Annotated in this window: 47 protein-coding genes, 1 rRNA gene and 1 pseudogene (1 of these 49 running past the window's edge); 38 read left to right on the forward strand and 11 right to left on the reverse strand. The window is 37.1% G+C overall.

Annotation, left to right across the window (positions count from 1 at the left end):
- The 6 genes from purB to C7N65_RS09530 form a co-directional block, all read left to right on the forward strand.
- Positions 1–171, forward strand: partial view of an adenylosuccinate lyase gene (gene purB, locus C7N65_RS09505; RefSeq protein ID WP_105994245.1) — the end only. The gene continues 1,128 nt to the left of window position 1, outside the view; 171 of the gene's 1,299 nt are visible here — the last part of the coding sequence; its start codon lies off the left edge, out of view; its stop codon occupies positions 169–171.
- A gap of 118 nt (positions 172–289) precedes the next feature.
- Positions 290–592: a YerC/YecD family TrpR-related protein gene (locus tag C7N65_RS09510; protein WP_105994246.1), complete on the forward strand. Its 303-nt coding sequence runs from the start codon at positions 290–292 to the stop codon at positions 590–592.
- Between the two features lie 144 nt (positions 593–736).
- Positions 737–1,426 (forward strand): heptaprenylglyceryl phosphate synthase, encoded by a 690-nt coding sequence (locus tag C7N65_RS09515; protein WP_105994247.1) that lies wholly within the window; start codon positions 737–739, stop codon positions 1,424–1,426.
- A gap of 1 nt (position 1,427) precedes the next feature.
- Complete coding sequence (pcrA, locus tag C7N65_RS09520; protein WP_105994248.1) at positions 1,428–3,623, forward strand: DNA helicase PcrA; 2,196 nt, start codon at positions 1,428–1,430, stop codon at positions 3,621–3,623.
- Positions 3,624–3,626: 3 nt separating this feature from the next.
- The gene (gene ligA, locus C7N65_RS09525) at positions 3,627–5,630 is read left to right on the forward strand and encodes an NAD-dependent DNA ligase LigA (RefSeq protein WP_105994249.1); all 2,004 of its coding nucleotides are present in this window, start codon (positions 3,627–3,629) and stop codon (positions 5,628–5,630) included.
- Between the two features lie 19 nt (positions 5,631–5,649).
- Positions 5,650–6,849 (forward strand): CamS family sex pheromone protein, encoded by a 1,200-nt coding sequence (locus C7N65_RS09530; protein ID WP_105994250.1) that lies wholly within the window; start codon positions 5,650–5,652, stop codon positions 6,847–6,849.
- Between the two features lie 93 nt (positions 6,850–6,942).
- On the opposite strand, the gene putP is transcribed toward C7N65_RS09530, so the two are convergent.
- A complete protein-coding gene (putP, locus tag C7N65_RS09535; protein WP_105994251.1) occupies positions 6,943–8,481 on the reverse strand; it encodes a sodium/proline symporter PutP in 1,539 nt (512 codons plus the stop codon).
- A 386-nt stretch (positions 8,482–8,867) separates the two neighbouring features.
- On the opposite strand from putP, the gene gatC reads away from it, so the two are divergent.
- From gatC to dinB, 8 genes are all read left to right on the forward strand, one after another.
- On the forward strand, positions 8,868–9,170 hold the full coding sequence (gene gatC, locus C7N65_RS09540; protein ID WP_105994252.1) for an Asp-tRNA(Asn)/Glu-tRNA(Gln) amidotransferase subunit GatC: 303 nt from the start codon (positions 8,868–8,870) through the stop codon (positions 9,168–9,170).
- The gene (gatA, locus tag C7N65_RS09545) at positions 9,170–10,627 is read left to right on the forward strand and encodes an Asp-tRNA(Asn)/Glu-tRNA(Gln) amidotransferase subunit GatA (protein ID WP_105994253.1); all 1,458 of its coding nucleotides are present in this window, start codon (positions 9,170–9,172) and stop codon (positions 10,625–10,627) included. Before gatC ends, gatA begins: the two co-directional genes overlap by 1 nt.
- Before the next feature lie 12 nt (positions 10,628–10,639).
- The gene (gene gatB, locus C7N65_RS09550; protein WP_105994254.1) at positions 10,640–12,067 is read left to right on the forward strand and encodes an Asp-tRNA(Asn)/Glu-tRNA(Gln) amidotransferase subunit GatB; all 1,428 of its coding nucleotides are present in this window, start codon (positions 10,640–10,642) and stop codon (positions 12,065–12,067) included.
- 193 nt (positions 12,068–12,260) lie between these two features.
- On the forward strand, positions 12,261–13,445 hold the full coding sequence (locus C7N65_RS09555) for a restriction endonuclease subunit S (protein ID WP_105994255.1): 1,185 nt from the start codon (positions 12,261–12,263) through the stop codon (positions 13,443–13,445).
- A 120-nt stretch (positions 13,446–13,565) separates the two neighbouring features.
- Positions 13,566–14,486, forward strand: a complete 921-nt coding sequence (locus C7N65_RS09560) for a diacylglycerol kinase (protein WP_105994256.1) — start codon at positions 13,566–13,568, stop codon at positions 14,484–14,486.
- Positions 14,487–14,550: 64 nt separating this feature from the next.
- Positions 14,551–15,912, forward strand: coding sequence for a 23S rRNA (uracil(1939)-C(5))-methyltransferase RlmD (gene rlmD / locus C7N65_RS09565; protein WP_105994257.1), 1,362 nt, complete (start codon positions 14,551–14,553; stop codon positions 15,910–15,912).
- 178 nt (positions 15,913–16,090) lie between these two features.
- Entirely contained in the window at positions 16,091–16,987 is an 897-nt protein-coding gene (locus C7N65_RS09570) for an aldose 1-epimerase family protein (RefSeq protein ID WP_105994258.1), read from the forward strand.
- A gap of 234 nt (positions 16,988–17,221) precedes the next feature.
- Positions 17,222–18,292, forward strand: a complete 1,071-nt coding sequence (gene dinB / locus C7N65_RS09575; protein ID WP_105994259.1) for a DNA polymerase IV — start codon at positions 17,222–17,224, stop codon at positions 18,290–18,292.
- 64 nt (positions 18,293–18,356) lie between these two features.
- Here dinB and C7N65_RS09580 read toward each other — a convergent pair whose 3' ends face one another.
- A complete protein-coding gene (locus C7N65_RS09580; protein ID WP_105994260.1) occupies positions 18,357–18,914 on the reverse strand; it encodes a 3'-5' exonuclease in 558 nt (185 codons plus the stop codon).
- Between the two features lie 162 nt (positions 18,915–19,076).
- Between C7N65_RS09580 and C7N65_RS09585 the strand changes: the two genes are divergently transcribed.
- Positions 19,077–20,393, forward strand: a complete 1,317-nt coding sequence (locus tag C7N65_RS09585) for a MurT ligase domain-containing protein (RefSeq protein ID WP_105994261.1) — start codon at positions 19,077–19,079, stop codon at positions 20,391–20,393.
- Complete coding sequence (locus C7N65_RS09590) at positions 20,390–21,112, forward strand: type 1 glutamine amidotransferase (protein ID WP_105994262.1); 723 nt, start codon at positions 20,390–20,392, stop codon at positions 21,110–21,112. Before C7N65_RS09585 ends, C7N65_RS09590 begins: the two co-directional genes overlap by 4 nt.
- 44 nt (positions 21,113–21,156) lie before the next feature.
- Here the strand turns inward: C7N65_RS09590 and C7N65_RS09595 are convergent, their stop codons facing one another.
- Positions 21,157–22,143 (reverse strand): FUSC family protein, encoded by a 987-nt coding sequence (locus C7N65_RS09595; protein ID WP_105994263.1) that lies wholly within the window; start codon positions 22,141–22,143, stop codon positions 21,157–21,159.
- A 220-nt stretch (positions 22,144–22,363) separates the two neighbouring features.
- On the opposite strand from C7N65_RS09595, the gene map reads away from it, so the two are divergent.
- The 5 genes from map (at position 22,364) to C7N65_RS09620 (ending at position 26,026) form a co-directional block, all read left to right on the forward strand.
- Positions 22,364–23,128, forward strand: coding sequence for a type I methionyl aminopeptidase (map, locus tag C7N65_RS09600; protein ID WP_105994264.1), 765 nt, complete (start codon positions 22,364–22,366; stop codon positions 23,126–23,128).
- Positions 23,129–23,254: 126 nt separating this feature from the next.
- Complete coding sequence (locus C7N65_RS09605; RefSeq protein WP_105994265.1) at positions 23,255–23,650, forward strand: hypothetical protein; 396 nt, start codon at positions 23,255–23,257, stop codon at positions 23,648–23,650.
- 15 nt (positions 23,651–23,665) lie between these two features.
- A complete protein-coding gene (liaF, locus tag C7N65_RS09610) occupies positions 23,666–24,367 on the forward strand; it encodes a cell wall-active antibiotics response protein LiaF (RefSeq protein WP_105994266.1) in 702 nt (233 codons plus the stop codon).
- On the forward strand, positions 24,364–25,407 hold the full coding sequence (locus tag C7N65_RS09615; protein WP_105994267.1) for a sensor histidine kinase: 1,044 nt from the start codon (positions 24,364–24,366) through the stop codon (positions 25,405–25,407). Before liaF ends, C7N65_RS09615 begins: the two co-directional genes overlap by 4 nt.
- On the forward strand, positions 25,397–26,026 hold the full coding sequence (locus C7N65_RS09620; protein ID WP_105994268.1) for a response regulator transcription factor: 630 nt from the start codon (positions 25,397–25,399) through the stop codon (positions 26,024–26,026). The genes C7N65_RS09615 and C7N65_RS09620 overlap by 11 nt, the downstream gene beginning before the upstream one ends.
- A gap of 85 nt (positions 26,027–26,111) precedes the next feature.
- Here the strand turns inward: C7N65_RS09620 and C7N65_RS09625 are convergent, their stop codons facing one another.
- The 4 genes from C7N65_RS09625 to C7N65_RS09640 form a co-directional block, all read right to left on the reverse strand.
- Positions 26,112–26,690 (reverse strand): beta-class carbonic anhydrase, encoded by a 579-nt coding sequence (locus C7N65_RS09625; protein ID WP_105994269.1) that lies wholly within the window; start codon positions 26,688–26,690, stop codon positions 26,112–26,114.
- A 206-nt stretch (positions 26,691–26,896) separates the two neighbouring features.
- A complete protein-coding gene (locus C7N65_RS09630) occupies positions 26,897–27,976 on the reverse strand; it encodes a YihY/virulence factor BrkB family protein (protein WP_105994270.1) in 1,080 nt (359 codons plus the stop codon).
- Positions 27,977–28,097: 121 nt separating this feature from the next.
- Positions 28,098–28,388, reverse strand: a complete 291-nt coding sequence (locus C7N65_RS09635; RefSeq protein ID WP_105994271.1) for a hypothetical protein — start codon at positions 28,386–28,388, stop codon at positions 28,098–28,100.
- A 7-nt stretch (positions 28,389–28,395) separates the two neighbouring features.
- The gene (locus C7N65_RS09640) at positions 28,396–28,860 is read right to left on the reverse strand and encodes a low molecular weight protein-tyrosine-phosphatase (protein WP_105994272.1); all 465 of its coding nucleotides are present in this window, start codon (positions 28,858–28,860) and stop codon (positions 28,396–28,398) included.
- A gap of 234 nt (positions 28,861–29,094) precedes the next feature.
- On the opposite strand from C7N65_RS09640, the gene C7N65_RS09645 reads away from it, so the two are divergent.
- The 3 genes from C7N65_RS09645 to C7N65_RS09655 all read left to right on the forward strand — a co-directional run bounded on the left by C7N65_RS09645 (position 29,095) and on the right by C7N65_RS09655 (position 31,136).
- On the forward strand, positions 29,095–29,301 hold the full coding sequence (locus C7N65_RS09645; RefSeq protein WP_105994273.1) for a DUF1128 family protein: 207 nt from the start codon (positions 29,095–29,097) through the stop codon (positions 29,299–29,301).
- Between the two features lie 36 nt (positions 29,302–29,337).
- Positions 29,338–30,576, forward strand: coding sequence for an aminopeptidase (locus C7N65_RS09650; RefSeq protein WP_105994274.1), 1,239 nt, complete (start codon positions 29,338–29,340; stop codon positions 30,574–30,576).
- Positions 30,577–30,638: 62 nt separating this feature from the next.
- The gene (locus C7N65_RS09655; protein ID WP_105994291.1) at positions 30,639–31,136 is read left to right on the forward strand and encodes an acyl-CoA thioesterase; all 498 of its coding nucleotides are present in this window, start codon (positions 30,639–30,641) and stop codon (positions 31,134–31,136) included.
- A gap of 97 nt (positions 31,137–31,233) precedes the next feature.
- On the opposite strand, the gene yfkAB is transcribed toward C7N65_RS09655, so the two are convergent.
- A complete protein-coding gene (gene yfkAB / locus C7N65_RS09660; RefSeq protein ID WP_105994275.1) occupies positions 31,234–32,397 on the reverse strand; it encodes a radical SAM/CxCxxxxC motif protein YfkAB in 1,164 nt (387 codons plus the stop codon).
- Between the two features lie 174 nt (positions 32,398–32,571).
- Between yfkAB and C7N65_RS12555 the strand changes: the two genes are divergently transcribed.
- The 7 genes and pseudogenes from C7N65_RS12555 (at position 32,572) to C7N65_RS09690 (ending at position 38,057) form a co-directional block, all read left to right on the forward strand.
- Positions 32,572–32,739, forward strand: coding sequence for an SE1561 family protein (locus C7N65_RS12555; protein WP_162912128.1), 168 nt, complete (start codon positions 32,572–32,574; stop codon positions 32,737–32,739).
- Positions 32,740–32,854: 115 nt separating this feature from the next.
- Positions 32,855–33,382 (forward strand): type 1 glutamine amidotransferase domain-containing protein, encoded by a 528-nt coding sequence (locus C7N65_RS09665; protein WP_105994276.1) that lies wholly within the window; start codon positions 32,855–32,857, stop codon positions 33,380–33,382.
- A 179-nt stretch (positions 33,383–33,561) separates the two neighbouring features.
- Positions 33,562–34,374 carry a monofunctional peptidoglycan glycosyltransferase SgtB gene (gene sgtB, locus C7N65_RS09670; RefSeq protein WP_105994277.1) on the forward strand — a complete coding sequence of 271 codons (813 nt, stop codon included), beginning with the start codon at positions 33,562–33,564 and terminating at the stop codon, positions 34,372–34,374.
- 182 nt (positions 34,375–34,556) lie between these two features.
- Positions 34,557–35,360, forward strand: coding sequence for a recombination regulator RecX (gene recX, locus C7N65_RS09675; protein WP_105994278.1), 804 nt, complete (start codon positions 34,557–34,559; stop codon positions 35,358–35,360).
- Positions 35,353–35,668: pseudogene (locus C7N65_RS09680) on the forward strand (YfhH family protein). The gene recX and the pseudogene C7N65_RS09680 overlap by 8 nt, the downstream one beginning before the upstream one ends.
- Positions 35,669–35,683: 15 nt before the next feature.
- Entirely contained in the window at positions 35,684–37,207 is a 1,524-nt protein-coding gene (locus C7N65_RS09685; protein ID WP_105994279.1) for an ATP-binding cassette domain-containing protein, read from the forward strand.
- A gap of 10 nt (positions 37,208–37,217) precedes the next feature.
- Entirely contained in the window at positions 37,218–38,057 is an 840-nt protein-coding gene (locus tag C7N65_RS09690) for a hypothetical protein (RefSeq protein ID WP_105994280.1), read from the forward strand.
- 65 nt (positions 38,058–38,122) lie between these two features.
- On the opposite strand, the gene C7N65_RS09695 is transcribed toward C7N65_RS09690, so the two are convergent.
- Positions 38,123–39,106: a metal-dependent hydrolase gene (locus tag C7N65_RS09695; protein WP_105994281.1), complete on the reverse strand. Its 984-nt coding sequence runs from the start codon at positions 39,104–39,106 to the stop codon at positions 38,123–38,125.
- 118 nt (positions 39,107–39,224) lie between these two features.
- Between C7N65_RS09695 and mutY the strand changes: the two genes are divergently transcribed.
- The 3 genes from mutY (at position 39,225) to C7N65_RS09710 (ending at position 42,784) form a co-directional block, all read left to right on the forward strand.
- Complete coding sequence (gene mutY, locus C7N65_RS09700) at positions 39,225–40,271, forward strand: A/G-specific adenine glycosylase (RefSeq protein WP_105994282.1); 1,047 nt, start codon at positions 39,225–39,227, stop codon at positions 40,269–40,271.
- A 72-nt stretch (positions 40,272–40,343) separates the two neighbouring features.
- Positions 40,344–40,886: a DUF402 domain-containing protein gene (locus C7N65_RS09705; RefSeq protein ID WP_105994283.1), complete on the forward strand. Its 543-nt coding sequence runs from the start codon at positions 40,344–40,346 to the stop codon at positions 40,884–40,886.
- Positions 40,887–41,047: 161 nt separating this feature from the next.
- Positions 41,048–42,784: an ABC transporter ATP-binding protein gene (locus C7N65_RS09710; protein WP_105994284.1), complete on the forward strand. Its 1,737-nt coding sequence runs from the start codon at positions 41,048–41,050 to the stop codon at positions 42,782–42,784.
- 49 nt (positions 42,785–42,833) lie between these two features.
- Here the strand turns inward: C7N65_RS09710 and C7N65_RS09715 are convergent, their stop codons facing one another.
- Both C7N65_RS09715 and C7N65_RS09720 read right to left on the reverse strand, forming a co-directional pair.
- Positions 42,834–43,934, reverse strand: a complete 1,101-nt coding sequence (locus tag C7N65_RS09715; RefSeq protein WP_105994285.1) for an FUSC family protein — start codon at positions 43,932–43,934, stop codon at positions 42,834–42,836.
- Positions 43,935–44,044: 110 nt separating this feature from the next.
- Complete coding sequence (locus C7N65_RS09720; protein ID WP_105994286.1) at positions 44,045–45,334, reverse strand: glutamate-1-semialdehyde 2,1-aminomutase; 1,290 nt, start codon at positions 45,332–45,334, stop codon at positions 44,045–44,047.
- An 81-nt stretch (positions 45,335–45,415) separates the two neighbouring features.
- On the opposite strand from C7N65_RS09720, the gene bcp reads away from it, so the two are divergent.
- The 4 genes from bcp to C7N65_RS09740 all read left to right on the forward strand — a co-directional run.
- Entirely contained in the window at positions 45,416–45,871 is a 456-nt protein-coding gene (gene bcp, locus C7N65_RS09725) for a thioredoxin-dependent thiol peroxidase (protein ID WP_105994287.1), read from the forward strand.
- 5 nt (positions 45,872–45,876) lie between these two features.
- Positions 45,877–46,827, forward strand: coding sequence for a phosphoglycerate dehydrogenase (locus C7N65_RS09730; RefSeq protein ID WP_199790680.1), 951 nt, complete (start codon positions 45,877–45,879; stop codon positions 46,825–46,827).
- A 93-nt stretch (positions 46,828–46,920) separates the two neighbouring features.
- Positions 46,921–47,373 carry a peroxide-responsive transcriptional repressor PerR gene (gene perR / locus C7N65_RS09735; protein ID WP_105994289.1) on the forward strand — a complete coding sequence of 151 codons (453 nt, stop codon included), beginning with the start codon at positions 46,921–46,923 and terminating at the stop codon, positions 47,371–47,373.
- A gap of 659 nt (positions 47,374–48,032) precedes the next feature.
- Positions 48,033–48,466: ribosomal RNA gene (locus tag C7N65_RS09740) — 16S ribosomal RNA — on the forward strand; the annotation flags it as partial.

Here is a 48,466-nt window from a genome sequence, read left to right on the forward strand (position 1 = left end):
CCTAAAGCAATGGAATCTTGGGAAACCAAAACACCATTCAGAGAATTACTTGAACAAGACAGCCAAATCACAGATGTTTTAAGCAAAGAAGACTTAGATAAAGCCTTTGATCCTAAACATCACTTAAACCAAGTAGATACAATTTTCGAACGTGCAGGGCTTGCGGAATAATCAATTTAATTGTATTTTGTATATCAAATTAAATTCTTTGAATAAGAATACTACACTTTAACGTATTAGTAAGTTAAAATAGAGTGACAAGTATTACTAAGAACAGGAGTTGTTTGATATGCAAATTGAGAAGTTGCGCGGGAAAGCATTGGATGAATTATTCGATGCGATTTTAACCCTGGAAAATAGAGAAGAATGTTATCAGTTTTTCGATGACTTATGTACAGTAAATGAAATTCAATCATTATCTCAAAGACTCCAAGTCGCTAAAATGATTAAGCAAGGCTATACGTATGCGACGATAGAAAAAGAAACAGGTGCTTCAACAGCAACCATCTCTAGAGTAAAACGCTCATTACAATGGGGTAATGATGCTTATACAGTTGTATTAGATCGCTTAAACATAGAAACTAATGATTAATGCGCAGGAACCTATCCATCTTAAGATGCGGTAGGTTCTTTTTTCTGCGTGTAAATTCTCTATGAAATCTTACGCATCCATTTAGAACATGATTAGTAAAAATGATATAATCAAATGTATGTTTAGAAGAAGGGAAACGATGAAATGTACGACATAAAAAAGTGGCAACATGTATTTAAATTAGATCCAGCAAAATCAATAAGTGATGAAGATTTAGATAGAATCTGTATGTCAGATACAGATGCAATTGTGATTGGTGGAACTGACAATGTGACTGAAGACAATGTGATTTCATTGATGATGCGTGTCCGTCGTTATCCGCTTCCGCTTGTCCTCGAAATATCCAATTTAGAAAGCATCATACCGGGCTTTGATTTCTACTTTGTCCCGATGGTCTTAAACAGTCCAGACGTACAATATCACAACGGACTATTACTAGAAGCCTTAAAAGATTACGGACATATGATGGACTTTGACGAAATTATGTTCCAAGGTTACATCGTATTAAATCCAGATTCGAAAGTGGCACAAAAAACAAAAGCCAAGACAGACTTGAATGAGGAAGATATAGAAGCTTATGCGTTGATGACGGATAAAGTGTATCAATTTCCGATTATGTACATAGAATACAGCGGTACCTTCGGGAACATGGACTTGGTCCGTACTGCGAAACAAAATACCGAACAAGCACATGTGTTTTACGGCGGCGGAATACAATCGCTCAGTGATGCAAAAGCTGCTGCACAAGAAGCAGATACGATTGTCGTCGGCAACCTTGTATATACAGATATCAAGCAGGCATTGAAAACAGTTAAAATAAAGGAGTTATCTTAAGATGAATGCGTTATTAGACAATATGAATACTGAACAAAGTGAAGCGGTGCGTACAACAGAAGGACCGCTGCTTATTATGGCTGGCGCAGGGTCAGGGAAAACGCGCGTGCTCACACATCGTATTGCATATCTATTAGATGAAAAGGGCGTTTCTCCTTATAATGTGCTCGCAATTACCTTTACTAACAAAGCAGCACGCGAGATGAAAGAACGTGTCGAAAAGCTTGTAGGCGAAGAAGCACAAGTGATTTGGATGTCTACTTTCCACTCAATGTGTGTCCGCATTTTAAGAAGAGATGCAGACCGTATCGGCATTGAGCGCAACTTTACAATTTTAGACCCGACAGATCAAAAGTCGGTTATTAAAGATGTATTAAAAACAGAGAATATTGATAGTAAACGTTATGACCCTAGAATGTTTTTATCAGCAATCAGTAACATGAAGAACGAATTGAAAACACCTGAAGATGCTGAAGAAGAAGCAACAGACTTTATGTCAGATATGGTAGCACGTGTTTATGCCGGCTATCAGCGTCAGCTTTCACGTAATGAAGCAATGGACTTTGATGATTTAATCATGAAAACCATTAATTTGTTTGAACGTGTACCGGATGTATTGGAATACTATCAAAATAAATTCCAATATATTCATGTGGATGAGTATCAAGATACGAACCGTGCCCAGTATACATTAGTAAAACTGCTTGCATCTAAATTTAAAAATTTATGTGTAGTAGGGGATTCTGACCAATCTATTTATGGTTGGCGCGGCGCAGACATTCAAAATATCTTGTCATTCGAAGAAGATTATCCGAATGCGAAAACGATATTCTTAGAACAAAACTACCGTTCAACGAAAGTCATCTTGAATGCGGCTAACGAAGTCATTAAAAACAATTCAGAACGCAAACCTAAAGGGCTTTGGACAGCAAACCAAGAAGGCAAGAAAATCAATTATTACCAAGCTTCAAGCGAAAGCGACGAAGCACAATATGTCGTGAAAGAAATCATGCGTCAGCAGCGTGAAAATAATAAGAGCTATAATGATATTGCAATTCTTTACAGAACGAATGCACAATCACGTGTGTTAGAGGAAACGTTCATGAAATCGAATATTCCTTACACGATGGTCGGCGGACATAAGTTCTATGACCGTAAAGAGATCAAAGACTTATTAAGCTACTTAAGATTAGTTGCTAACAGCAATGATGATATTAGTCTGCAAAGAATTATTAATGTGCCGAAACGCGGTGTAGGGCCTTCATCAGTTGAAAAGATTCAAAGCTATGCCAGACAAAATGACTTAAGTATGTTTGATGCATTGGCTGAAGCAGACTTTATCGGTTTAACGAAGAAAGTAACTAAAGCTGTCATTGATTTCTATACTTTGATTTCAAACTTAATCAAAGAACAAGAGTTCTTAGAAATCAGTGAAATTGTGGAAGAAATCTTAAATAAATCCGGTTATAAAACTATGCTGGAGCAAGAACAGACACTTGAAGCACGCAGCCGTTTGGAAAACATTGATGAGTTTATGTCTGTACCGGTAGATTATGAGAAAAATACACCATTAGAAGAACAATCATTAATCAACTTCTTAACAGACTTGTCGCTTGTCGCAGATATTGATGAAGCGGACATTGAAAATGGCGTGACATTAATGACAATGCACTCTGCCAAAGGTTTGGAATTCCCGGTTGTCTTCATTATGGGTATGGAAGAATCCATCTTCCCGCATATTCGTTCTATCTTGAGCGATGATGATCATGAAATGGAAGAAGAGCGCCGTATTTGTTATGTGGCTATTACACGTGCAGAAGAAGAGCTGTACTTAACACATGCGGTTTCAAGAACGTTATTCGGTAAAACACAATCGAATCCTCAGTCGCGCTTCTTACGTGAAATTCCTGAAGACTTGCTTAATAAAGGAACGAAACAAGAAAGCCGTTATCAAGGTCAATCAAGCAGCAAGCAACCTGCAAAACGCGGACCAAGCAGACGTACGACAAAACGTGCTGAAGTAGCATCAGGTACTTGGAAAGTCGGCGATAAAGTCATGCATAAAGCTTGGGGCGAAGGTATGGTCAGCAATGTCAACGAGAAAAACGGTACGGTTGAACTTGATATTATCTTTAAATCAGAAGGACCGAAACGATTGCTTGCGAACTTTGCGCCGATTGAAAAGAAGGAGGATTAAGGGATGAGTGAATTGAAAGAACGTGTGGATCAGCTGCATCGTTTATTAAATCAATATAACCACGAATATTATGTGCAGGATAATCCATCTGTGCCAGACAGCGAATATGATAAGCTGCTGCATGAATTGATTCATATTGAGGAAGAACATCCTGAGTTTAAAACAGAAGATTCTCCAACAGTACGTGTCGGCGGAGAAGCTCAAGCTACTTTCAATAAGGTAGCACATGATACGCCTATGTTGAGTTTAGGCAATGCTTTTAATGAAGAAGACTTGCGCCGCTTTGACGCACGTGTCAGAGAAGCAGTAGGGCAAGTCGAATATATGTGCGAATTGAAAATCGATGGTTTAGCTGTCTCTTTAAAATATGAAAACGGCCGCTTTGTTCAGGGGCTAACACGCGGAGACGGTACGGTCGGCGAAGATATTACAGCCAACTTGCGTACCATCCGTGCAATTCCTCTTAAGATCAATGAACCATTAACGTTTGAAGTGCGCGGCGAGGCTTTCATGCCGAAACGTTCATTTGAACATTTGAATAAAGAAAAAGAAGAAAACGGCGAACAAGCTTTTGCGAATCCGCGAAATGCGGCTGCAGGTTCGTTGCGTCAATTAGATTCTAAACTCGCAGCTAAACGCCGTTTAAGTATCTTCTTATACAGTGTGAATGATTTTACGAACTTCCATGCGAAGACACAAAGCGAAGCGTTGGATGAATTAGATGCGTTAGGCTTTAAAACCAATCAAAACCGTCAGCGTGTCGCAGATATTGAAGGTGTTTTAGATTACATTAAGCATTGGACAGAACAACGTGAAAAACTATCTTATGATATTGACGGTATAGTCATTAAAGTCAATGATATCGATGAGCAGGATGAACTAGGTTATACGCAAAAATCGCCAAGATGGGCGATTGCCTATAAATTCCCGGCTGAAGAAGTGGTCACAACCTTGCATGATATCGAGTTGAGTGTCGGACGAACAGGTGTGGTAACACCGACTGCAGTATTAGAACCTGTACGTGTCGCAGGTACAAAAGTATCTCGTGCTTCGCTGCATAATGAAGACTTGATTCATGAGAAAGATATTCGTATCGGAGACAGTGTTGTGATTAAAAAGGCAGGGGACATTATTCCTGAAGTGATTCGCAGTCTGCCTGATCGCAGACCAGAAGGCACAGAAACTTATCATATGCCGACACATTGTCCGAGCTGCGGCCACGAATTAGTACGTTTAGACGGAGAGGTTGCTTTACGCTGTATTAATCCGAAATGTCCTGCACAGCTCGTTGAAGGTATGATTCACTTTGTATCGAGACAAGCGATGAATATCGACGGATTAGGTACGAAATTGATTATGCAGCTGTATGAAAATGAAATTATTAAAGATGTTGCGGATTTATATTATCTGACGAAAGAAGATTTATTGCCGCTTGAACGTATGGGTGAGAAGAAAGCAGATAACTTACTGAATGCGATTGAAGCTTCTAAACAAAATTCTTTAGAACATTTATTATTCGGTTTAGGCATCAGACATTTAGGTGTGAAAGCCAGCCAAGTAATTGCGGAACGTTTTGAAACGATGGAACGTATCTTTGAAGTGACTGAAGATGAATTGATGGAAATTCATGATATCGGCGATAAACTTGCGACATCATTAATCACTTATTTAAATAATGACGACATTATCGCTTTAATTGAAAAACTTCGCGCAAAAAATGTTAATATGAAGTATGAAGGTATCAAAACTTCAGAGATAGAGTCGGATTCTGAATTTAACGGACTAACGGTTGTATTAACAGGCAAATTACACAATATGACGCGTACAGAAGCTTCTAAATGGTTAGAAGCACAAGGTGCTAAAACAACCAGCAGTGTTACGAAGAATACAGACTTGGTAATTGCTGGCGAAGACGCCGGATCCAAATTGACTAAAGCTGAAAAGCTCGGGACTGAAATCTGGTCTGAAGAAGACTTTATCAAGAAGCAAAATGAAATTGACCAATAAACAATAGAGGAGATCGGGAATGAAGAAAACATGTGTATTACTCATCTCTCTCTTATTGATTCTCACGGCGTGTGGCAATAAGGATGAGCAACAAAATTCAACGAAAGAACAAGATGCAAAGTCTGACTCTGGCAATGTAAAACATATTGCGACAGATAAGAATGTACAAGGTGATAACTATCGTACGCTGTTACCATTCAAAGAAAGCCAAGCAAGAGGTTTATTGCAGCAGAATATGGCAAACGGCTACAATGGCGACGATTTTGAAGATGGTTTGCTTGAACAAAGCAAAAAAGTGTTCCCAACAGATGAATACTTATATCAAGATGGACAGTTTTTAGATAAGAAAACCATTTCTGCTTACCTCGGACCTAAGTATACGAAGTCTGAAATCGATAAGATGAAAGAAGACGAAAAGAAAGATAAAAATGCGAACGAAAATTTAGGATTGAATCCATCGCATCATGGAACAACAGATGAAGAGAAAATTGCAGAAAAATCACCAGCTTATCTTTCTAATATTTTGGAACAAGACTTTTACGGCAGCAGCGATACGAAAGGCAAGAAAATCAAAGGTATGACTATCGGACTTGCGATGAATAGCGAATATTATTATCAAAAAGAAAAAGACGGCCCGACTTACAGCAAGCAATTAGATAAAGCTAAAGTTGAAAAAGAAGGCAAAAAAATGGCGGATGAAATGTTATCGCGTTTACGCGAACATAAAGCATTGAAAAAGATTCCGATTCATTTTGCGATTTACATTCAATCTGGGGAAAGCGATATTATTCCGGGTGAATTTGTAGCTGGGGCTACAGCGGATGATGAACAAACAAGAATCAACAACTGGCAAGAAATTAAAGAGAAATCGATCTTATTGCCGTCATCTGAAGCGGCAGATTTGAATGAAAACTTGAACAACAACTTCAAACAGTTCAATGATAATCTGCAATCTTATTTCCCTAACTTTACACAAGCAGTAGGGAAAGCGAAATTCAACGGCAAGAAACCATCGCATCTGACAATTGAAGTACCGATTGATTATTACGGCAAAGCTGAATTAACAGGTATCACACAATTCATCACACAACAAGCTGACAAATACTTCAGCAACATTGATGAATATGAAATCCATATTAAAGATGGTAATAATGCGCGTGCGTTAATTACTAAATATAAAGATGATAAAAACCCACACGTTCATATCTATAAAAATTAATACGCAACAATAAAAGGTGTCTTCGATTGAAGGCACCTTTTGTGTTAGGTAAAAAGAAAAGGCAGAAACATCTGTGTGTTCCTGCCTCATTAATTAACTATGCAAAATTTGTTTTACTTCATCTAATTCGCTGATCGTACGTTCGCTTGGTTTGCTTGTGAATTTACTAACTGCATAAGTAACGATGACACTCATAATAAATCCTGGAATGATTTCATACATACCGAAGAATTCTGAGATGTCCGCAAGCGGTTTGATCCAAACAATCCAAATAATAACCGTTGCTGCACCGGCAATCATACCGCTGACTGCACCCGCTCTTGTTAACCCTTTCCAATATAAAGAGAAGAGGACAAGGGGACTGAATGATGCCCCAAAACCAGCCCAAGCATTGCCGACTAAGTTCAAAATAGTATCATTTGGCGACCAAGCAATCCAAATTGCGACAATGGCTACTGCCATAACACTTAAACGTCCGACTAAGACAAATTCTTTTTCATGCTTTTCTGCGTTGGCTTTCTTGCCGCGAATCAATTTATAGAAGTCTTCAGTCAATGAACTTGAAGTTACTAATAATTGAGACGAAATTGTGCTCATAATAGCAGCAAGGATTGCTGCTAATAAGAAGCCGCCGACTAATGGATGGAATAAAATCTGGCTCATAATAATGAATAATGTTTCTGGGTCATGCAGTGTGATTTTATAATCAGGCACAAAGGCAATACCTGTTAATCCGACTAAGCAGGCACCTGCTAAACCGACAGCCATCCATAAAATTCCGACACGGCGTGCAATTGGTAATAACTTGAATGATTTAATCGACATAAAACGAACAATGATATGAGGTTGTCCGAAGTAACCTAAGCCCCAAGAGAATAATGAAATGATACCAAGGACTGTAGTACCTCTGAATAAATCTAAGTTCGTTGGTTTCATATCTGAAATCTGGCTGAATGTATCCCAGCCGTTCAATTTCAATAATGCGACAATCGGAACCATGACCATTGCGACTAACATAATGACACCTTGGAAGAAGTCTGTAATCGAAACCGCTAAATACCCGCCTAAAAAAGTGTAAAAAATAACGATAACAGCTACCATAATCAAGCCGTATCGATAGTTGAGACCGAATGCGGTTTCGAATAATTTACCTCCTGAAACAAATCCAGAATGCGTGTATAACGTGAAGAAGATTACGATAATCGAACCGGAGATAATTTTAATAATGTTGGAATGATCATCTAATCTGTTCTTGAAAAAGTCTGGCAAGGTGATAGCATTGCCGGCTAGTTCTGTATAAACACGTAATCTTGGTGCGACAATAAAGTAATTTAAATATGCGCCTAATGTTAAACCAATCGTAATCCAAATTGCGGATAAACCTGTTGCATATACAGAACCAGGCAATCCCATAATCATCCAGCCGCTCATATCAGAAGCGCCGGCAGACAGTGCTGTGATGTAGGGGCCGATGTTTCGGCCTCCCAACATGTATTCGCTTAAATTTCCCGTTGACTGTTTATAGCCATAGATACCGATGATAACTAAAACAAGAAAGTACACACCAATCATGATGTATGTTTGCCAGTCAGCATCGATTTGACTACTCACTGAAGTACCTAAAATAAACATCGTGGTTTCCCCCTTTTTCTCATTGATGATTCAATGTATATGCATTATTATACAACAATTCTGAAAAAAGGGAATATTTATTTTTTGCAAAATGAAAAATAAATCATGATAACGACAGTGTTTAGGGCGGTTTTTGCTATGAAAGTGTTTTCAACGCTTTAAAGCAAATATGCAGTATCTTTATAACCTAATATGCATAAAAGGCCATGAATCCTTATTTCTTTTTGATAACGAATGGAAAAAATTTGCATTTGAAGTTCAGAATGATTAAGTTAAAGGGGAGTCATTACCTGATATACGGGTATTTTGAACTAAAAAATTTAGATTTTTGACGATTTTTTTGATACAATTTTATGATGAAGTATTATTAAGGAGGCAATTCATTAATGGCTAGAGTATCACGTGAAGAAGTTGAACATATTGCAAATTTGTCTAGACTTCATATTTCACCAGAGGAAACAACTGAAATGCAAGACACATTAGAAACAATCCTAAACTTTGCCCAACAAATTGATACAGCAGATACGAGCGAGGTTGAACCTACGTATCACGTATTGGATTTACAAAATGTATTAAGTGAGGATAAAGCAATCAAAGGCATTCCTCAAGAGCTTGCACTCAAAAATGCAAAAGAAACAGAAGATGGACAATTTAAAGTGCCATCAGTTATCAGCGGGGAGGATGCGTAATGTCTATTCGTTATGAATCAGTTGAAAAGTTAAGCGAAATGATTAAGAACAAAGAAATCAAACCTTCTGAAGTTGTTAAGGATATTTATGATGCAATTGAAGAAACAGATCCTACAATCAAATCATTCTTAGCTTTAGATAAAGAAAATGCAATCAAAAAAGCAGAAGAGCTAGATGAATTGCAAGCGAAAGACCAAATGGAAGGTAAACTATTCGGTATCCCAATGGGTATCAAAGACAACATTATTACTGAAGGTCTTGAAACAACATGTGCGAGTAAAATGCTAGAAGGCTTCGTACCTATTTATGAATCAACAGTAATGAGAAAATTGCATGATGAAAATGCAGTGTTGATTGGTAAATTAAACATGGACGAATTCGCAATGGGCGGTTCTACAGAAACTTCTTACTTCAAGAAAACTGTTAACCCATTTGACCACAAAGCTGTACCTGGCGGTTCATCAGGCGGTTCAGCAGCAGCTGTAGCAGCTGGTTTAGTACCATTCAGCTTAGGTTCAGATACTGGCGGTTCTATTCGTCAGCCAGCAGCTTATTGCGGTATCGTAGGTATGAAACCTACATATGGTCGTGTATCACGTTTTGGTTTAGTTGCGTTCGCATCATCATTAGACCAAATCGGACCTTTAACACGTAATGTTAAAGACAACGCAATTGTATTAGAAACAATTGTAGGTGTAGATAAAAATGATTCAACAAGCGCACCAGTTGAAGATAATGATTTCACTTCAGAAATCGGAAAAGATATCAAAGGCATGAAAATTGCTTTACCTAAAGAATATTTAGGCGAAGGTGTTTCTGATGAAGTGAAAGCAGCGGTACGCAATGCGGTTGAAATTTTAGAAGGCGAAGGCGCAATTGTAGAAGAAGTATCATTACCGAATACAGGCTATGGTATTCCATCTTATTACGTTATCGCATCATCTGAAGCTTCTTCTAACTTATCTCGTTTCGATGGTATTCGTTACGGCTACCATTCAAAAGAAGCGAATACACTTGAAGAATTATACAAATTATCACGCAGCGAAGGCTTCGGTAAAGAGGTAAAACGTCGTATTTTACTTGGAACATTCGCATTAAGTTCTGGTTACTACGATGCTTACTACAAAAAATCACAAAAAGTCAGAACATTAATCCGTCAAGACTTTGATAAAGTCTTCGAAGAATACGATGTAGTTGTAGGTCCTACAACACCAACAGCTGCTTTCAACATTGGTGATGAAATCAATGATCCGTTGACAATGTATGCAAACGACTTATTAACTACTCCAGTTAACCTTGCCGGCTTACCAGGTATCTCTATACCTTGCGGACAAACTAATAACAGACCGATCGGATTACAGTTTATCGGCAAACCATTTGATGAAAAAACACTTTACCGTGTCGCTTATCAATTTGAACAACAATACAACTTACATGATGCATATCAAAATTTATAAGGAGTGTTAATGATGCATTTTGAAACAGTCATTGGACTAGAGGTCCACGTAGAACTGAAAACAGATTCTAAAATGTTCTCTCCATCACCAGCGCATTTCGGAGCAGAACCAAACACAAATACGAATGTTATCGACTTAGCATACCCTGGTGTGCTTCCAGTTGTTAACGAACGTGCCGTTGACTGGGCTATGCGTGCCGCAATGGCATTAAACATGGAAATTGCGACAGAATCTAAATTCGATCGTAAAAACTATTTCTACCCAGATAACCCGAAAGCTTACCAAATTTCACAATTTGACCAACCTATCGGGGAACATGGTTATATCGATATCGAAGTAGACGGCGAAACAAAACGTATTGGTATTACTCGTCTTCATATGGAAGAAGATGCGGGTAAATCAACACATAAAGACGGCTATTCATTAGTAGACTTGAACCGTCAAGGTACACCGTTAATCGAAATCGTATCTGAACCAGATATCCGTTCACCTCAAGAAGCTTATGCTTACCTTGAAAAATTACGTTCTATTATCCAATACACAGGCGTATCTGACGGTAAAATGGAAGAAGGTTCACTTCGTTGCGATGCGAACATTTCATTACGTCCATACGGACAAGAAGAGTTCGGTACAAAAGCAGAGCTTAAAAACTTAAACTCATTCAACTATGTACGTAAAGGTTTAGAATATGAAGAAAAACGCCAAGAAGAAGAATTGTTAAATGGCGGAGAAGTACTTCAAGAAACACGTCGTTTCGACGAATCTACTGGTAAAACAATCTTAATGCGTGTTAAAGAAGGATCTGACGATTACCGTTACTTCCCAGAACCAGACATCGTACCTTTATACGTTGACGAAGCTTGGAAAGAACGTGTACGTCAAACAATTCCTGAATTACCAGACGTACGTAAGAAAAAATACGTTGAAGAATTCGGTCTTCCAGCATACGATGCGCACGTATTAACACTTACAAAAGAAATGTCAGATTTCTTCGAAGAAGCAGTTGAAAAAGGCGCAGACGTTAAATTAACTTCTAACTGGTTAATGGGCGGCGTAAACGAATACTTGAACAAAAACCAAGTTGAACTTCAAGATACAAAATTAACACCAGAAAACCTTGCTGGTATGATCAAGTTAATTGAAGACGGTACAATGAGCAGTAAAATCGCTAAGAAAGTTTTCCCTGAACTTGCACAAAACGGCGGAGACGCTAAACAAATCATGGAAGACAAAGGCTTAGTACAAATCTCTGACGAATCAGTACTATTAAACTTCGTTACAGAAGCATTAGACAACAACCCGCAATCAGTAGAAGACTTCAAAAACGGTAAAGGCCGTGCAAAAGGCTTCTTAGTGGGTCAAATCATGAAAGCTTCTAAAGGACAAGCAAACCCACAAATCGTAAACAAATTATTAGCACAAGAATTAGACAAACGCTAATACACACAAACACCAAAGACTAGTGAGCAATCGCTAGTCTTTTTTATATCATCAAACAAAAAGACACAAACTAAACCATACAACAATCTCGCCATTTTGATTATAATAAAAGTAATACGCCAAAAATCATACATAACCAACCAAGCAACAATCAAAAACAAACACACAAGCAAAAACATAAGGAAGTGACATAATGCATAACACACAAACAAAAAAGAATATACCTGAACTACGCTTTCCAGAGTTTGAAGGAGAGTGGGAAGAGAAGAAGTTGGGGGATATGGCAGAGATAGTCAGAGGAGCATCGCCAAGACCAATTAAAGATAAAAAATGGTTTGATAACAATTCTAATATTGGGTGGCTAAGAATATCTGATGTAACTGCCCAAAATGGACGAATTAAACACTTAGAACAGAGATTATCAGCACTTGGAGAACAAAAAACTAGGGTTCTGTATTCTCAACATTTATTGCTTAGTATTGCTGCAACTGTAGGAAAGCCGGTCATAAATTATGTTAATACCGGAGTTCACGATGGATTTTTAATCTTTATGAATCCTGAATTTGATATTGAGTATTTATATCAATGGCTTGAAAACTTTAGAGGGAAATGGAAAAAATATGGTCAACCAGGTAGTCAAGTAAACTTAAATTCAGACATTGTTAAAAATCAAAAAATATGGATTGGAAGTTTAAGTGAACAACAAAAAATCGGCGCTTTCTTCAGCAAACTTGATCAACAAATTGAATTAGCAGAAAAGAAAGTAAGCTTGCTACAAGAACAAAAGAAAGGCTATATGCAAAAGATTTTCTCACAACAGTTACGATTTAAAGACGAAAATGGAAATGATTATCCAGAGTGGGAAGAGAAGAAGTTAGGAGAGGTTTTTATTTTTTTTAATAACCAAAGAAAACCAATCAAAGAAAGCATTCGTACTAAAGGAAAATACCCATATTATGGTGCTACTGGAGTTATTGATTTTGTTGATAATTACATTTTTGAAGGTGAATATATCCTTATAGGAGAAGATGGTGCAAATATTTTAAGTAGATCAGCACCATTAGTTTATTTAACAACGGGTAAGTTTTGGGTTAATAATCACGCACATATACTACTTCCTAAAACTGGTAATATTTACTATTTCTATTCTTTATTGGAAGAAATTGATTACTCGAAATATAATACAGGCACCGCCCAACCAAAATTAAACATACAAAATTTAAAGCATATTTTATTACTTTTAACTACAGATATAGGTGAACAACAAAAAATCGGCGCTTTCTTCAGTAAACTTGATCAACGTATTGAACTTGCATCACAAAAGGTAGAACAGCTTAAGGAACAAAAGAGGGGTTTGTTACAGAAGATGTTTGTTTAATTGTTTTTGGTGGATATATTGATGTTTAGTAGGAATTTAGTGAATTGAACCATTAATACTTTCAAGTAGCGTTGAAATCATTTAAAATTGTATGTGAGTAAAAATGATGAGGGATTATTTATGAGAAAACGAGCGAGAATTATTTATAATCCGACTTCGGGTAAGGAATTGTTTAAAAGAATGCTTCCAGAAGTCTTGATTAAATTGGAACAAGCAGGATTCGAAACAAGTGCATATGCAACGCAGAAGGCTGGAGATGCGACAATCGAAGCGAAACGTGCCTTACACGAAGACTATGAAATGTTAATCGTAGCTGGCGGTGACGGTACATTAAATGAAGTAGTTAATGGTGTAGCAGAACATCCGAATCGTCCTAAAATCGGTGTGATTCCTATGGGTACTGTAAATGATTTCGGACGTGCGCTTCATTTGCCTACGGATATTTTAAGCGCGGTAGATGTGATTATCAAAGGTCATACTGTGAAAGTAGATATCGGTAAAATGAACAGTCGTTACTTTATCAACTTGGCTGCTGGGGGACGTATTACAGAAGTGTCTTATGAGACTTCCAGCAAGCTGAAAACATTTGTCGGTCCGTTTGCGTACTATATCAAAGGTATGGAAATGCTGCCGGAAATGAAGAATGTCGATGTACGTGTAGAATATGACGGTAATGTCTTCCAAGGCGAGATTTTACTGTTCTTATTAGGTTTAACGAACTCTATGGCAGGCTTTGAGAAACTTGTACCGGATGCTAAATTAGATGACGGCTACTTCACGCTGATCATTGTTGAGAAAGCTAATTTAGCTGAATTAGGCCACATCATGACACTAGCTTCAAGAGGGGAACATATTAAACACCCTAAAGTCATTTATGAAAAAGCAAAATCAATCAATGTATCATCATTTGAACAAATGCCTTTAAATGTAGATGGCGAGTATGGCGGACAATTACCGGCCAACTTCTTGAACTTAAAGCAGCATATTGAAGTATTTACACCTGCAAATGTCGACAATAAAGAATTAACAGAACAAGATTAGTAAGCATTGAAAAGGTTAGGACTTAGTCAAACAAGCCTGACCTTTTTTCTATGGAGGTTAAAGTGTGGAAACATTAAAGAAAAACCAAGTCTTTAAAGGACAAGTCGTTGATTTAACACATGAAGGACATGGTGTAGTTAAAATTGATCGATATCCTGTATTTGTCCCTAAAGCACTTACGGGCGAAGAAATAGAATTTAAACTGATTAAAGTTAATAAGAACTTTGCGATAGGGAAGTTACTTGAAATTTTTACCGAAAGCAAAGACAGAGTAGAACCTCCATGTGTTTATTATGATAAATGCGGAGGCTGCCAGCTGCAGCACTTAGATTATCAAGCACAATTAGAAATGAAGCGCAACCAAGTGGTGAATTTATTTCATCGCAAAGGCAAGTTTACGTCAACGCCGATTAATGAAACGATTGGTATGATGAATCCATGGAATTATCGTAATAAATCACAAATTCCTGTGGGACAAAACAGCGAGGATGCGCCGATTATGGGCTTCTATCGTCAACGCAGCCATGACATCATTGATATGGAAGAGTGTTTAATACAAGACAGCATTCAAAATCAACTTATGCGTATGATTCGCGGATTGCTTAAAGAACATAATGTATCAATATATGACGAGAAGCGAAAAGAAGGCTTATTACGTCATGTGATAATCCGTGTAGGTTATACTTCACGAGAAGTAATGGTTGTCTTTGTGACGAACGGTAAGAAATTCAAACAAGCAAAAGCGATGATTAAGCAAATGGTTGAAGCGGTGCCTAATATTAAAAGTGTGATTCAAAATATTAACGAAACACACTCGAATGTCATCATGGGTAAAAAATCCAAAACTCTTTACGGCAAAGATGAAATCACAGATGAGCTGGATTCAGTTGAATTTGAAATCAGCGATCAATCCTTCTATCAAATCAATGCTTCTCAAACAGTTAAACTTTATAATAAAGCATTAGAGTATGCAGGGTTAACAGGTGAAGAAACTGTACTCGATACGTATTGCGGTATCGGTACAATTGGTTTATATATGGCAGAACAAGCGAAACATGTGTATGGTGTTGAAGTTGTACCAGCTGCTATAGAAGATGCGAAGAAAAATGCCAAACTAAACGGCTACGACAACACTACTTTTGTATGCGGAAAAGCAGAATCTGTCATTATGGATTGGAAACAACAAGGCATTCAACCAGATGTTGTGATGGTAGATCCGCCGCGCAAAGGCTGCGATGAACAATTCTTACGCACTTTACTAGAATTGAATCCTAAGCGGATTGTCTATATCTCTTGTAATCCATCAACCCAACAAAGAGATGCACATATTCTTGCAGAAGGTTATGAACTTAAAGAAATCACACCAGTAGATATGTTCCCTCAGACAACACATATCGAGACTGTGGCATTGTTTGAACGTAAATAATGATAAAGACAAAGTTAAAAAGCGAGATTTCTTATTGGTTATAGAAATCTCGCTTTTTAATGTGATAATACGTTTCTTTTACTTATCATTGTGATAATATTGTCCTATACATAAATAAGACAGACAACGTAAAATAAGCAGCGTTTAATATCGCTTATTTTGGTTTAGGAGGACAACTATGACTATTGAATTAAAAAACGATGAATTAACAGTGCGATTTAAAGAGTTTGGAGGGGCATTATCTTCTATCAAAGATAACGATGGCGTAGAATATCTTTGGCAAGGCGATCCTGAATATTGGAGCGGTCAAGCACCCGTGTTGTTTCCGATTTGCGGAAGTTTAAGAGATGATAAAGCAATTTATCATTTAAATGGCAAACAAGATGTGACAGGACATATACCAAGACACGGACTTGTGAGAAAGAAAGATTTTAAATTTGAACAAGTCTCAGACAACAGTGTCGCATTTTCAATTACACCAGATGAAACGATGTTAGAGAACTATCCATACCATTTTGAACTGAAAATTGTTTATACATTATCAGGTAAAACAATTCGTGTTGAATACCAAGTAACGAACCATGAAGATTTTCAACGTATGCCGTATAGTATCGGAGGGCACCCTGGATTTAATTGTCCGCTTATTGAGGGAGACCAATACGAAGATTATTACTTAGAATTTGAACATGCGGAAACAACGAATGTAGCAAAACCATTTCCAGAAACTGGTTTATTAGATGTATTAGACAGAACATCTTTCCTTACTGATCAAAAGACATTAGATTTAACTTATGATTTATTTGATTATGATGCAGTGACTTTAGACCAATTACATTCACGCAGTATTGCATTACGTTCGCATAAACATGACAAAGGTGTGAAAGTAGACTTTAAAGATTTCTCTAATATCATTCTTTGGTCTACAACTAATAAAAGCCCATTTATCGCTATAGAACCATGGAGTGCTTTATCTACATCTTTAAAAGAAAGTGATGTATTAGAAGAAAAACCGCAAGTTTCCTTTGTGGAAAGTGGACAAACAGATACAAAATCCTTTGAGATTACTGTTTTATAGAGGTAATCTCATCAATTGTAACAGTCAAAGTAATGAATTAAATAAAAGCGAGATTTTGTTATTTGAGAACAGAAATCTCGTTTTTGTCTTTTTATCATGATTACTTATTATAACTGTTGAATCATTAAAAGATTTTGTCAGTGATTATATTGTGGTATAAGCATTTAAAATTCATGATTGGCAAATGTCATATATAATATAGAGTGAGAGAAGAGAGAAAGGGAGGTGAATGAGATGAGTGAGCGACGGATTATCCATATAGATATGGACTATTTTTATGCCCAAGTAGAGATGCGTGATAATCCTAAACTAAAAGGAAAGCCTGTGATTGTCGGTGGTAAAGCCAGCGGACGCGGGGTAGTATCAACTGCTTCATATGAAGCCCGTAAGTATGGTGTCCATTCTGCTATGCCGATGGCACAAGCGCATAAATTATGTCCGGATGGTTATTATATTCAACCACGCTTTGAAGCTTATAGAGAGACATCTAAAATCATTATGGATATCTTTAAAAGCTATACAGAAGTGGTTGAACCAATGTCGCTTGATGAAGCCTATTTGGATATCACTCATCTCGTGCGACCTGATCTGCCTGCTTCGGTCATTGCACAATATATACGCAATGATATTTGGGAGAAAACCGGATTAACTGCTTCTGCAGGCATTTCTTACAATAAATTCCTAGCCAAGCTCGCAAGCGGCATGAATAAACCAAACGGCATGATGATTATCAACTACCAAAATGTTCATGCCTTATTAATGGAATTAGATATCGGAGGTTTTCCTGGTGTAGGCAAAGCAACCAAAGAAGTCATGCATGAACACGGCATCTATACAGGCCAAGATTTATATAATACAGATGAACGTGAATTAATCCGTGTCTTCGGTAAACGCGGTCATTCATTATATGAAAAAGCACGCGGCAGAGGATCAAATGTGGTGAAATCACACCGCATCCGAAAATCTGTAGGCACAGAAAGAACATTCTCCACTGATGTTAATGATGACGATGAAATTTTATTAAAAGTAAGAGAATTAAGCGAGAAAACAGCTGAACGTTTAAGCAAGATACAAAAATCCGGCAAGACAGTCACTGTTAAAATCAAAACACATAAATTTGAAACATTATCTCGTCAACGCAGTTTAAGGGATCCTGTACGAAATGAAGTAGATATCTATAACACAGCCTATGCACTTTACAATGAGTTGAAGGATCCGGATGTGCCGATTCGCTTAATTGGTGTAACAGTAGGGAACTTAGAAAAAACGGAATATCAAAATATGTCGATTTATGATTTTATTTAGGAGAAATTTAAGAAGAAAGATGGAATTAAACCGATTGAACAATGGTTAGGAAATGTTCAATCGGTTAACCTTTATCTGATAAATTTTTGCCGTAGATAGCGAGCATATCAGACAAGCTGTCATAGTGTTTAAGCAATCTGAAAGTAATCATTGCACAGGCTTTCGCATCATTTAAGGCATCATGATGGCCATGGAAATCTAAATGATAATAATCCATCATATATTTTAAACCGTAGCGGTTATTATTGATGGTTCTGCGTGCAAGCTGCAGCGAACAAAAATAAGTCATTTCAGGTGTTTTAAGTCCTAATGCTTGAATACTTGCATGCATGACTGTCATATCAAATGCGGCATTATGTGCGACAACCGGCAAACCATCTATGAACTGCATCATATAGGGCAGTACAAAGTTGAAATCCGGTGATGTTTTCACATCATCAGGCTGTATACCGTGGACATTGATATTTTGTTGAGAAAAATAGTCATGAGGATTGACTAAAGTATAGAAGATTTCGATGATTTCATTATTTACGACTTTGACCATCCCGACAGAGCAGATACTTGTGCGCTTGCCGTTTGCGGTTTCAAAATCTAAAGCAACAAATGCATTCTCTTGTTTCAAACAGATCGACCTTTCATTTATAAGATAATTAAGTAGTAAAATCTTACTGGAAAGCGTAATAGGAGTCAAGCAATTGATTTTGATGTTTGACGTAGATTATTTTTATTTAAAGACTTTGTCATGTTATAATTATTCAGGTTAAAACTTAGAGGAGTGAAGCGAATGAGACAATGGACGGCGATTAACTTAGCAAAGTTAGCGCGTAAAGCCAGCAGAGCAGTCGGCAAACGCGGAACAGATTTGCCGGGTCAAGTTGCAAGAAGAATTGATAAAGATATATTACGAAATTTAGCAGAAAAAGTAGATGACGTTGTGTTTATCAGCGGTACGAATGGTAAAACAACAACATCGAATTTAATCGGACATACATTAAAAGCTAACAATATAGATATTATTCATAATAATGAAGGTGCGAATATGGCTGCCGGGATTACTTCAGCATTTATTGTTCAAAGCAATCCTAATACCAAAATCGCAGTCATTGAAATAGATGAAGGCTCTATTCCTAGAGTATTAAAAGAAATGACACCGACAATGATGGTGTTTACCAACTTCTTCCGCGACCAAATGGATCGTTTCGGAGAAATTGATATTATGGTAGACAACATTGCGAAAGCCATCAGCAACAAAGGTATTAAATTACTGTTGAATGCGGATGATCCGTTTGTCAGCCGTTTGAAAATTGCAAGTGCATCAAATATCTATTACGGTATGAAAGCACATGCGCATGAATTCGAACAAAGTACAATGAATGAAAGCAAATACTGTCCGAACTGCGGCCGTTTATTAGTATATGATTATATACATTACAATCAAATCGGACATTATCATTGTAAATGCGGCTTTAAACGCGAACAGCCGAAATATGAAGTCGACAAATTTACAGTGTCTCCGTTTATCCATTTGACAATCGGCGATACAACTTTCGATATGAAAATTGCAGGTGACTTTAATGCGTATAATGCGATTGCGGCATACAGTGTGCTGCGTGAACTTGGTTTAAATGATGCGTCTATCAAAAAAGGATTTGAAACGTATACTTCAGATAACGGACGTATGCAGTATTTTAAATCAGGTTCTAAAGAAGCAATGATCAACTTAGCGAAGAACCCTGCAGGTATGAATGCCAGTCTTTCTATGGGCGAACAATTAGAAGGCAGAAAAGTCTATGTTATCAGCTTAAACGACCATGCGGCTGATGGTCGTGATATCTCATGGATTTATGATGCGGACTTCGAAAAATTAAGTAATCAAGATATCGAAGCGATTATTGTGACAGGCAATCGTGCAGAAGAATTGCAGCTGCGTTTGAAATTAGCTGAAGTTGATGTACCTGTCACTGTTGAGCGCAACATTTACAAAGCTACAGCGAAAACAATGGATTACACAAGCAAGACTGTCGCAATTCCGAACTATACGTCTCTAGCGCCTATGCTGGAACAATTAAATCGTTCGTTTGAAATGAGGGGACAAAGATGAATGAATTAACGTTATATCATTTTATGACAGATAAACTGAATTTATATAGCGATATCGGCAATATCATCGCACTCAAGCAGCGTGCAAAATGGCGCAATATTAAATTGAATGTTGTGGAAGTCAATGAAACAGAAGGTGTAACCTTAGATGGTTGCGATATCTTCTTTATCGGCGGCGGCAGCGACCGTGAACAAGCGCTGGCTACGAAAGAATTAAGCAAGATCAAAGGACAGTTGAAAGATGCGATTGAAGGCGGTATGCCTGGATTGACTATTTGCGGCGGCTATCAATTCTTAGGTACTAAATATATCACTCCAGACGGTACGGAATTAGAAGGCTTAGGTATTTTAGATTTCTATACACAGTCTAAAAAAGAACGTTTGACAGGCGATATTGTTATTGAAAGCGAAACATTCGGTACAATTGTCGGTTTTGAAAATCATGGCGGCAGAACGTATCATAACTTTGATACATTCGGCAAAGTCAAACATGGTTATGGTAATAATGAAGAGGATAAACGAGAAGGTATTCATTATAAAAACTTGTTAGGAACATATCTGCATGGACCGATTTTACCGAAAAATCATGAACTGACAGATTATTTATTAGAAAAAGCATGCGAAAGAAAAGGTATTCCATTTGAACCGCGTCAATTGGATAATACTGAAGAAGAAGCGGCGAAACAAGCCATTGTCGATCGCTTTGAAAAACAACATTAATCAAAGAAAAGGTCACCTTTCAAAGTTTGGAAGGTGACCTTTCTTTACGCATAACGTTCATCTAGAATACGATATGTCATTAATATTTCGTATATAATATGGCTTTTGACTTGCTGCTTCTCAAATTCATCTAAACGAATAATACTTTGTTTTAATGTTTCAGCACAATTATCTTCACGTTCAAAGCCGCCGGTTTCAATAATCTCATCAATACTTTCTGCTATTTTTAATATGGCTTGTGTTTCTTGTTCTGTAAAGGTAAACTCTGTTTTCTTAGGCAGATATACAATATTAGATAAATGCGTAATGAAGAGACGGTCAGTATGCGCACGGTTGGATAAGCCTTTTAATTTCACCCAATCCTCTTGATCTTTATGGTATTCAAGCTCATCTTTTTGATAACGAATCAATGTATCTACACGTAAAATCGCTGAAAGCAGTTTTTCTAATTTTTGGTTGGTTTTAGTAGAATTGAATTTACCGTTCACTAATTCTTTAAGACGCAAACTGTATAAGTGATACATATCCGTTTCGACTTTTTGTGCAGATTGTGCGACTTGGTCGTAATAACGCGGCGGCAAGATAACTAAGTTTACCAGACCTGCAGTGACCAAACCGATTACCGCTGTTAATAGACGTGAAAAGAAATTAAAGAAGTAATGGTCGCCGATACCTGGAATCATTGCCATCGCAGTCAAAGTTGCGACTGTAATACCGTCATGCAATTTCAATTTCGCACAAATAAAGATTGTACACGTTGCACTCATCGCATAAGCAAGTGCTGATTGATCACTGAAGATATATGTAAACAAAACAGCCAGCAATGCACCGATAACGGTAGCAGGCAGTCGTTTATAGCCTTTTTTTAGTGAAGCTTTAGCAGTAGGTTCAATCGTAACGATTGCTGTGAGTGTGGCGTAGATTGGATTTAAGTTTAAAGCCATACAGAAGAAGGCGGTTAAAAAAGTGGCAAGCCCTGTTTTAATTGTCCGAGCTCCGATAATTTTGTGATACCATTTGTCCTTTGTCATTTGTTATTCCCTCGCTTGATGTTCACAACTCAGTTGAAACATACATCCATTCAACAGGTAGACATTCTTGTACCTGTGTTGTACAAATTTAGTATAACAAACATTTTTTGATATAATAAGGAAGAATGAGTATCAATTATGATAAATTCGTATCATAGTGAACTTTATAAAGCGCGTGTACGCTTAACTAATATTTTATTTATAAGGAAAGGGATCTCACATGATTGTAAAAACAGAAGAAGAACTACAAGGATTAAAAGAAATAGGCTACATCTGTGCATTAGTCAGAGATACAATGCAAGCCGCAACAAAACCCGGTGTCACTACAAAAGAATTAGATGACATCGCAAAAGATTTATTTGAAAAACATGGTGCATTATCAGCACCTATCCATGATGAAAACTTCCCAGGCCAAACATGTATCAGTGTTAATGAAGAAGTAGCACATGGTATTCCAGGCAAACGCAAAATCCGTGAAGGGGACTTAGTGAATATCGATGTCTCTGCATTGAAAAACGGCTTATATGCGGACACTGGTATTTCATTTGTAGTTGGGGAACCAAGCGATCCGATGAAACAAAAAGTATGCGAAGTGGCAGAAGAAGCATTTGATAATGCGATGAAAAAAGTAAAACCAGGCAGCAAGTTAAGCCAAATCGGTAAAGCAGTTCATGCGACTGCACGCAAAAATGATTTGAAAGTCATCCGCAACTTAACAGGCCATGGTGTCGGCAGTTCATTACATGAAGCGCCAAACTATGTCTTGAACTACTTCGATCCTAAAGACAAAACATTGCTTAAAGAAGGTTTAGTCTTAGCCGTTGAACCATTCATTTCTTCAAACGCAACATTTGTGACAGAAGGTAAAAATGATTGGGCATTTGAAACAAGCGATAAAAGTTATGTGGCACAAATCGAACACACAGTGATTGTGACGAAAGACGGCCCATTGCTTACTACAAAAATCGACAAAACTGAAGCATAGTCTGCAGATAGAGATGCATTTGATGCATGTTTAGGACTAAAGTATGAAAGTAAAATGGTTCCAGAGCCTATTAAGAGGCTGCTGGAATTATTTTATAATGGAATCAATAATAAATGAGGTGATTCCATGAATATATTGAGTCTTTACTTAGAAAATTTCTATCACAGCACCATCAGAAACAGTATTGTCAATTGCCAAGAGCATTTGAATCGAAAATTGCACTCAACACAGCAATATATCGCATACTTAAATCGTAAAAGAAAAAATATTGTTGAATATATTGAAAAATTGACAATGGAAGTTGAAAATAAATATATCGATTTAATGGATCAGTATCAGATTTCAAACATCCAACGCATGGAAAATATTGATAATGCTGAATTATCAGCGTTCATGGAAGATTTGAATGAAGCGGAATCTGACTGTGCAAAAATTGAAGCGGACTTATCACGTCAAAACAAAACACGAATTACATTAGAAAGAGAATGTGATATGATTGCACAAATGAGTTTAGTTGCATAGAAAAGGTGGCGAAACATGACAAATAAATATATTTCAACAGAAATGTTGATTATCTTTACCGCATTAATGATTATAGCCAATTTTTATTATATCTTTTTTGAAAAAATAGGCTTCCTGCTCGTTCTGTTATTAGGAACGATATTAATCTATGTCGGCTATCTGTACTTCCATAAAATCAGAGGGCTGTTAGCCTTTTGGATAGGGGTATTGATGGTCGCATTTACGCTGCTTTCAAATAAATATACGATTATTATCTTGTTTATTTTCTTAGTATTCATCATTATTCGCTATATCGTATTCAAGTTTAAGCCGATGAAGATTATCGCAACGGATGAAGATGTGACGTCTCCGCAATTTATCAAACAGAAGTGGTTCGGCAACCAAAGAACACCTGTTTATGTGTATAAGTGGGAAGACTTGCAGATTCAGCATGGTATCGGCGATGTGCATATTGATTTAACAAAAGCCGCAAATATTAAAGAAAATAATACGATTGTGATTCGACATTTCATTGGGAAAATTCAAATCATTGTACCGATGAATTATAATATCAATCTGCATGCAGCTGCCTTTTACGGGAATGCAACGGTGAATCAAGAAACAGTGAAAATTGAAAACAATCATATCCAGTTGAAAGAAGAAACTAAAGAAGAAAACTATAATATTAATATTTATACTTCTACTTTTATCGGAGATGTTGAGGTGGTTTATAGATGAACCACTATATCAGAGCTATCGGCTCGATGCTGATACTGATTTACAGTATTTTAGCGATATTCTTTTTTATCGATAAAGTATTTGTTAATATTATTTACTTTCAAGGTATGTTTTATACGCAAATCTTCGGCATTCCGGTATTCTTATTCTTAAATATCTTAGTGATATTAATGAGTATTATAGTAGGCTCTGTACTTGCGTATAAAGTGAATGAACAAAATGATTGGATCAAAGAACAAATCGAGCATTCGATTGAAGGGGAAGTCGTAGGAATCAACGATCAAAATATCGAGTTATACCAAGAGACACTGGATATTTATCACATGCTTGTACCCTTGAATCAAGAATTGCATCGTTTACGTATTAAAACGCAAGATTTAACAAATGAAACGTATAATCTTAATGATGTAAAGGTAAAGAAAATTATTGAAGATGAAAGACAACGCCTCGCCAGAGAGCTGCACGACTCTGTCAGCCAGCAATTGTTTGCGGCGAGTATGATGTTGTCCGCAATTAAGGAATCACCGCTAGAACCGCCTTTAGACCAGCAAATCCCGACACTTGAAAAGATGGTCCAAGACTCGCAATTAGAAATGCGTGCTTTATTATTACATTTGAGACCGTTAGGATTAAAAGATCGTTCGCTCGGCGAAGGTATCAAAGATCTTGTTGTAGACTTGCAGAAGAAAGTGCCTATGAAAGTTGTCTATGACATCGAAGACTTTGAAGTACCAAAAGGAATTGAAGATCATTTGTTCAGAATTACACAAGAAGGTATCTCTAATACCTTGCGTCATGCTGAAGGTACTAAGCTGACAATTGATTTATTTAATAAAGATGATTATCTGTTATTGCGTATTCAAGATGATGGCAAAGGCTTTGACGTAGATGAAAAGATGGAAAAAAGCTATGGCTTAAAGAATATGCGAGAACGTGCATTAGAAATCGGGGCAACACTGCATATTGTTTCATTGCCTGGTGCAGGGACAAGAATAGAAGTGAAAGCTCCATTGAATAAGGAGGAAAATGATGGCGATTAAAGTATTATTTGTCGATGACCATGAAATGGTCAGAATCGGCATTTCAAGTTATTTATCTACGCAACCTGACATTGAGGTCGTCGGTGAAGGCAAATCCGGGAAAGAAGCAATTGAAAAGGCGCATGAATTAAAGCCTGATTTGATTTTAATGGATTTATTAATGGATGATATGGATGGCGTAGAAGCAACAATGCAAATCAAGAAAGACCTGCCGCAAATCAAAGTGCTGATGCTGACAAGTTATATTGAAGATAACGAAGTCTACCGTGCACTGGATGCAGGAGTGGACAGTTATATTTTAAAAACAACAAGTGCCAGCGACATTGCAGAAGCAATCAGAAAAACACAGCGCAATGAAGCGGTCTTTGAAGCTGAAGTATTGGTTAAAATGCGTAATCGTATGAATCAGCGTGCAGAATTATATGAATTGTTAACAGATAGAGAAATGGAAATTTTATTACTTATCGCTAAAGGTTATTCTAACCAAGAAATTGCAAGTGCCTCCCATATTACAATTAAAACGGTTAAGACACATGTAAGTAATATTTTAAGCAAGCTGGAAGTGCAAGACAGAACACAAGCTGTGATTTATGCTTTCCAACATGACTTAATCCAATAAACGAAAAGACAAGATTGAAAACTTCTGACTTTCAATCTTGTCTTTTCTTTAGTTCAAGCCACTTTGATAGATGTGCTTGGACTGATTATTTATTTTGTTCTGCTAATTCATAACCGTTTTGAATTAAATCTAATTCACCCGTATGCGGATCAATAACTAAGCCGTGAATCGGAACACTTTTATCAAATAGAGGGTGATGATATAACATATCAATGTTATGACGTACGTTATCTTTAGCGTCGTCAAATCCTTCTAAGAAACCGTCTACGTCGACACCTGAGTGTTTAATAATATCAAATGTTTCTTCAGTTACACCGCGTTCTTTCATCGCATCTTTAACTGTGCTGACATCTAAGCTGCCCATACCGCAGTCTTTGTGTGCCATGATAATGATTTCTTCGGCACCTAAAGCATAAATACCGACTAATAAACTTTTAATTGTCGAACCGTAGGGATGAGTAATAATCGCACCTGCGTTTTTAACGACTTTTAAGTCCCCGTTATTAAAGCCGAGTGCTTTTGTACCTAAGTCTTGCAGACGTGTATCCATGCATGTAAACAGTACTGCTTTTTTATTCGGCTTTTTACTTGTTGAATAATTCTCGAATTCTTTGTTTTCCACAAAGTCTTTATTATAAGATAAAATGCTTTCTAATAATGTCATTCGTTCTACACTTCCTGTTTCATTAAATTTGTACTTTTAGTTATATCAAGATGTGTTATAAGTATGAGGATATCTTGCTATCAGATATCTGCCCAAAGACTCATTACCCAATATTATACAATAAAAAACCTAATTTTATCAAAAATCTAAGAAAAAAGAGCAAAATCACTTTGAATTATTACAAAATGATTTTGCTCTGAAATTAACTATTCTCTTTCAGCGTGAGGGTTTTGAGCTTCAGAAAGTTCGAACTCTCTTTCCTCAAGAGAATCTTGATTTTTTAATGTTCTGCGCTGATTGATAATTGCGTTGATTTCAGCACCGACGATAATAATAAAGCCTGTGATGAACAGCCATAACATTAAGACGATGATACCACCGATACTGCCGTATGTTTTTGAGTAGTTCGCAAAGTTGCTGACATAGAAACCAAATCCTGCTGTACCTAAAATCCAAACTACTGATGCAAATAATGCACCAGGCAGTACAGATTTGAATTTGATTTTGATGTTTGGCGCAAGTGCGTATAATGTCGCAAACAGTACGAAAATAATAATAAACGGCAATAGGAATCTTAGGATACTGAATATCCATTTTACTTGGCTGTCTAAGCCTAACGGTCCGAATAATAAGTGGCCGATTTGCTGACCGAATACCGGTAAGATTAAGGCGATAATGAATACTGCGCCCATAATGACAGTAAATAGGACACTGATTAATTTTAAAACGATAGGGTTTCTGCCGTCTTCAACATCATAGGCAACGTTGAAAGCGTTCATAAGTGCAGTCATACCGTTTGAAGCGGACCATAGTGCTAAAATCAAACCGACAGATAAAATACTGCCGCTGGCGTTTTTCATAATATCTTCAATGATGCCCGATAATAAATCTGCTGTAGAAGCAGGGGCATTTTGAGTGATCATATTGACGATCTTATTGCGGTCGATTTGAAAGAGCGGTAAAAGTGATAATAAGAATAATAGCATCGGGAACAGCGACAACATGAAATAATAAGATAGTTGCGCTGCTAATCCTGCAGCATCATCTTTACCGATACGATAGATTAAAAACGATAAAAAGTTCGAATCTTTCGTATATTTAGCTGGCTTGTTGTTTCTAGCCACAAAGAAAGTTTGATTAGGTTTCTTTGGTGATTTCGATTGGAATTCTTGTGGTGCTACATAGTAATTATCACCTTCGTGAGTGATACCAGCAGACTTTTCTTTGACTTTATGAAAAAGACTCTCACTTTTTTCATGTTTGTCGTGGTCTGTTGATTTAGACATAATGTGTACTCCTTTATTACTTGATTAAATTGTATTTTGAATTGAAAAAAGGGGGATAACGCTAAGCGAACAAAGCCGCTCAGCTTACCCCTATGTGATCAATTCCTGACAGCAAAAACAATTAGTTTAAGTGTTTGTCGTTTTGTTTACGTTGTTGCAACGTATTTTTAGCATCTTTTAATGCACGTTCTAACTCAGGGTTATTACGGCGGATTTCTTCAATCGCGTCTTTCCAGTACATGATTTCTTCTTTAATTAAGTTGAATTTTGAAGGTTCTCTGTTTGAAGAATTGCCTTCTTTCAAGTTTTTAAAGCTGTTTTGTAATGAAGTACGCGTATTTTTGTCAGCAAGTGTGATAGCTCCGCCGACTAGTGCGCCTATTAAGATACCTGGTACTAATTTGTTATTCATAATTCATCTACCCCTCTTTTAGATTTGAGTCTTTAAGAATGTAATCAATTAAATTATCACATGATGATTGTATCATATCGAAGACACCCTCAAAGTTATTTGTATAGTAAGGATCAGGTACATCTTGTTCTTCCATGTCGCTGAACTCAAGCAACTTGAACAATTTGCCTTTTAAATTTGGATTGATGTGTTGGATATTCTCCACGTTGCTTTGATCCATTGCGATAATGTAATCAAAGTCATCAGTGGGTTCAAACAACTCGCTGATCATCCCGTCAAAAGGAATATTGTGTTCAGTTAAGATACGTTGTGTACCTTCATGCGGCGATTGTCCTAAGTTCCAACTGCCTGTTCCGCGTGATTCGACTTCGATACCATCGATGCCGCGATCTTTAAGGCGTTGTTTCATAATCGCTTCAGCCATTGGAGAACGGCAAATGTTTCCTAAACAAACAAATGCTACTGTAGTCATATTCTACCTCCATTTTGTTTCTCAGTTGGATAAATAAAGCGTATCATTAAAACAGATACAAGATGAACCTAACGTTCCATAGATAATATTTACCCGAACTCAGATGAAATAACCTACATATCATTATCTTATCGGTTTTTGTTCAACTTCTAAAGTCTTAAATAACATAACTTGATAAAAGTTTTCATGAATTGTACAGTTTGATAATATAAACGTATAAAGAGGTGAGTAAAAATGGCATCAAATAATAAAGACAAGATTGTTGAAATCAGAGAAAAGTTGAATGTGGTTAACGTTAACCTGATTGATCCTGATAAATTTGAAGATGCAGATGAAGACAAAATTGAAGAGATTCACAGCTTTGTAACTTCAAAAGATAATTTTTCACCGAGCGAAGTTACAGCCATCGCATCTGAACTAGGCGAATTACGACAATCATAAGATTAAACAACAGTCAGAATAAGGAGGAACTTTGTTATGTCGCAACTACAAGAAAAATTAAAACAATATGCACAATTGATAGTGGATGTTGGAATGAATGTTCAAGAAGGGCAACCAGTGTTTATCCGTTCATCAGTGGATGCATTGGATTTAACACATGATATTGTAGAGGCTGCTTATCAGCGCGGCGCATCTGATGTACGTGTGAAATATGCAGATGATACACTATCACGTCTTAAATTCGAATATGAACCTGTTGAATACTTTGAACAAAATGCATTAAAAGATTACGACGTTGCTGAACGTATAGATTATGTTGAAAGAGGGGCTGCAAACTTAGCCTTAATCAGCAGTGATCCGGATTTATTAAGCAATGCAGACAGTGATAAAAAAGCAGCTTTCAGCAAAACGTATTCTAAAGGTTTCAAAGGTTACATGGAAGCGAGTCAAAATAATGATTTTCCTTGGTGTGTTGTCGTTTATCCGAATAAAGCATGGGCACAACGTGTTTATCCGGAATTAAGCGAAAATGAAGCGTATGAAAAATTCATTGATGAATTATTAGATATCGTACGTGTAGACGGCAATGATCCGGTTGAAAATTGGAATAAACATGTCGACAACCTAAGTAAACATGCGAAATATCTGCAAGACAAACATTATTCAGCATTGCATTATATTTCTGAGGGTACAGACTTAACAATCGGCTTGCCGAACAATCATTTATGGCAAGATGCGACAAGCTTTACAAATAAAGGCCAAGAATTTATCGCAAACATCCCGACAGAAGAAGTCTTTACAGCACCAGACCGCAACCGTGTCGACGGTCATGTAACTAATAAACTTCCGCTTAGTCATAACGGTACTTTGATTGACGGCTTTACACTTACATTCAAAGAAGGCAAAGTTGTTGATTTCAAAGCGGAAAAAGGGGAAGACGTATTACGCAGCTTGCTTGAAACAGACGAAGGTTCTAAATATTTAGGCGAAGTTGCACTTGTACCGGATGATTCGCCGATTTCAAACCGCAATCGTGTCTTCTACAATACATTGTTAGATGAAAATGCTTCATGCCACATTGCACTCGGTGCAGGTTATCCGTTTACGATTATCGACGGTACAACTATGACACGCGAACAATTGGCAGAAGAGGGTTTGAACGATGCATTTATTCATGTTGACTTCATGATCGGCAGTGCAGATTTAACTATATACGGTATTACACAAGACGGTGAAGAAGAAATCGTCTTTAAAGATGGTAACTGGGCTTATTAAGCAACAACAAAAATATATAAAGACAAAGGAGATCAATTGTGGAACAAAGAGAAAGTAGACCAATGTCAGCGTCAAAAAGTGTAAAGGATCGCCAAGTTTATCCGCAAGATACCAATCATCATCATACGATGTTCGGCGGCTTGCTGATGGCAAACATTGATGAAATTGCAGCAATTTGTGCAATGAAGCACAGTAGTTCTCCAGTAGTGACAGCTTCTACCGATTCAGTCGACTTTTTACTTCCGATTCGAAACGGAGATGTTATCTCATATGAAGCGATGGTTTCTTATGCAGGATCAAGCTCTATGGAAGTATGTGTGCAAATCATTTTAGAAGATGTGATGAATGACAAGAAATATATGGCAGCACTCAGTTTCTTAACATTTGTCGCATTAGATGAGGATGGCAAACCGAAACAAGTACCGGATGTTTATCCTGAAAATGAAATTCAAGAATGGTTCCACAGTACAGCACCTGCACGTGTGAAACGCAGAAAAGAACGCAGACAAGAAAGTAAAGATACTTTAGCTTTCTTAACGCAAACAAGACATATTGAATAATAAATACAGAAAACCGGCGCCTTTAAAGTCTGAAACTAGACAATAAAGGTGCCGGTTTATTTTTATAGCTGTTAAAGGTTATTGTGCAAAGTTTATTTTATAATTGATAACCTTCAGCTTTGAATTTCTGATGCATTTTCTTTTCATTTTCACGAAAATCTGTATCAGGATAATACATATTTTTCACAAGTAAGTTAGGGCCTAAGCAATGGACAGGACTGCAGTGGCAGTTTAAGCTTTGTGCTAAGTCAGAAGCCAGCCACTTATCAAATACATCAGTTAAACGATCTGTTTTGATATTTGAAATAGAACCAGTCTCGTCACCGAAGTCTGTCACAATGACATCTCCTGTGAAGACATTGACATTTAATCGGCTGCGGCCGTCAGGGTCGTTGCGCAATGTCACATTTTTTGCTGAATGCAGCTGATTGAACAATTGTTTGTCGTCTTCATCTAACATACATGGATAAATCGGCAATGTACCAAATAACATCCATACAGATTCATCGCGTATTTCTAATAAATAACGGATGGTATCTTTGATTTCTTGCAGACTCAATACGTTTAATTCGCTCGCGAAGTCAGAAGGGTACATCGGATGAATTTCATGTCTGCTGCATTTCATGTCGTTGACTACTTCACGATGGATTTTTTCAAGGTAAGGTTTAGTGTTTTGGTTCAGCATTGTTTCAGCTGATACAAACATTCCTTGTTCAGATAATGTACGCGCATTATCAATCATTTGTTCATAAAGTTTCAATTTTGCTTTAAGCGGCGGTTGTTTTTCCATAGCGCCGAAACCGACATTCGCAAATTCATCTGTAGTGCCCCAGTTATGCGAAATATGCATCACATCTATGTATTCAGCAATATCTAAATAACGATCTTGAGGCAGCGTCAAGTTGGAATTCATTTGCGTATAAATACCGCGCTGATCTGCATATTTAAGTAATGGTTTAACGACATTTCGAATAGATTTTTTAGAAAACATCGGTTCACCGCCGGTAATAGACAATGTTCGCAAGTTTGGAATTTCGTCTAAGCGGCGAAAGATCAAGTCCATCGGCAATGGGTCAGGGTCTTTTGTTTGCAGTGTGTAACCTACAGCACAGTGGCTGCAGCGCATATTGCATAAGTTTGTTGTTGTAAACTCGATATTGCTTAATGCCAAGCTGCCGAATGCTTCGACATCGTTATATGCCTCCCATGGATCATTTTGAATTGTAATCGGCTTTTTCGTTTGAGTAGTTGGGCCAATCATTAGTTTTGCCTTCTTTCTATTGAATGTATTTCCTATTAAAAAAGGGGTAATGTGAAGTGGAAGTGCTAGTTCCCAAAATATTTTAGTCATTTCATATTATTAATACTCTAGTGAATTTTGTCAATTGCATGTTAAGATATTATTATATTTTTAAAAAAGGAGATTACCATGAATATGAGTGAAAATGATTTAATCAGCAACGTCAAAACAAGATTATCTGAATTTGTAGAGGAAATCGATCATGTAGATCCTGATAAAGTAAGCGTTGAAGATGTAGATGAGTGGATTGGTTTATTAGACCAATTAGAAGAAAAAGTGAAATTGTATCAACGCGAAAAATAAAGCCTATTGCGGTGCTATGTTTAAACTTTGCGGCTTTCGTCTATACAATATATATAATCGATGAAAACGAAAATGATAAATATATTATTGTTAATTAGAGAAAGGTGATTAAATAATGACACAACCCGTAGCAATTATTTTAGGTAACGACTTTGAAGATATTGAATTAACAAGTCCAAAAGAAGCTATCGAAGAAGCAGGCTACAAAACAGTTATTGTCGGATCTGAAGAAGGCGAAGAACTTGTCGGTAAACATGGTACAAAAGCAAAAGCAAATGTCGGCATTGCAGAAGCTGACCCAAGCGATTATTCAGGTCTATTAATCCCTGGCGGATTCTCACCAGACCATCTTCGCGGAGATGTAGAAGGCAGATTTGGTACATTTGCTAAAGCATTTATCAAAGAAGACGACCCAATCTTTGCAATTTGCCACGGTCCTCAAGTATTAATCGATACTGACGACTTAAACGGCCGTACGTTAACTGCAGTATTAAACGTACGCAAAGACTTGGACAACGCAGGCGCAACTGTTAAAGATGAATCTGTTGTAATTGATAAAAACTTAGTAACAAGCCGTACGCCTGATGATTTAGATGACTTCAACAAAGCAATTGTTGACACTTTAAAGAAAAATGATGAGTAATAAATAAATTTTTGCCGGGGCAGTTGAAGCTGCCTCGGTTTTTTTACATAAATTGCCTCATTTCTGGCTACTACTCAAGACTGATTTTGATTAAAATCGTATAATTCTTATTTCATATCAAGCGTTTCTCAATTATAATATGTGTGAATTACAAAAAATATGATTGAGGAGATCTGTGTATGAAACGAAGCGAAAGGCTGTCTAGATCTAATCACGATTCTAGAAATGGCACACAGAATACACCCCATTATAATACTTATTATCAACCCGTAGGCACACCGCCGAGGAAGAGAAAAAGCAAAGGGTTATTTTTAAAAATTTTATTAGGACTGATTATCATCATTGCACTGTTCTTAGGTGCGATGTATGCATTATCTTCTCGTGCAAATGTCGAAGATTTAAAAACAATTGAAAATAAATCCACATTCGTACCGATTAATGATATGCCTGAATACACCAAAGGTGCATTTATCGCAATGGAAGATGAGCGCTTTTATGATCATGGCGCATTTGATGTCAAAGGTATTTTCAGAGCCTTGTTTACGACACTCAGCGATCAATCGGTACAAGGCGGCAGTACCATCAGCCAGCAAGTTGTTAAAAATTATTATTATGGAAATGAACAAAGTTTCACCAGAAAAGTAAAAGAAATTTTAGTAGCCAGCCGTATGGAACGGACGTATTCGAAAGAAGAAATATTGAGTTTTTACGTCAATAATATTTATTTCGGCGATAACCAATATACGGTTGAAAGTGCCGCAAACCATTATTTCGGTACAACGACAGTTAAGAATAGTCAACACATGCCGACCATTTCTGTACTGCAAAGTGCAATTTTAGCAAGTAAAATCAATGCACCGAGCGTATATGATGTCAACAACATGTCGCAAAATTATATCAATCGCGTCAAAATCAATTTAGAGAAAATGAAGCAACAAGGCTACATCAACGATGAACAATATAAAACGGCACTCGCACAATTAGGTGTCTGAATTTCGGCAACCGGATAATATCATCCGGATTGCCTTTTTTAATATGAAATGAAGTTTTGTTAGGACAAGTGAAGATTTCATTTTCTTTGTTATACAAGGGGTATAACGCTATAAATGTGACCGTATTTGTTTTACAATAAAGGACGAATACTTTTAACAACGTACAGAAATGAGGTGAGACAATGCCTAAGATTACTATGATTGAAGTTCAAAAGAAAAATAAAGAACGCTTCAACTTATTTTTAGATGGTGCCTTTGAAATGGGTATTGATATGGATACTTTGGTGCATTTTAATTTGAAAAAAGGTGATGTCCTCACCGCAGAAGATATGATGCATATTCAAAAATATGAACATTACCGTTTAGGTCTGCATCATGCTGTTGCTTATCTGTCTTACCGCAAAAGAACAGAACAAGAAGTTGTGCAGCATTTGGAAAAACACGAAATCAATGAAACAGCGATTGCAGAAGTCATTGCCTATTGTCATAAAGAAGGCTATATCGATCATGAAGATTATGCGGAGAGCTTAAAAAACACTATGATCCGCACCACAGACAAAGGACCGGAAATCTATAAGCAAAAACTATATAAAGCCGGCATTGAAAAAGCGTTGATTGAAGATTACGGGGAACGCTACGAACAAGAACAGCCGCTTGAGGATATTATTGCGCTTGCGGATAAGCTGATGCATCAGAAAAAAGGACCAATGAAACGCCGTTCAGATAAAGTGAAACAATCACTGCTTCAAAAGGGCTATTCATTCGAGATTGTCAATGAAGCGATGCAAGCATTGGATTTCGAACCGGATGCGGATGAAGTTGATACATTGCTTCAAAAGGAATTAGAAAAGGTATATCGAAAGAACGAACGCAAATACAGCGGACAGCAGCTTGTTATGAAAACGACAGAAGCACTTCTCAGAAAAGGCTATGAGTATGATACAATTAAAGATAAATTAAGAGAAAGCGGGATTAGTGATGACTGAGAAAAGTTTAAGCGATATGACAAAAAGCGAAATTTTAAATGAAATACAAAAGTATAAAGAAAAGATGCGTAAAGCAGAAATGAATGGAATCTTAAATGAGTATGATGTTTACCGTACAAAAGTCATCATAGCTGAAAGTTATTTAGTAGATAAAGATAAAATTGAATTCGGTAAAATTTATGAATTGAATGACGGTACCAAACGTTATATGCGTGTAGATCGTTTTAAAGGTGTCTTTGCTTGGGGGAAAAATCCTGCACAGCGGGCAAAGCGAACAAGGCATCCCAGTCGCATTATTAAAACTTTAGAAGGATGTAGGTTAAATGGCGAGTTCAATTGTATTAAAATTACTGAATATCACACACTATTATCGAAAAAAGAATAGAAAAAAATGGTATCTCCCATATGGTTATGATGCTGAAGATATTGAGTTGAACAATGTCTCTTTGCACCTTTATCAAGGAGAGTCGCTTGGAATTATCGGAGAACCGGGCGCTTCAAAAACGTTAATCGGCAGAATTTTAGCAGGTGAAGTCAAACCGGATAAGGGGCGTATCAAACGTAACGGCAGTTTATATTTCGGGGATATTGAAGATAAACATCTGCACGAAGAAACGGTTTCAGCCTTTGTTCAAAATGCAGTCGAATTATTTACATACTCGGTAAACGAACATAAAGTGGAACAAATATTGCGTTATGCGGATTTGTTTGAAGTGAAAGATAAAGTTGTTTATCAACTAACCGATCAGCAATATGCCCAGCTTATCGTCAGCTTGGCACGTACTTCAAAAGCAGACATTATCATTTTCAACCATGTTTTGCATTATTTAGACGAAGCCTTTTTGAAAAAAGCCTCTAAGTTATCGCAAGACTACATAGATGATGAAAAGACCATGATTACAATCGATGATAATCTGAATGTGATTCAAACGATATGCAACTATGCAGTGTGGATTTCACATGGCCAATTACGTATGGAAGGACCGTTGAGCAGAGTCTTGCCTGCGTTCAAAGAACATGAACGTGATCGTCAATCGTTAAAAACAGAAGAGGAAAAAGCACATTTTGATGTGGATTGGAAAAAGAAACGTACACGCATTCCGGAAATGACTTATAACTTTAAGCGTGTAGAACGGTACAAACATGCGAAACCGACACCTTTCTTAGCGCGTGTTATAGGGTGGAGTATTGTTTTATTAGTCGGTTTCGTGTTCATGGCTGTGCTGTTATTCAATAATTTAGGTATTGTCCATTTTGCACAGAATACGGAACAAAGCAAATTGCAATCGAATCAAAAAGGTGTCTTCAACGAAACTTTAACGTATGGCCTAGTGACCAAAAATAATTTGGAAGTCAAAGGGGAAGGCAATACAAAGCTCAACCTGCCGAAATATGCGTTTGTGACAATCGTTGGGGAAAATGATAATAACTATAAAATTGTCGTCGATGACAAAGAATATGTAACAGGTAAAAATAAACTGTATCATTTCAATCCGGCAGCGCTTTATGAACGCCACAGCAAATCAACATTAGAAGATTATATGAAGGACAATTATATCAACTATGTGGATTTCTATAACAGCCATATCGGCCAATCACATAAGAAAGCAGTTAAAAGTTTAGTGCCTGAAAAGGATCAGCGTTTTGTCGCACCTGTCACGCAGCAGCCGGTGGATTTACTGTTTAATGATTCCGATCATTTAACAGGATTTGTATTCCCGATTGTTGAAAAAGATAAATTGAAAGATAAATTCGGAATTCAAGGCGATTACTGGGTAACGAAATCAGGTAAAGGCTACTTCATTGCGGACATGAAAGACAATAAATGGATTTATATAGAATTGTAGGTGAGACGAAATGTTAGATAAAATTATAAATTTTTACTATAGCTTGCCTCAAATGCTGAGACATTTAAGCGGCAGTTTGAAGCGGAATTGGAAATGGTTTGTTATACCGTTGGGCTGTTCCATAATATTATTGCTTTTGATGCTGCTGATGTTGAAGCTTAATAATTCGACAGAAGAAACACAAGCCGTATGGTATTACCGCTATATTGGTTTCATCACATTATCTTGGACACTTGTCACATTGTACTTTAATACGATGCGTTATCGCAGAGATTATTATGAGTATAAGAACTTTGATTATGTCACATCGTTTAAAAGTATTATCTATACTGTTATTTTCTCAATCGGTTTATTGCTTTCAATTGGGCTTGTCGTACTTGTAAAACCTGTGAATTTAGACAGTTCATTTTGGGCCATCGGTTTCTATTGGGTAATGTGGATGTTGTTTGTTATCTTGGTTTCTCAAGTGTTGGGATTAATCCGTATGATCAGCAAGTACAAAGTATTCGATATAACGATGTATGTTTGTTTTGCGGTGATGTTCTTTATCGTGCCGATTATCTTCATACCGACTGAACATAAGACATGGTGGATGCATATTCTTATGTTGAATCCGTTGTTTTACTTAGTGTCTGGAATTGAAGAAGCGGTGATTATCGGTATTAACAGTTTAGGCAATATTCCATATCACTTTTTCTTTATTGTCTGGTTAGGTATTTGGAGTCTGTTGCTTTATATTTTAAGACCGCATATTGCTTATGAAAAATTCAGAATGACAACGCATCGTTCGATTCATTTGAAAAATACAGCAGAACCTGACAAGGTAAAAGCAAATAATTTCGATCATTAAGAGAGATTGAATATAAAAACGAGAATGAAAATGTCGTTTGAACATTTTCATTCTCGTTATTTTCTTTAGTGTGCATAAAGTTTTTTCATTAATTTCTGTTCGCTGAAGACCCAGCCTGTATAAGAATGTGTAATCTCTAAGTTTTTATCTAAATGTACAATGGCCACAAAAGAATAGTGGTCTTTATTGAGATAGCGCAAGTCAATAAAGCGGACTTCTTGGATGTTATCGCTTAATTGGCGCGTATCCCATCTGTAAATAGATGAAAAGTTTAGAAAGGCTTTGACATTCGGATCATTGCGCAGTACACGCATTAATGATTCTTCTGGGAAAGGCTGGCGTTTTACTTTGTCCGCAAAGACTACGTTTGTTCCGTAACTGCGGCCCACATAGTCATGTGTTTCTGTTTGTACAGCGACACGCCATTCCATAAATTTCATAGTAGGTGCCACAAACACTTTGACGAGATGTGCTTTATCTTGACTGCTGACCATACGCAATACACGTTTTTTGATAGACGCTCGGAAGATAAAGCGTACAATGTAATAAATCACCAAGATGATAAAGATTGGAATATACACTAAAAATGCATTAAATCCTAATGCCCAGAATACAATACCGAGACACCATAAGATAAAGATGTATGGGTCGAATGTATTGATGACACTTAATTGTATCCACTTGTTTGAAAACGGCCGCAATGCTTGAGTCCCGTATGAGTTGAATATATCCACAAACACATGCAGGAAGACCGCAAGTTGTGCCCATAGCCAGATATGCAGCGGATTAATATGACTGAAGAATGTGAAGACCAGCAAGGTTATCAAAATCGGCCATAAAATTGTGAAAGGGATTGAATGTGTTATTCCTCTATGATTAGATATATAAGCAGCGTTATTTTTCAATTTTAATACAGTATCACTGTCAGGAATCAATGAACCGGCGATTAAAGTCGTCGCTGCTGCACCGAATTGATCTGACAGGGCAGGGTCATGCATCGCTAATGCTGTTAGGCCGATACCCATGACGATATGTGTTCCTGTATCCATAATAGTTCACTCATTTCAAATATTCTTACATATAGTATAAAACATATTACGTAATAACAAAATAAATCCAACTGAAATATATGAGTTAAAAGCAAATAAAAAGGAGCGTCTAAAAGATATGCTGGACCAGAATTCATTTAAAAAAGACTTGCTTTCATGGTTTGATGAAAACCAAAGAGCTATGCCATGGCGCGAAACTACGAATCCTTATTATATTTGGATCAGCGAAGTCATGCTGCAGCAGACACAAGTGAAAACAGTCATTGATTATTATCATCGCTTTACAGAACGATTCCCGACAGTAGCGGATTTAAGTGATGCCCATCAAGACGAAGTATTGAAGTATTGGGAAGGACTCGGTTATTACAGCCGTGCACGCAACTTCCATCATGCCATCCAAGAAGTACAAACGAAATATAACGGCCAAGTTCCGAGCAATCCTGAGTTGTTCAAGCAGCTTAAAGGTGTCGGACCGTACACACAAGCTGCTGTGATGAGTATTGCTTTCGACTTGCCGCTGCCGACCGTAGACGGCAATGTCTTTCGTGTATGGTCGCGTTTGAATAATGACTTCAGTGATACAACTAAACAGTCAGTAAGAAAGAAATTCGAGGACGAATTGCGGCCGTATGTTGCGACACAAGCAGGACAATTCAACCAAGCCATGATGGAATTAGGTGCTTTAATCTGCACTCCTAAATCACCGCTTTGTTTATTATGTCCGGTGCAATCGCATTGTGCAGCATTAGAACAAGGTACAGTTGATGACTTGCCGGTGAAAACAAAGAAAATCAAAAAGAAAACAATACATCAAAACTGTTATGTCATTAAAAATCAGCAAGGTGAATTATTGATTGAGCAGCGGACAGAAAAGCTGTTGAATGGTATGTGGGAATTTCCGATGTATGAAGCAGCGCATAGCGAAGAAGATGTTTATGATTTATTAAAACAAGATGTTTCAATCAGTGAAGCACCGATTTTTAAATTGAAGCATCAGTTTACACACTTAACATGGGATATTAAAGTGTTCAGTGTAGATGATACGATTGATGCAGACCAAGTTGAATTAGCAGAGAACTTCACATGGATGAAGTTAGAAGACAGAGATCAATTTAATTTCCCAGCGTCCATGCATAAAGTGTTAGATGCGTTAGAATCTAAGTAGTCTTATCTGAGATTAAAATAGCGTTATGTTATAATTGAGAATGTGAAAAAAAGCCAGGAGGAGGTGTGGAACATGGTAAAAGAGTCCATACCGAAAGAAGGAGAACGTATTAAAATTCAAAGTTACAAGCACGATGGCAACATTCATAGAGTTTGGTCCGAAACAACTATTTTAAAAGGGACAGACCATGTTGTGATTGGAGGCAATGACCACACACTTGTGACTGAAAGCGATGGCCGTACATGGATTACGCGAGAACCTGCGATTGTTTATTTTCATTCGGAGTATTGGTTCAATGTAATCTGTATGTTCAGAGAAGATGGTGTTTATTATTATTGCAACCTCTCTTCGCCGTTTGTGTGTGATGTTGAGGCATTGAAATATATTGATTATGATTTGGATATTAAAGTCTATCCGAACGGCAAATATCATTTGCTGGATGAAGATGAGTATCAGCAGCATATGCAGCAAATGAATTATCCAAAAGATATTGATGCGATTTTACGCAGAAACGTTGATATTTTACAGCAATGGATTGAACAAAAGAAAGGACCGTTTGCGCCTGATTTTATTAAAGTCTGGAGAGATCGGTATAAAAAATTAAGACAAGGCTAGTCAGTAAAGCAGATTGCTTTATTACAGCTTGTGCTTTTAATTATAATAGCTATGGTATGAATAATAAGGGTTGTACGAGGCGCGGACATTGCTTGAAAAAATGTCTCGCCTCGTTGATTTATTTGTTTTCATAAAAGAAGAGAAAGGGAGGATTTGCCTCAATGATACGCAGGTATATACAGTTTGTTAAACCGTATAAATGGCGGATAGCTGCAACCATCATTATCGGTATCATTAAATTCGGTATCCCTATGTTGATTCCATTATTAATCAAATATGTGATTGATGATGTTATTAACAACCAAAATATGAATGTCAGTGATAAGCTGAGTCATTTAGGAATTGCAATCGGGATAGCCTTCTTAATATTTGCTGTCATTCGTCCGCCTATTGAATACATGCGCCAATATTTAGCGCAGTGGACGAGTAACAAAATATTATACGATATTCGTAAGCGGCTTTACGATCATTTACAAGCTTTAAGTGCACGATTTTATGCCAACAATAAAGCAGGGGAAGTTATTTCTCGTGTGATTAACGATGTTGAGCAGACTAAAGACTTTATTTTAACGGGTCTGATGAACATATGGCTGGACTGTGTGACGATTATTATCGCATTGTCTATTATGTTCTTCTTAGATGTTAAATTAACACTCGCTGCCATGGTCATTTTCCCGTTCTACATTTTAACGGTATATTATTTCTTTGGCAGATTGCGCGGATTAACGCGTCAAAGATCACAAGCTTTAGCTGAAGTACAAGGTTTCTTGCATGAGCGTGTGCAAGGAATTTCTGTCATCAAAAGTTTTGCGATTGAAGAAAACGAAGCAAAGAACTTCGATAAGAAAAACAGCAACTTCTTGCATCGTGCGTTCAAACATACACGCTGGAACGCGTATTCGTTTGCGGCTATTAATACAGTGACTGACTTAGGGCCTATCATTGTTATTGGTGTCGGCGGTTACTTAGCAGTAACTGGTTCAATTACTGTCGGTACTTTAGCAGCCTTTGTCGGCTATTTAGAACAACTTTTCGGACCTTTACGCCGTTTAGTTTCATCCTTTACAACACTGACACAAAGTTTTGCGTCTATGGACCGTGTGTTCAACTTATTAGATGAAAAATATGATGTGAAAGATGAAGCGAATGCAAAACCGATTAATATCACAGAAGGCAATATTTCATTGAATCATGTGTCATTCAGATATAATCCGCATGCACCTAAAGTGCTGGATGATATTAATCTTAATGTACATCATGGCGAAACGGTTGCCTTTGTCGGTATGTCAGGTGGAGGGAAATCAACGCTCATCAATTTAATCCCTCGTTTCTATGATGCGACTGAAGGTACGATAGCGATAGATGGGCATAATGTAAAAGACTTTATGTTATCTAGTTTAAGGGATCAAATCGGCCTTGTTCAGCAAGATAACATTTTATTCTCAGATACTATTAGAGAAAATATTCTATTAGGGAAACCTGGTGCTAGTGAAGAAGAAGTGGTCGAAGCTGCTAAACTTGCAAATGCACATGAATTCATCATGAGCTTGCCTGAGGGTTATGAAACAGAAGTAGGGGAACGCGGTGTGAAATTATCAGGCGGCCAAAAACAACGTATATCCTTAGCACGTATCTTCTTAAATAACCCGCCGATTATTATCCTTGATGAAGCAACAAGTGCATTGGACTTAGAAAGTGAAGCTATTATACAAGAAGCGTTGGCACACTTAAGCGAAAATAGAACAACATTGATTGTAGCGCACCGTTTATCTACTATTACACATGCGGATAAGATTGTAGTAGTTGAAAACGGACAAATTATTGAAACTGGTACACACCAAGAATTATTAGCAAAACAAGGTGCCTATCATCATCTATATACAATTCAAGATTTATAATAAGAAAGAGCAGAAGCTGTCTCCTTATGAGACAACTCCTGCTCTATTTTTATAAGTCTAAATCTTCATCATCGATTTCAATGTTCGAATCATCTTGGTGATATTCAAAATAACTCATTACTAGACGATCTAAATGCTCTAAATCATAACTGAACTCTTCAATAGAAGAGATAATCTGCATGACATTTGAAATAGAGTATTCGGATGTGCCGGGATGCTCATGCAATTCATTTTTAAATGCATCCAAGAGTTCGATTTTTTGCGGTATGTCAATGGGTGCTTGGAAATTCTCAAAGTCATATCTTGCTTTTTGCGCAATGCTGAACATAATTTGATCATAAGAATTCATTAAATCATCAAGCTCAAATTTAATTTGAAGTTTAAGTTTATCGCTCATGTTGTGCAAGTCGTTTTGGAAGCGGTGCATGCGACGCAAAACATCGTATGCACTTTTTGTCGTCAGGACAACTTGCTTAAAGACAATCTTCTTTCTGTTTAGTTCAAATGCATTCTTTTTTAAGAAAGTACGCTCTTCTTTATAATAATCAAAGAGCTGCTGCAAGTTATTCAAACGTTTCTTAATGCTTTTAGTATCTTCTTTTACATGGTAAAACTCAGTCGTATCATTAATTACTAATTTAATCCAAATGAAGATGTCAGATGCGACATTCATTGAATTATAGTAGAGCTTTGTTTCATATTTCGGCGGGAAGAAAGCAACGTTGACAATAAACGCACTTGAAACACCGATCATTACTAATACGAAACGATAAAACGCAGAAGCATAGAAATTACCAGTCTCTCCGCCTTGCCCCATAATAATTAAAGCTGTAACAGTAGCCAGTGTAGCCACGTGCTGGAGCTTTAATTGGAAGAGCAAAGCAATCAGCACGATAACTGTGGCACCCATAATAATGATAGTATCACCGAAGATACTAACCATGGAGACGGATAGAAATGCACCGATTAAGTTACCTTGAAACTGTTCTTTGATTGTTTTGTATGAGCGGAATACGCTCGGCTGCATTGCAACAACTGCCCCGATTCCTGCAACTGTAGGAATACCCGCACTTTTAGGCAAAAATGACGCAATTAACATTGCCAGGACAATAGCAATACCAGTTTTAAAAATTCTTGCACCTAATTTCAAATTGTTGTGCTCCTTTATTCCTGTTTATGCACATTTATTCTCAGTTTTAATGGCAACTGAAAACAAATCGTATAATAAAGTTATACATTGAATTTGAATGATTTTCAAGTTTATTTCATTTGAGAGAAAGCATAATCAGCAGCACGTAATGTTTCTTCGATATCTTCATCTGTATGCTCAGTTGTTAAGAACCATGCTTCGAATTTAGATGGAGCTAAATTAATACCTTGGTTCAGCATAAGTTTGAAGAATTTAGCGAATGCTTCGCCGTCTGAGTTTTCAGCTTGTTCGTAATGTGTTACTTTTTCATCAGTAAAGTACATTGTTAATGAACCGTAGACTCTGTTGATAGTAGCTGTAATACCATGTTTTTTAATCAATTCATTTAAACCATCTTCGAGTTTTTTGCCGAGACGATTCAATTCTTCGTATACACCATCTTGTTCTAACACTTCTAATAATGCAATGCCGGCTTTCATTGATAATGGGTTGCCTGCCATTGTACCCGCTTGATATGCAGGTCCGAGCGGTGCGACTTGTTCCATAATATCTTGACGTCCGCCGTATCCGCCGATTGGTAATCCTCCGCCGACAATCTTACCGAAGGCAGTTAAGTCAGGATAGACATTTAATAAGTCTTGTGCTGCCCCATAATGGAAACGAAATGCTGTAATGACTTCATCATAGACAACTAAACCGCCGTATTGATGAGTGATTTCATTGACTTCTTCTAGGAAGCCGGGAAGCGGTTCAACCATACCGAAGTTGCCGATAATCGGTTCTACTAATACTGCTGCAATTTGATCGCCCCAATGTTCCATTGCTTCTTTATAGGCTTCGATGTCATTGAAAGGTACAGTAATAACTTCTTGCGCTACACTTTTTGGTACGCCTGCTGAATCAGGAGATCCTAATTGTGAAGGGCCGCTGCCTGCTGCAACAAGTACTAAATCTGAGTGACCATGATATGAACCAGCAAATTTAATGATTTTATCACGGTTTGTATACGCACGTGCAACACGAATTGTTGTCATCACTGCTTCAGTACCTGAGTTGACGAAACGCATTTTTTCAAGTGAAGGAATGGCTTCGCGTAATTTTTTAGCAAACTCAATTTCTAGTTCGGTCGGCGTACCGAAGAGTACACCTTTCGCTGCTTGCTCTTGAATTGCTTTAGTGATGTGCGGATGTGCGTGACCTGTAATAATCGGTCCGTATGCTTGCAGATAGTCGATATAACGATTGCCATCTACGTCGAATAAATATTGACCTTTACCTTCTTTCATTACTACCGGTGCACCGCCGCCCACTGCTTTAAATGAGCGGGAAGGGGAGTTGACACCGCCTAGGATATATTCATCTGACAAACTTTGAAGTCGTTCGCTTTCAGTAAAATTCATTATTTATCAACCTCTTTTAATTTAATATTTCCGCTTACTATCGTATCATATAATTAACTATAAGAAGAAAAAGGTGAGCATATGTTGAAAAAAGGAGACAAATTCCCTGAATTTGCATTAGAAAATCAAGACGGAGAAGTGATTACTAACGAAACTATCAAAGGAAGAAAAGCAATTCTTTACTTTTATCCTAGAGACAATACACCAGGATGCACAACAGAAGCTTGCGATTTCCGAGACAACATGGCAATGTTCAATGATTTAGATATTGCTGTCTATGGAATCAGCGGAGATTCTAAGAAAAAACACCAAAACTTTATCGCAAAACATGATTTAAACTTCGATTTATTAGTAGACGAAGATTATAAATTGTCTGAAGCAACAGGCGTCTACCAATTGAAGAAAAGTTTCGGTAAAGAATCAATGGGCATTGTAAGAACTACTTTTATCGTTGACGAAGAAGGGGTTATCGACCATGTCATCGAGAAAGTAAAAGTTAAAGAACAAATGGATCAACTAAAAGAAATATTGGGGTGAAGCAAGTGAAGGTTCTTTCATTAAATAGATTAAAAGACTCAGAGCAGTTATTGGAAGAAACTTTTCCAGAAACAGAATTCGTATTTCGTAAGAATGTAGATGAAATCAGCGAAGATGATAAAAAAGATGCAGATATTGTGATCGGATACAGCGGTAAAGCTGATAAAGCTTTCTTTGAAGGTATGCCGAATCTTAAATTTATTGCATGGTATGCTGCGGGTGTGAATAATCTGCCGCTTGAATATCTTGCAGAGCGAGATATTTTATTAACCAATGCATCAGGTATCCACGCAAAACAAATGAGTCAATTTGCGTTTGCATATATTCTAGACGATTACAAACAAATGAGAGTTTCAAGACGCAATCAAGATAATAAGGTATATGATTCTAAAGTAACAGGCAGACGATTAGATGGAGATACTATCCTTCTATTAGGTACAGGCAATATTCCTAAAGAAATTGCTAAACTTGCAAATGCGTTTGAAATGAAAGTGATCGGCATCAATACTACTGGTCATGAAGTAGATGGATTTGATGAGACTTATCCATTAAATGCATTAAATGAGGTTTTGCCTAAAGCAAATATTATCATTAACGTTTTGCCTGAAACTGAAACTACGTATCATTTATTGAAAGCAGAACAATTCGATGCAATGAAAGAGAGTGCATTGTTCATTAACATCGGAAGAGGAACGATTGCTTCCGAAGAAACAATTATTAATGCTTTAAAAGAAGATAAAATCAGACATGCTTATTTAGATGTCTTTGAAAAAGAACCTTTATCAGAGGATAGTCCTTTATATGAACTGGATAATGTAAGTATTACAGCACATATCACAGGCAATGGTAAAGAAAATTTCAATGAAGCATCACAAATATTTATTAGGAATTTCAAACATTTTCTCAATGATGGAGATGTAGTTGAGAATAAGGTTGATTTAACTAAAGGTTATTGATTAAATTAAGTGCAAACATTGACATTTCAGTGCTTCAACCGTTATATTAATATTAAGTAATAATAATTATTAAGTAGAAAGACGGTGGATTAGATGAGTGCAGAAATGGAATCTATTGAGCATCAATTAGAGGACTCTATTGCATCTTTAAGAAATGCCGGAATCAGAATTACACCGCAAAGACAAGCCATTCTAAGATTTTTGATTTCCAGTGAAACTCATCCAACAGCAGATGAAATTTATCAGGCACTGTCACCAGATTTTCCAAACATAAGTGTTGCTACGATATATAATAACTTGCGAGTGTTTAAGAAAACAGGGATTGTCAATGAATTGACTTATGGAGATGCATCTAGTCGCTTTGATTTTAATACGCATAATCATTATCACGTAATCTGCGAAAATTGCGGAAAAATCGTTGATTTTCATTACCCTCAATTACATGAAGTCGAACAGTTAGCACAACATGTAACAGGATTTAAAGTTTCTCATCACAGAATGGAAATTTACGGATTATGCCCAGAATGCCAAGAAAAAGAAGAATAAGAAATTATTACAAGCTGAACAGACCAAATGCGGAATGCATTTGGTCTTTTTACTATATAAGAGGATTTCAGAAGATCAATAAAAAGTATATGCTGCACTTCATATTACAAGAGTATGAAGTGGTGTTAACATGGGAATAATAAAAAATGGTCGAGAAAACGGTAGAATACTAGTATTACTACACACAAAGGGTAAGAGGGCATTAGGTCTATTTACACTTATACGGCAATAGTTGCTGTTGGTTGCAATCGTACGCACATTAAGTAATTTTATACAAATTTTATTAAAGAAATTTATTGACTCTTAACAGAAGACTTGATATGATGAATAGGTCGTTGAAACGGCGCAGTAAATTTAACATTGAGAAGTAAAAGTTTGAATTAAAAACTTTAACAAAGTGTAAATTTTACTATTGAAAATCAACAAAGAACATTATAGAATAGTTATTGTTGAAAAAAACGAAGGCAAACATTCTTTAAAAAATAATTTTAAAAAGTGCTTGACTTCAAAAATGAAAAGCGGTATAATTGATTATTGTAACGCGAAAAAATGAACATTGAAAACTGAATGACAATATGTCAACGTTAATTCCAAATTAACAAACGTTTTAAACGTTTTATAACAAATAGTTTTTATGAGCTAGTCAAACATCATAAATTTTTATGGAGAGTTTGATCCTGGCTCAGGATGAACGCTGGCGGCGTGCCTAATACATGCAAGTCGAGCGAACAGACGAGGAGCTTGCTCCTCTGACGTTAGCGGCGGACGGGTGAGTAACACGTGGGTAACCTACCTATAAGACTGGAATAACTCCGGGAAACCGGGGCTAATGCCGGATAATACATGAAACCGCATGGTTTCATGATGAAAGACGGTTTTGCTGTCACTTATAGATGGACCCGCGGCGTATTAGCTAGTTGGTAAGGTAACGGCTTACCAAGGCAACGATACGTAGCCGACCTGAGAGGGTGATCGGCCACACTGGAACTGAGACACGGTCCAGACTCCTACGGGAGGCAGCAGTAGGGAATCTTCCGCAATGGGCGAAAGCCTGACGGAGCAACGCCGCGTGAGTGATGAAGGTCTTCGGATT

This window comes from Staphylococcus simulans, from assembly GCF_002994445.1.
In the GTDB taxonomy this organism is placed as follows: domain Bacteria; phylum Bacillota; class Bacilli; order Staphylococcales; family Staphylococcaceae; genus Staphylococcus; species Staphylococcus simulans_B.

Bases quoted from the DNA above. Each gene is read 5' to 3' on its own strand.
- C7N65_RS09570 (WP_105994258.1), top strand. From the start codon at position 16,091: ATGACTATTGAATTAAAAAACGATGAATTAACAGTGCGATTTAAAGAG.
- C7N65_RS09665 (WP_105994276.1), top strand. From the start codon at position 32,855: ATGACACAACCCGTAGCAATTATTTTAGGTAACGACTTTGAAGATATT.
- gatA (WP_105994253.1), top strand. From the start codon at position 9,170: ATGTCTATTCGTTATGAATCAGTTGAAAAGTTAAGCGAAATGATTAAG.
- C7N65_RS09695 (WP_105994281.1), bottom strand. From the start codon at position 39,106: ATGGATACAGGAACACATATCGTCATGGGTATCGGCCTAACAGCATTA.
- C7N65_RS09650 (WP_105994274.1), top strand. From the start codon at position 29,338: ATGTCGCAACTACAAGAAAAATTAAAACAATATGCACAATTGATAGTG.
- gatB (WP_105994254.1), top strand. From the start codon at position 10,640: ATGCATTTTGAAACAGTCATTGGACTAGAGGTCCACGTAGAACTGAAA.
- yfkAB (WP_105994275.1), bottom strand. From the start codon at position 32,397: ATGATTGGCCCAACTACTCAAACGAAAAAGCCGATTACAATTCAAAAT.
- C7N65_RS09640 (WP_105994272.1), bottom strand. From the start codon at position 28,860: ATGACTACAGTAGCATTTGTTTGTTTAGGAAACATTTGCCGTTCTCCA.
- C7N65_RS09685 (WP_105994279.1), top strand. From the start codon at position 35,684: ATGGCGAGTTCAATTGTATTAAAATTACTGAATATCACACACTATTAT.
- bcp (WP_105994287.1), top strand. From the start codon at position 45,416: ATGTTGAAAAAAGGAGACAAATTCCCTGAATTTGCATTAGAAAATCAA.
- perR (WP_105994289.1), top strand. From the start codon at position 46,921: ATGAGTGCAGAAATGGAATCTATTGAGCATCAATTAGAGGACTCTATT.
- pcrA (WP_105994248.1), top strand. From the start codon at position 1,428: ATGAATGCGTTATTAGACAATATGAATACTGAACAAAGTGAAGCGGTG.
- C7N65_RS09595 (WP_105994263.1), bottom strand. From the start codon at position 22,143: ATGACAAAGGACAAATGGTATCACAAAATTATCGGAGCTCGGACAATT.
- sgtB (WP_105994277.1), top strand. From the start codon at position 33,562: ATGAAACGAAGCGAAAGGCTGTCTAGATCTAATCACGATTCTAGAAAT.
- C7N65_RS09655 (WP_105994291.1), top strand. From the start codon at position 30,639: ATGTCAGCGTCAAAAAGTGTAAAGGATCGCCAAGTTTATCCGCAAGAT.
- gatC (WP_105994252.1), top strand. From the start codon at position 8,868: ATGGCTAGAGTATCACGTGAAGAAGTTGAACATATTGCAAATTTGTCT.
- dinB (WP_105994259.1), top strand. From the start codon at position 17,222: ATGAGTGAGCGACGGATTATCCATATAGATATGGACTATTTTTATGCC.
- liaF (WP_105994266.1), top strand. From the start codon at position 23,666: ATGACAAATAAATATATTTCAACAGAAATGTTGATTATCTTTACCGCA.
- recX (WP_105994278.1), top strand. From the start codon at position 34,557: ATGCCTAAGATTACTATGATTGAAGTTCAAAAGAAAAATAAAGAACGC.
- C7N65_RS09510 (WP_105994246.1), top strand. From the start codon at position 290: ATGCAAATTGAGAAGTTGCGCGGGAAAGCATTGGATGAATTATTCGAT.
- C7N65_RS09620 (WP_105994268.1), top strand. From the start codon at position 25,397: ATGGCGATTAAAGTATTATTTGTCGATGACCATGAAATGGTCAGAATC.
- C7N65_RS09530 (WP_105994250.1), top strand. From the start codon at position 5,650: ATGAAGAAAACATGTGTATTACTCATCTCTCTCTTATTGATTCTCACG.
- map (WP_105994264.1), top strand. From the start codon at position 22,364: ATGATTGTAAAAACAGAAGAAGAACTACAAGGATTAAAAGAAATAGGC.
- C7N65_RS09605 (WP_105994265.1), top strand. From the start codon at position 23,255: ATGAATATATTGAGTCTTTACTTAGAAAATTTCTATCACAGCACCATC.
- C7N65_RS09720 (WP_105994286.1), bottom strand. From the start codon at position 45,334: ATGAATTTTACTGAAAGCGAACGACTTCAAAGTTTGTCAGATGAATAT.
- C7N65_RS09710 (WP_105994284.1), top strand. From the start codon at position 41,048: ATGATACGCAGGTATATACAGTTTGTTAAACCGTATAAATGGCGGATA.
- C7N65_RS09635 (WP_105994271.1), bottom strand. From the start codon at position 28,388: ATGAATAACAAATTAGTACCAGGTATCTTAATAGGCGCACTAGTCGGC.
- C7N65_RS09560 (WP_105994256.1), top strand. From the start codon at position 13,566: ATGAGAAAACGAGCGAGAATTATTTATAATCCGACTTCGGGTAAGGAA.
- C7N65_RS09585 (WP_105994261.1), top strand. From the start codon at position 19,077: ATGAGACAATGGACGGCGATTAACTTAGCAAAGTTAGCGCGTAAAGCC.
- C7N65_RS09555 (WP_105994255.1), top strand. From the start codon at position 12,261: ATGCATAACACACAAACAAAAAAGAATATACCTGAACTACGCTTTCCA.
- C7N65_RS09615 (WP_105994267.1), top strand. From the start codon at position 24,364: ATGAACCACTATATCAGAGCTATCGGCTCGATGCTGATACTGATTTAC.
- C7N65_RS09630 (WP_105994270.1), bottom strand. From the start codon at position 27,976: ATGTCTAAATCAACAGACCACGACAAACATGAAAAAAGTGAGAGTCTT.
- C7N65_RS09705 (WP_105994283.1), top strand. From the start codon at position 40,344: ATGGTAAAAGAGTCCATACCGAAAGAAGGAGAACGTATTAAAATTCAA.
- C7N65_RS09690 (WP_105994280.1), top strand. From the start codon at position 37,218: ATGTTAGATAAAATTATAAATTTTTACTATAGCTTGCCTCAAATGCTG.
- putP (WP_105994251.1), bottom strand. From the start codon at position 8,481: ATGTTTATTTTAGGTACTTCAGTGAGTAGTCAAATCGATGCTGACTGG.
- C7N65_RS09625 (WP_105994269.1), bottom strand. From the start codon at position 26,690: ATGACATTATTAGAAAGCATTTTATCTTATAATAAAGACTTTGTGGAA.
- C7N65_RS09590 (WP_105994262.1), top strand. From the start codon at position 20,390: ATGAATGAATTAACGTTATATCATTTTATGACAGATAAACTGAATTTA.
- C7N65_RS12555 (WP_162912128.1), top strand. From the start codon at position 32,572: ATGAGTGAAAATGATTTAATCAGCAACGTCAAAACAAGATTATCTGAA.
- C7N65_RS09645 (WP_105994273.1), top strand. From the start codon at position 29,095: ATGGCATCAAATAATAAAGACAAGATTGTTGAAATCAGAGAAAAGTTG.
- C7N65_RS09515 (WP_105994247.1), top strand. From the start codon at position 737: ATGTACGACATAAAAAAGTGGCAACATGTATTTAAATTAGATCCAGCA.
- mutY (WP_105994282.1), top strand. From the start codon at position 39,225: ATGCTGGACCAGAATTCATTTAAAAAAGACTTGCTTTCATGGTTTGAT.
- ligA (WP_105994249.1), top strand. From the start codon at position 3,627: ATGAGTGAATTGAAAGAACGTGTGGATCAGCTGCATCGTTTATTAAAT.